The organism is Paenibacillus sonchi, from assembly GCF_016772475.1.
Classification (GTDB): Bacteria; Bacillota; Bacilli; order Paenibacillales; family Paenibacillaceae; genus Paenibacillus_AQ; species Paenibacillus_AQ sonchi.
In genome coordinates this window covers 1,151,830-1,209,500 of record NZ_CP068595.1, presented here as the reverse complement: position 1 = coordinate 1,209,500, position 57,671 = coordinate 1,151,830, and the positions used below count along the sequence as shown (strand labels likewise).

Sequence of the window (57,671 nt, the reverse complement as noted above, 5' to 3'; positions counted from 1 at the left end):
GTGTCCGTGAAGGGCAGCGGCAACGATACGGAGCTGCAGATTGCTTTTCCGGCGCCGGTGGGTGTGAAGCGGCTGCTGGCGGGCTTTGCGCCCATTACCAAAGTCGAATAATTCGGCTGCGATTAACGAATGCGTTTTTAGACCACGCTAACCGTAGGACACTATTTGATGGAGGGATGTTCCCGGATGGATGTTATGCACACCATGGAAGAGCTCGTTGCCGAGCTGAATCAATATAATTATCACTACTATACGCTGGATGCGCCTCAGGTCAGCGACAAAGAGTACGATGTCCTTTATGATAAGCTGGTGGCCCTTGAAGCGGAGAGCGGCATTATACTGCCTCATTCTCCTACACAGCGTGTAGGGGAGAACTGCTGAAAGGCTTCACCCCGCACCGGCATCTGGCCCCGCTGTGGAGCCTGGATAAGGCGCAGAATATTGAACAGCTCCGCAGCTGGCACACGCGGGTGCTGAAGCTTGTGAATGATTACAACACCAAAAATCCGGAAAACCCTCTTCCAGAGCCCTGCTACGCGGTGGAACTGAAATTTGACGGCTTGACCCTGAACCTGACCTATCGTGACGGAACGCTGGTACAGGCAGCGACACGCGGCAATGGCGTGACCGGGGAAGGCATTCTTGCCCAGGTGAAGACGATCAAATCGGTTCCTCTAACGATTCCTTTTAAGGAAGGCGTTATTGAGGTGCAGGGTGAAGGGATTATGAATCTGTCTGTGCTGGCCGACTATAACACAAGGGCGGCGGAACCGCTCAAGAATGCCCGCAACGGGGCGGCAGGGGCGCTGCGCAACCTGAATCCCAAGACTACGGCGGAACGAAGACTCAACGCTTTTTTCTATAATATAGGTTATGCAGAGGGTGTGCAGTTCTCCGACCATCAGGAAATGATGGATTTTCTGCGGACCAACCGGTTTAAGGTCAATCCGTATCTTACTTATTTCGATAAGTTTGATGATGTCACCGAGCAGCTGGCGGAAATCGAAGAGAGCCGTTCCGGTCTTGACTACCTGATCGATGGGGCGGTTATTAAGGTAACGGACTTCCGCATCCGCGAGGTGCTGGGGTATACGGACAAGTTCCCGCGCTGGGCGGTGGCTTATAAATTCGAGGCAGAAGAAACCACGACCATTCTGGAGTCGGTAAGCTGGAACGTGGGCCGCACCGGCAAGGTCACTCCTTTGGCCCGGGTTGAGGCGGTTGAGCTGGCTGGCGTGACCGTCCAGAACTGTACACTGAACAACGTCGGAGATATTGAACGGAAGAATCTCAAGCATGCCCTCGGTACGCGTGTGTTCATCCGCCGCTCCAATGATGTCATTCCGGAAATTCTCGGCAAAGTCACAGAAGAAAGTGACGGGGGGAGATTATTTTCCCTGTAGACTGCCCGGCCTGCGGCTTCCCGCTGGAAATGCGCGGGGCACACCTCTTCTGCAACAATAAGCTGAACTGCAAGCCGCAGATCATCGGACGGATCACTCACTTTGCCTCCAGAGATGCGATGGATATCGAAACCTTCAGTGACAAGACGGCTGGTCAGCTATATGAAGAATTGAATGTGCGCGAGCCTGCTGATTTATACGAGCTCACCTTTGAGCAGCTGGTCAAGCTGGAACGTTTTGGAGAGAAGAAGGCGGCGAATCTGCTGAAAGCGCTGGAGGAGAGCAAAGGACGGGATCTTGCGTCTTTCCTGTATGCCCTGGGGATTCCGAACACCGGCAAGGCGACCACCAGAATGCTCGCGGATCATTACCGGAGCCTGGAAGGGGTCATGAAGGCAACCGCCGAGGAACTGTCCGGACTTCCGGACATCGGGGGCATTGTTGCTGAGAGCATTGTCAGCTTTTTTGCCGATCCCTTTGTGATCACCAGCATCAACCGTATGCTTGAGCTAGGGGTGGAAGCGAAGGCACCTGAGGCTCCGCGTCAAGTGAGTACCGATTCTTTCTTCAGCGGCAAAACGGTCGTACTGACCGGTTCGCTGCAGAAGCTTACCCGCGAGGAAGCGGCGGAACGTCTGGAAGCGCTGGGTGCCAAAGTCTCCGGCAGTGTCTCCAAAAAAACCGATCTCGTCATCGCCGGCGAGAAAGCAGGCAGCAAGCTGGCCAAGGCGCAGCAGCTGGGCATTCAGGTGATTGAGGATGAAGAAGAGCTGATCCGGTTGTTGGAGAGTTAGGCATTGCAGTTGAATACACAGGCATTTCTGAAGCCCTGATCCGAAAAATATCGGATACAGGGCTTTTTGTCATATCGATCTTTAATATAAAATAGTGGGGAATGGTATTTTTGGGGTAGAGAGGATACTTGCCTATGAAACAAGAAACAATCCTGCTGGTTGACGATGAGAAGGAGATTGTAAATCTGCTGGACATCTATTTCCGCAATGAGGGATACCGGCTGCTCAAGGCGTATGACGGGATGGAAGCGCTGGATTACTTGAGGGAAGAGACCGTCGATCTGATTATTATGGATGTAATGATGCCCCGGATGGACGGAATCGCGGCTTGTATGGAGATCCGTGAAGAACAAAACATGCCGATTATTATGCTCTCCGCCAAAAATTCGGATATGGACAAAATTCTCGGGCTGAGCATAGGGGCCGACGATTATGTAGGGAAGCCGTTTAATCCATTGGAGCTGGTGGCGCGGGCCAAATCCCAGCTGCGCCGCTACCATCGGTTCAATAAGGAGGCTCCGGTGAAACCTAACGAGAATGAACTGGTCTTCGAAGATTTGGTGATAGACATCGCGAAGCATGAGGTCAGTGTGGATAACCGCAAGGTGAAGCTGACCCCCCGGGAGTTTTCCATTCTGGAGCTGCTGGCCAGACATCAGGGGCAGGTACTCAGCATGGAGCAGATTTATACGAATGTCTGGAGTGATCCTTTTCTGGATGGCGGCAATACCGTGATGGTACATATCCGCAATATCCGCGAGAAAATAGAGCTTGACCCGAAGCGCCCCCGCTATATACAGACCGTGTGGGGAATCGGCTACAAATTGGACAGGCCGTCCTGAAAGCCTGAGGTGAGAATGGGTGAATGCCAAATATGTAACTACAATCCGCTGGAAATTCATATGGGCGTTTATACTTAGCGTAGTCTCGGGAGCAATTCTGCTAATCGGAGGGTACCGTCTGGTGAATTCCCTCGTCTATTTGAATCCTTCTCCGCCGTCAGCGGCGTATTCACAGCTCCTGAGATGGGTTATTAATCATATTGGCTCAGTTCCGGTAATGACTGCTGCCGGTATTCTGAGCTTTCTGTTTTTCTTTTTTATCTATACGCGGAAAATAGTTCTGTATCTGGAGGAGATCACACGCGGCATTCAGCAAATTACGAAGCTGGGAGAGTCGCACCGGATTGAGGTCCGGACTGCGGATGAGCTGGGTCTGCTGGCGGAGAACATCAATATCATGTCTGAACGGCTCCAGCATTCCCTCCTGGAAGAACGCAAGACAGTCGCTGCCAAAAATGAGCTGATTACAGGCGTATCCCACGATTTGCGCACCCCGCTGACATCCGTTCTTGGCTATCTTGAATATATTGAGCAGGACCGCTGCCGGGAAGAGACGGAACTGCGCTATTACGTGAATATTGCCTACCAAAAAGCATTGGTTCTGCAAAAACTCATTGATGATCTGTTCGAGTATACCCGTGTCAGCAGCGGAGGGCTCCCGCTTGTGCCGGAACGTCTGGATTTGAAGGCCTTTATGCGCCAGTTGGCGGAAGAAGCGGTTCCGGAGCTGGCCCGGGCAGGCATGACCTACGAACTGGTGGATGAGACCGATTCGCTATGGATTCAGGCCGCTCCTTATGAACTGCTGCGGGCGTACGAAAATCTGATTACCAATGCGATAAGGTATGGACGGGAGGGCAAGAGGCTGGAGATCGGACTGTCCCGTGAAGGCGATGAAGCTGTGGTGCGGATCAGCAACTTTGGTGAACGGATTGCGGAAAGCGATCTTCCGCATATTTTTGAACGCTTTTACCGGGCTGAACGCTCCCGTTCACAATATACGGGCGGCTCCGGGCTGGGCCTGGCTATTGCCAAGGGGATCGTCGAACGCCATAAGGGGGCCATCTCAGCCGCAAGCGACATGTACCGGACAGATTTTATTACACGTTACCCGCTCGCCTAAGATTTCTTAAGAAAATCTTCAGCATTTTGGCCGCTGCTTCTTAAGAATTGGCCGGTAGTCTAGTTGACATTAGGCGGTTATTGCCTGTGTGACTAGGAGGGGAATGGTTTTGAAAAAATTCAATACGGTACGCTCCGGCTATCTGTATATCTTTGGAGGAAGTGTGCTGCTCAGCGGGATGCTGCTCGCTGCCGCGTATTGGATGGTTGCATTGCTGTACTCGCATTATGGCGCCGAATCTACAGCTTTTTACATTCGGCTCCTGCATTGGATGACGAATCATATCGGGCGGAGGCCACTTGCGGTGCTGCTGTTCACAGCCCTGTTTACTGGAATCTTTCTGCTGCGTTCGCAGAAAATATCCGATGATCTCAAGAGCCTGCTGCAGGCAACAGAGGAATTGTCCAGCCGGGGCACCGTCGGGGAGCTGAAGGTGGACAGCGGCGGCGAACTGGGCCAGCTGGCTGCTAATCTGCGCAGAATCAGGAGACCGGACACGGCGGAGTTAGCGGATAAGACTGATCATAGAATCAGCCAGCAGGATGAGCCGGTGCTGGATAGCGAAGCGCTTATGGCTCTGATACTAAGAACACGAACGCTGCTGCGTTTGCTGCATGAAGCCGCGGCGGAAGAACAGGCGCAAGAGCTGGTTCCGCAGATAGAAGCGGCTCAACGAGAGGCGACGGGGATGGAAGGGTTCCTGGAGAACCTGATGGCCCGGTCATGAGCAGGCCGGATGCCAGAGTCGTACACAAGCTGCAGCATGTCTTTTATACTGCTTTTGACCTTGCGGTAGTCTCTGCCATACTGCTGCTGGTTATACTGGTTTATGTCCATCAATACGGAGGTACTGTACTTGACCGTTATCCCGAAAAGCTGAAGCTTCCGCAATCCAGTGTAATTCTTGCCTCGGATGGGACGGTACTGCGCCGAATCCCGCTTCCCGAATCAGGCTACAGAGTAACGGCCCGGCTGGAAGAGATGCCGGAATTGCTGATCGAGACCTTTTTAGCCGTCGAGGACCAGCGGTTTTACAGCCATCAGGGACTGGATTACCCGGGAATCCTTCGTGCTGCGTTGCACAACACGGTGCAGCTCAGCGCCTCAGAGGGAGGCAGCAGCATCACCCAGCAGCTTGCCCGTAATCTTTATCTGAACAGGGATAAAAATATGCTGCGCAAGCTGAAGGAGGCCTCCCTCGCACTGGCCTTGGAGAAGCGGCTATCAAAACAGGAGATTTTGCAGCTGTATCTCAATCAAATCTACATGGGCCACGGCCAATATGGGGTAAAATCAGCAGCGGAATATTATTTCGGTATAACTCAATTGAAAGAATTGGAGATCTGGCAAATTGCTGCGCTGGCGGCTATTCCCAAAGGGCCCTCTGTATACAACCCTGAGGCGGAGGGGGAGCGGTCTAAGGGAAGGAGAGACCTTGTACTGCGGATGATGCAGCAGCGGGGATTGATTACCCATGCGGAAATGGCTGCTGCGATGAGCAAGGAGTTTCGACCTGTAGAGAGGGCTAAGGCGGAGAGGATAGGCGATTCTTATATGGATGCGGCACTTAAGGAAGCTTCCCGGCTCACCGGACAGCCGCTAGAGGAATTGCGGACAGGAGGCTACACGATAGTGACCGGAATGAATCCCGGTGCCCAGCAGGCGCTGGAAGAGACTTTCGGTAATCCTGAATTCTTCCCCCGGACGGTACAACGCAGCAAGTGGAGGCTGCTATGGCTATAATCAATCATAACACTGGTGATGTTGTGGCGTTGACTGGCGGGCGCCATCCAAGTATAGGCGGTATTAACCGGGCTATTATCGATGCGCGCCAGCCTGGTTCAGCCTTTAAGCCGATAATCGATTACGGACCCGCGCTGGAAACCGGACGTTTTGCACCGGATAGTATTCTTCCCGACCGGAAGGAGAGGTACGGGGATTATAGTCCCGATAATCTGAATGGTATCTACCGGGGACAAGTCAATATGGCACTGGCGCTGCAGCAGTCCATTAATGCTCCGGCCGTTTGGCTGCTGAAGCAGGTGGGAATTGCAAACGCCCGTTCTTTCGCGGCCAAGCTTGGAGTAACGCTGCCGCCGGAAGACAACAATCTGTCAATTGCCCTTGGCGGATTGCATACCGGAGTGTCTCCGCTCAAGATGGCGCAGGCTTACAGTGTGTTCGCGAGTGGAGGAGCCTTCCGCCAAGCCCATACTGTAAGAAGCATTACAGATGCAGAAGGGAAAACATTGTACACGTATACTTCTGCACAGCGCCAGGTCATCTCGCAGAGAACCGCAGCAAGTATGACTGCTATGCTTCGTAACGTCGTCAACAACGGGACGGGATCAAAGGCCCGCATGAACGTTCCGGTAGCCGGGAAAACCGGCACGACCCAGGCCGGCCTGCCGGGTGTCACCGGCAAGGCCAACCGCGACCTCTGGTTCGTCGGTTATACCCCGGACTTAACAGCAGCTGTATGGATGGGATTCGACCGTACAGATAAGGATAACTACATGACCGCCGGCAGTGGAAAGGCGGCCGGATTATTTTCTGCTGTGATGAACAAAGTGTATGCGAGCACAAGGTGATAGACATATTGCCGGTCTATACCCGCTTCGCATTCGGCAGCCAGGCATCCTTGTCATAACCGCGTTGTTCCCAGTAGCCGACGTGGTCCTCGTCAATAAGCTCTATCCGGTTAAGCCACTTCACTGATTTATAGGCATACATTTGCGGGGTCACCAGGCGTACGGGGCCTCCAAGCTGGTTCGGGATGGGTTTGCCGTCATGCATCACGGCGACCATTACATCCTCCATCCGCGCCTGGGCCAGCGTCAGCGAATCGGTGTAAACTCCATCGCCGGAATAGAACTTCACCATCGCTGCTTGCTCACGTACACCGGCCATGTCAAGCAGCTTTGCGAGGGGGAGCCCTTCCCAGGTGTTTTTATATACCGACCAGCCCGTAACACAATGGAAATCGCTGACCTGCACCTCGCGTTGCAGCTTGACGAATTCCTCCCAATTCCAAGTGAATTTTTGGTCAACCAGGCCATCGATGGTAAAAGACCAGCTGCTGTTATCGAACGCAGGGATATCCGTAACGGTATACACCCGGAAGCTGCCTTCCGCTCCGCCTCCGACGGGAGGGGCAGAATCAGCCAGCGGTACAGGATCCGGAAGCAGATTATTGGCATTGTTCGCGGCATACTCGGCAGCACCCGGAAGCTGAAGGGATTTGCTGATCCAGCGCACAAAAGTTGGGCCAAGCGTAACGGCCAGCCCTGCGCCAACAGCAACTTTAATGAACCCGCGGCGTGAGTACATCGGCTGGGGCCCCTGTGCTGCTGCAGGCTTTTGAGTTCCGTCTATAATCTTGTCCTTGCTCTCCAAAGCCGTTTCCGGCACAATGGAGCGTTTCTTGGGCTCCTTCAGCCATTTGACCCTGGTAATGGAATGATAGATCATAACCGGAAGCCCAACCCAGGTGAGCAGGTCGTGAATGAGCAGAGCGCTATTGGCTGCCCTCGGACCGGCAAGTCTGAACTGCCAGAGGACAATCCCGGATACGATCCAGCCGGCCAGCAGAACCAGCACAAAAATTACATTGGCCTTCTGCGGGCCCTTGCCCTTCAGTCTTTTCCAGTGTTTGGCGGCAAGGAGTAAATAATAAATGACCGGTACTAGCAGCACCAGCCCAAATCCGATATGCGCCCACTTCAGCCACACTCTTCCTTCGCCAAGCAGCTCCCGCCAGAACCCTCCGACCAGCAGCAATCCGCTTACTGCCAGGAACAATACCAGCCAGGCATTCCACTTGTGAATGGAAACCAGCTTTTTTCCGTAGCCTTTGCGGATCCACGCCAAAGCTTTCCCCATTGCTGTCCCTCCTCTAGCTCTACTGCTATGACGAATCATTCAACTTTTAACTAATTGTACCGCAAAAATCGGCTGTTGAATAATTCTCTGCTTGGCTGCCGCTGCCATCTGTTACATTCGTCAAAAAGCCCATCTTTCTCAGCAGACAAGAAGGATGGACTAGGCTAAAAAGGGGTTTTGAAGTTCACGCTCAGCAGGTTATTCAGCCGCCCACTCTTCCAGCTTTTTGTCTCCGGGGAGCAGTAGGGCAAGCAGACCAAGCAACGGGAGGAATCCGCAGGCCACGAATACTGTCGTAATGCCAATCCGGTCAATGAGCTCACCAATGACAACAGAACCGATACCGCCGAGTCCAAAAGCCAGTCCGGTAATCAGGCCGGAGACCGTGCCGATATTTCCCGGATACAGCATCTGTGCATAGATTACCGTCACGGAGAAGCTGGACAACAGGATGAAACCCGAGATAACCAGCAGGACAAGCGCAAAGGCCTGATTTACAAAAGGAAGCGCCAATGCGAAGGGGACTGTTCCCACCATCGAGAGCAGGATCAGGTTCCGCCGTCCAAAACGGTCCGCAAGCGGCCCGCCAAAGAATGTGCCAACCGCACCGGCAGCCAGGTACATAAAAATGTAGATCTGGGCATCATCAATGGTCATCCCATAATTCTTCATTAAGTAGAAGGCATAGTAGCCACCAATGGAGGCGCCGTACCAGGAACGGACAAATACAAGGAAGACCAGAATAATAGTGGCGGTCAAAATGCTTTTGCTGCGTGCAGGATCAATCGTTCGTGCAGCAGATTTTTTACGGAAGGTATATCCTTCGTTCAGCATTTTCCGGTACCATTTGGCCACATAGGTCTGAACAGCGATGCCAGCTGCCGCAATGACAGTGAAACCGAGCGCGCCCATCTGACCAAACGGGATGAATACCCATTTCATCAAGAGTGGACCCAGGGACTGTCCGGCGTTGCCGCCAACCTGAAAGATGGATTGGGATAATCCCTTTCGCTGACCCGCAGCCATATGAGCCACGCGCATCCCTTCCGGATGGAACGCAGCCGACCCGAATCCGACAAGTATCACTGAAAAGATCACGAGCGCATAATTGCCGGCAAAAGCGAGCAGGAACACTCCGGCAAAAGTGCAGCACATTCCCAGCGGCAGCAGGATAGGCCGTGGCGTTCGGTCAGCGGCATAGCCTATAACAGGCTGAATCACTGAGGACGTAATGTTCAGGGCAAAAGCGATCCATCCCACTTGAGCATAAGAAAGCAGCATATTGTCCTTCAGGATAGGAAACATGGCCGGGATCAGCGCTTGAATAGAATCATTAAATAAATGAACAAAGCTGACAGCGAGCAAAATACGGTAAATAGTAGCCTGCTGCAGGTGGCGCTGATCCTGCTCTTCCTTGATTATTGGTGCTGTGGACGATATGGTCTTATTATTCATCAGTTCTCCTTTCCGAGCTGGTTAATAATGTGAGTGATTGCTGGCTTTCATTAAGCTTTATTTTAGCCATAAGTATTGTATTATGGAAATCAATTTGTGCCCTATCCGTACTAATTATGCGCCAGTTCATTTATTTATAAAAAAAGCTTGCAATCATCCTAGTGGCGTGATATATTATCTCTTGTGCTTATGAGGCATCGACGCTGAATGAATGAGCGTAGAAGAAATAAGTTGACAAGATACAATGAAACATGATATGATCTAATTCCTGCGCTTGACACGAAGTGTTTAGATGACGGGAGCAAGTTCTTTGAAAACTGAACAAATGGAACGCGTTAATTTTTAAGAGATTCATATAATGAATCGTCAGTTTCAAAATGAGCTATCGCTCTTTTAATAACATTTCGGATGGTTATTTTCTTGGAGCAATTCAAGGAAGCGGCCACTCGAAAAAACCTTATTGGAGAGTTTGATCCTGGCTCAGGACGAACGCTGGCGGCGTGCCTAATACATGCAAGTCGAGCGGAGTTTATCCTTCGGGGTAAGCTTAGCGGCGGACGGGTGAGTAACACGTAGGCAACCTACCCTCTAGACTGGGATAACTACCGGAAACGGTAGCTAATACCGGATAATTCCTTGACCCACCTGGGTTTGGGATGAAAGGCGGAGCAATCTGCTGCTAGAGGATGGGCCTGCGGCGCATTAGCTAGTTGGTGGGGTAACGGCCTACCAAGGCGACGATGCGTAGCCGACCTGAGAGGGTGAACGGCCACACTGGGACTGAGACACGGCCCAGACTCCTACGGGAGGCAGCAGTAGGGAATCTTCCGCAATGGGCGAAAGCCTGACGGAGCAACGCCGCGTGAGTGATGAAGGTTTTCGGATCGTAAAGCTCTGTTGCCAGGGAAGAACGTCCGGTAGAGTAACTGCTGCCGGAGTGACGGTACCTGAGAAGAAAGCCCCGGCTAACTACGTGCCAGCAGCCGCGGTAATACGTAGGGGGCAAGCGTTGTCCGGAATTATTGGGCGTAAAGCGCGCGCAGGCGGCTGCTTAAGTCTGGTGTTTAAACCTTGGGCTCAACCTGGGGTCGCACTGGAAACTGGGCAGCTTGAGTACAGAAGAGGAAAGTGGAATTCCACGTGTAGCGGTGAAATGCGTAGAGATGTGGAGGAACACCAGTGGCGAAGGCGACTTTCTGGGCTGTAACTGACGCTGAGGCGCGAAAGCGTGGGGAGCAAACAGGATTAGATACCCTGGTAGTCCACGCCGTAAACGATGAGTGCTAGGTGTTAGGGGTTTCGATACCCTTGGTGCCGAAGTTAACACAGTAAGCACTCCGCCTGGGGAGTACGGTCGCAAGACTGAAACTCAAAGGAATTGACGGGGACCCGCACAAGCAGTGGAGTATGTGGTTTAATTCGAAGCAACGCGAAGAACCTTACCAGGTCTTGACATCCAACTAACGAAGCAGAGATGCATCAGGTGCCCTTCGGGGAAAGTTGAGACAGGTGGTGCATGGTTGTCGTCAGCTCGTGTCGTGAGATGTTGGGTTAAGTCCCGCAACGAGCGCAACCCTTGACTTTAGTTGCCAGCAGGTCAAGCTGGGCACTCTAGAGTGACTGCCGGTGACAAACCGGAGGAAGGTGGGGATGACGTCAAATCATCATGCCCCTTATGACCTGGGCTACACACGTACTACAATGGCCGGTACAACGGGAAGCGAAGCCGCGAGGTGGAGCCAATCCCAGCAAAGCCGGTCTCAGTTCGGATTGCAGGCTGCAACTCGCCTGCATGAAGTCGGAATTGCTAGTAATCGCGGATCAGCATGCCGCGGTGAATACGTTCCCGGGTCTTGTACACACCGCCCGTCACACCACGAGAGTTTACAACACCCGAAGTCGGTGGGGTAACCCGCAAGGGGGCCAGCCGCCGAAGGTGGGGTAGATGATTGGGGTGAAGTCGTAACAAGGTAGCCGTATCGGAAGGTGCGGCTGGATCACCTCCTTTCTATGGAGAATCGTCACCTGAAACGGTGACATTCAAATCGGAAGTGTAAGCTTCCAGATACTTAACGCGTATCCATTTGTTCGGTTTTGATGGAATTTGCGGGGCCATAGCTCAGCTGGGAGAGCGCCTGCCTTGCAAGCAGGAGGTCAGCGGTTCGATCCCGCTTGGCTCCACCAACAAACTTCATCTATTTGTTATGTCTTGAATATCTGTTGTGATTAACGGAGTTTCTCGTTAAGAGTAACAGAACCTTGATCCTTGAAAACTGGATACCGAAACGAAAATGCGTTTTAGAACATTCCTTTAAGCTGAACTTGTGTAAGCAAGTGAAGAATTAATAGTGATGCTAAGCGAAGATTTTCGATTGTGCAGCGACTTTTGAGTGGAAATCCCCTTGTGAATGGTGCAAGCCGTGAACAGGACCTGCGCTCAAGCGGAGCGAACAAGCGAAATGTCGGAGCGATGGTTAAGCTAATAAGAGCACACGGAGGATGCCTAGGCGCCAGGAGCCGACGAAGGACGTGGCGAACAACGAAACTGCCTCGGGGAGCTGTAAGCAAGCTTTGATCCGGGGGTGTCCGAATGGGGAAACCCGGCTGTGGTAATTCGCAGTCACTCACATCTGAATTCATAGGGTGTGAAGAGGCAGACCAGGGGAACTGAAACATCTAAGTACCCTGAGGAAGAGAAAACAATAGTGATTCCGTCAGTAGCGGCGAGCGAACGCGGAACAGCCTAAACCAAGGAGCTTGCTCCTTGGGGTTGTGGGACGTCTCACATGGAGTTACAAAGGAACCGGGTAGGCGAAGAGGTCTGGAAAGGCCCGCGATAGAGGTAAAAGCCCTGTACCCTAAACCCTGTTCCCTCCGAGACGGATCCCGAGTAGTGCGGGGCACGTGAAACCCCGTATGAATCCGGCAGGACCATCTGCTAAGGCTAAATACTACCTGGCGACCGATAGTGAAACAGTACCGTGAGGGAAAGGTGAAAAGCACCCCGGAAGGGGAGTGAAATAGAACCTGAAACCGTGTGCTTACAAAAAGTCAGAGCCCATTTTAGGGGTGATGGCGTGCCTTTTGTAGAATGAACCGGCGAGTTACGTTTAACATGCAAGGTTAAGGTGAGAAGCCGGAGCCGCAGCGAAAGCGAGTCTGAATAGGGCGATTAAGTATGTGGACGTAGACCCGAAACCGTGTGATCTACCCCTGTCCAGGGTGAAGGTGCGGTAACACGCACTGGAGGCCCGAACCCACGTACGTTGAAAAGTGCGGGGATGAGGTGGGGGTAGCGGAGAAATTCCAATCGAACTCGGAGATAGCTGGTTCTCCCCGAAATAGCTTTAGGGCTAGCCTCGGTGAATGGAGTCGTGGAGGTAGAGCACTGATTGGGTGCGGGGCCCGCAAGGGTTACCAAGCTCAGTCAAACTCCGAATGCCATGGACTTCTTGCCGGGAGTCAGACAGTGAGTGCTAAGATCCATTGTCAAAAGGGAAACAGCCCAGACCATCAGCTAAGGTCCCCAAGTGTGTGTTAAGTGGGAAAGGATGTGGAGTTGCACAGACAACCAGGATGTTGGCTTAGAAGCAGCCACCATTGAAAGAGTGCGTAATAGCTCACTGGTCGAGTGACTCTGCGCCGAAAATGTAACGGGGCTAAACACACCACCGAAGCTATGGCTTGATGCTTTGCATCAGGGGTAGGGGAGCGTTGTGTATACATTGAAGGTGTACCGTAAGGAGCGCTGGAGCGTACACAAGTGAGAATGCCGGTATGAGTAACGAAAAGATCAGTGAGAATCTGATCCGCCGAAAGCCCAAGGTTTCCTGAGGAAGGCTCGTCCGCTCAGGGTAAGTCGGGACCTAAGGCGAGGCCGACAGGCGTAGTCGAAGGACAACAGTTTGAAATTACTGTACCACCGTAATCCGCTATGAGCGATGGGGTGACGCAGGAGGGTAGTGACGCGGACTGATGGATGTCCGTCCAAGCAGTGAGGCTGGTGTGTAGGCAAATCCGCACACCGAAAGGCTGGGCTGTGATGGGGAGCGAAAATTACAGTAGCGAAGGTCATGATCTCACACTGCCAAGAAAAGCCTCTAGCCAGGAGAAGGTGCCCGTACCGCAAACCGACACAGGTAGGCGAGAAGAGAATTCTAAGGCGCGCGGAAGAACTCTCGTTAAGGAACTCGGCAAAATGACCCCGTAACTTCGGGAGAAGGGGTGCCTCGGTAGGGTGAATAGCCCGAGGGGGCCGCAGTGAAAAGGCCCAAGCGACTGTTTAGCAAAAACACAGGTCTGTGCGAAGCCGCAAGGCGAAGTATACGGGCTGACGCCTGCCCGGTGCTGGAAGGTTAAGGGGAGCGGTTAGGAGGCAACTCCGAAGCTGTGAACCGAAGCCCCAGTAAACGGCGGCCGTAACTATAACGGTCCTAAGGTAGCGAAATTCCTTGTCAGGTAAATTCTGACCCGCACGAATGGCGTAACGACTTGGGCGCTGTCTCAACGAGAGATCCGGTGAAATTTTAATACCTGTGAAGATGCAGGTTACCCGCGACAAGACGGAAAGACCCCATGGAGCTTTACTGCAGCTTGATATTGAATTTGGGTACGATCTGTACAGGATAGGTGGGAGCCGTAGAAGCCGGAGCGCAAGCTTCGGTGGAGGCGCCGTTGGGATACCACCCTGATCGTATCTAGGTTCTAACCTGGTACCCTGAGCGGGTACGGGGACCGTGTCAGGCGGGCAGTTTGACTGGGGCGGTCGCCTCCTAAAGAGTAACGGAGGCGTTCAAAGGTTCCCTCAGAATGGTTGGAAATCATTCGAAGAGTGCAAAGGCAGAAGGGAGCTTGACTGCGAGACCTACAAGTCGAGCAGGGACGAAAGTCGGACTTAGTGATCCGGTGGTACCGCATGGAAGGGCCATCGCTCAACGGATAAAAGCTACCCTGGGGATAACAGGCTTATCTCCCCCAAGAGTCCACATCGACGGGGAGGTTTGGCACCTCGATGTCGGCTCATCGCATCCTGGGGCTGAAGTAGGTCCCAAGGGTTGGGCTGTTCGCCCATTAAAGCGGTACGCGAGCTGGGTTCAGAACGTCGTGAGACAGTTCGGTCCCTATCTGTCGTGGGCGCAGGAAATTTGAGAGGAGCTGTCCTTAGTACGAGAGGACCGGGATGGACGTACCGCTGGTGCACCAGTTGTTCCGCCAGGAGCATGGCTGGGTAGCTACGTACGGACGGGATAAGCGCTGAAAGCATCTAAGCGTGAAGCCCCCCTCAAGATGAGATTTCCCAATACGTAAGACCCCTTGAAGACGACGAGGTAGATAGGTTGGAGGTGGAAGCACGGCAACGTGTGGAGCTGACCAATACTAATCGGTCGAGGGCTTATCCAATAAACTAAAATGCAAATTTCGTTTCGGATTCAGTTTTCAGGAATCAAATTCCTGAAGCATTTACGCTGTAAATGCCCGTTTGGTGGCGATAGCGGAGGGGTTCCACGCGTACCCATCCCGAACACGACCGTTAAGCCCTCCAGCGCCGATGGTACTTGGACCGAAGGGTCCTGGGAGAGTAGGACGCCGCCAAGCACATGACCACTGTTGAGTTATTGACAGTGGCTTTTTTGCGTTGTGCAGGGTTGTGGAAAAGCTGTGGATAATTTTCAGCAATTTCCGAAAAGTTGCACACATGTGGATACAATTGCAGTAAGCCATCTATACACTGAATTTCCTGTTTAAATACACAAGAATGTGGATGAGTCAAGAGAAAACCCTAATAATTCACGGTTTTTGTGGATAAAAAGTGGATTATGTGGATAATGTTCCGGAAATGGTGGATAACTTTTTGAGGGATGTATAATACCGGGTGGATATGATTTGTTTTGTGTTTTATCTGTGGATAACTTGTGGGAATTCTGATTTTCTCCGGCAGAATAGCGCTAAGGCGTTTTGCTTGCTATACTCACGTAGAGAGCACTAATACTAACTTTGATGAGGTGAGCGGAAGTGGAAATCAGGCAATTGCATTCTGAGGAATTTGAAGCGAGCTTGAGCTTGTCCGAATATGCTTTTAAATATAAGGTTGCCGATGAAGACAGAGCTGAAGCCAGACAGAAGTTTAGACCGGAAAGAGTATGGGGAGTCTTTGAAGACGGGACGCTGGGCGCTCAATTGAAATTGCTTCCGCTTCAGGCCTACATACAAGGCAAAGTATTTCCTATGGGTGGAATAGCCGGAGTATCCACATGGCCGGAGAACCGCAGGCAGGGGCTTGTGGCCAAGCTTTTATCACATACGCTGCAAACGATGAACGACTCGGGACAGACATTGTCTTTTCTGCATCCGTTTTTGATTCCCTTTTACCGTAAGTTCGGCTGGGAGGTCTACTGTGAGTATAAAAAGTATTCTATCCCTGTGGACAAATTTCCGCGAAAAACTGAAATTCAGGGCAGTATAAAACGTGATTCTGCCGCTCTGGAAATACTGGAAGGGCTGTACAGCCGGTTTGCCGCTGAATACAATGGAACTCTGCAGCGTGATCAGGAGTGGTGGAAGCAAAGGGTATTGGATTCGGACACGCATCACGGTGTTTTTTACTCAGAGCTTGGTGAGCCGGAAGGCTATGTGCTGTATAAAATAGTCAACAATGAACTGGTTATTGATGAATTTATTTTTTTGAACGAACAGGCGCGTAAAGGCTTGTGGACATTTCTGGCTAACCACGATTCGATGATTACCGGTGCTTCGCTCAAGCTGGTGCCCGCTGATGATATCCTACCTTATTTGCTCCCAGACCCGCGGATTCCGCAGGAGAATTATCCATACTTTATGGCGCGGATTGTGAATGCGCGGGCCTTTATAGAGAACTTTACCTTCCGGAGCCGTAACAGCCTTGAGAGTAGAACCCTGTATATTGAAGATGAGCATGCCCCTTGGAATAACGGGTTGTGGTTATGGAGTGTGGCCGGGAATGGTGCGTCAACGTTAGAGCGTCTGGATGGTGAACAGGCTGCTGCTGATTGCAGCTGCACCATTGGAGCACTCACAGTGATGTTGCTGGGTTACAAACGGCCTGTAGAACTGGCGAAGTACGGACAGCTTAATGCAAGCCCGTCCGGGCTTGAATGGCTGGAAGAGGTTATTCCTCAAGCCAAAACAGCGCTGTTTGATTTTTTCTGATCCTGCAGTTTAGGGCTCTCCCGGCTTCGAGAAGAAGCTTGGGGGGCTTTTTACAATCGCTTTATTCGCCTCTTGTTGAGAAAGAAGGGAATACAATGGGCAAAAAAAGTAAAAAATAAAAGCAACCCCTTGGAATTCAGTGAGAATGTGTTATAATATGAAAAAAGTCAAAGAAAGTCAAAGTCAACGCAGCTCGGAATCAGTTCTCTGATGAGAGGCAACAACATGGTGGCAGGCTCTTCATGGATGGCTTTTTTGGTATACCTCCGGCTTGATGCTGTATGAAGCTTAACGCCGGGTTCACTCCGATTCGGGCTGATGCACTTGGGTTAAGTTCTTAGAGATCATTGCCGGACGGAAGTGCAACAAGAGGGACTATAAGTTTTGAACACTGGAGGATGAGTGATGCGTAATATCTCTGATATTATCGAACAATATCTGAAGAATATTTTGCATGAAAGTCCCGAAGGTACGGTGGAAATTCAGCGCAATGACCTGGCGGACCAGTTCTCATGCGTACCGTCTCAGATCAATTATGTCATCAGTACACGTTTTACTTTGGAAAAGGGCTATGTAGTTGAGAGCAAGCGCGGCGGCGGCGGCTATATTCGGATTCAGCGTTTCGAGCTCCCGCAGAATGTGGCACTGTATGCCCATCTCAATTCTACAATAGGAAAGGATATCGATCAAAATTCCGCCGAAGGACTGATTTATCAGCTGGAGGAGGCCCGGTTTCTAACCAAGCGTGAAGCGTGTCTCATGCGCGCCGCTGTTTCCCGGGAATGCCTGACGGTTAATCTGCCGTACCGGGATGAGATTCGTGCCAAGCTAATGAAGGCCATGCTAATCTCCTTATTGGGCAAATAACGGTCAAATCTGAAGGAGGGACACCGCTTATGCTTTGCCAGGAATGCGGGGTCAAACCGGCGACACTCCACTTCACCAAAATTGTGAACGGGGAGAAGACGGAATTTCATATTTGTGAAAGCTGTGCGCGTGAAAAAGGGGAGCTGATTCCGGGAACTGCTGGAGGGTTCTCTATCCACAGCCTGCTGTCAGGTCTCTTGGATCTGGAAGGAGCCGGCAAGGAAAAAAATGCGGCAGCCCAGACTGTACAGGGTCTGCGATGTGAGAATTGCGGCATGACTTATTCCCAGTTCAGCAAGCTTGGGCGTTTTGGCTGCAGCTCCTGTTATAAATATTTTGACAGCACGCTGGACCCGCTCTTCAGACGGGTGCATGGCAGCACCGCTCATGTCGGCAAGCTTCCCAAACGTGCCGGAGCACAGATCATGTGCAAACGCAAAATTGATGAGCTGAAGCAGGAGCTCCAGCAAAGTATCGCAGAAGAGGAATTTGAGACTGCAGCTGAGCTGAGGGACCAGATCCGAAAACTTGAAAAAGAAATGCCGCAAGAGTAAAGTCTTTGATATATAGGGGGGATAAGACATGTCAAGTCTCCGGTTTACCGAACAAGCCCTTAGTGACTGGATGCGCTGCGGAGGCAGCCATTCCGAGATTGTCATCAGCAGCCGGATGCGGATCGCCCGCAATCTGGAGCACCTTCCCTTCCCTTTGCTGGCTTCGGCAGAGCAGTCGGAAGAGGTGATGAAGCAGCTTGCTCCTGTTTTTCAGGGGGAAGCAGCCGCGGATTTCGGCAGCTTTCAACTGCTGAAGCTGGATGAGCTCGATGAGCTGGACAAAAAAGTGCTTGTGGAGAAGCACCTCATCAGCCCTAATCTGGCCAATGACTCCCGGGGCGGTGCAGTGATCCTGAACGAGGATGAGTCGGTCAGCATCATGATCAATGAAGAAGACCATCTGCGCATCCAGTGCCTGTTCCCTGGTCTGCAGGTTAGAGAGGCTTGGGTAAGGGCGACAGCCATTGATGATATTTTTGAGGGCTCGGTCAATTACGCCTTTGATGACCGAAGAGGGTATTTGACCAGTTGTCCCACGAATGTAGGTACAGGGCTTCGCGCCTCGGTGATGGTGCATTTGCCTGCACTTGTCATGACTCACCAGATCAACCGGATTTTATCCGCAGTGAATCAGGTGGGACTCACAGTAAGAGGAATTTACGGTGAAGGCAGCGAAGCAGTAGGGAACATCTTTCAGATTTCCAACCAAATTACGCTTGGGCAGACGGAAAATGAGATCATCGAGAATCTGCACAGCGTAGTCACCCAGATTATTGAACATGAGCGTAATGCCCGGGAGCGGCTGCTGGCCGATTCCGCTTTGCGGATTACGGACAGAATCAAACGTTCCTACGGGATTTTGTCTTATGCAGCGGTGATGGAGCTGAAGGAGTCCGCACAGCGGCTCTCTGACCTAAGGCTGGGAGTCGATCTTGGGATTCTGGAAGGACCGCCGATTTCAGTGCTCAACGAGCTGAATGTGAAGACACAGCCGGGCTTTCTGCAAAAGATGTTCGGAGACGAGATGACAGCCACCGAACGCGATATGTACCGGGCGAAGCTGCTCCGGGAGACACTGGGATCACAACATTAATTATAGATATTTATTATCCGTGGAGGTGCAGGAGATATGATGTTTGGAAGATTTACGGAACGCGCACAAAAGGTGCTCGCACTGGCGCAGGAAGAAGCCGTTCGTTTGGGACATAACAACATTGGGACAGAACATATTTTGCTCGGACTGATTCGTGAAGGAGACGGCATCGCCGCCAAGGCTTTGATTGGTCTGGGTCTGGGTCTTGAGAAAATCCAGGACGAAGTGGAAACACTGATCGGCCGGGGACAAGAACAGCCTACAAACATTGCTTATACTCCTCGTGCCAAAAAGGTTATCGAACTGTCGATGGATGAAGCCCGCAAGCTGGGCCACACTTATGTCGGAACAGAGCATATTCTGCTCGGACTGATCCGTGAAGGCGAGGGCGTAGCCGCCCGTGTGCTCAATAACCTCGGAATCAGCCTGAATAAAGCCCGCCAGCAGGTGCTTCAGCTTCTGGGCAGCAGCGAAGCTACTTCGAGCCACAGCGGGACTCCAGCCAATGTCAGCACGCCTACGCTGGATGGCCTGGCCCGTGATTTGACCGCTTATGCCAAAGACGGCAACCTTGATCCGGTCATTGGCCGCAGCAAGGAGATTGAGCGTGTGATTCAGGTGCTCAGCCGCCGGACCAAAAACAATCCGGTGCTGATTGGTGAACCCGGGGTAGGTAAAACAGCGATCGCCGAAGGCTTGGCACAGAAGATCATCAACAACGAAATTCCGGAAACTCTGCGTGACAAACGCGTAATGACCCTGGATATGGGTTCTGTGGTTGCCGGCACAAAATACCGCGGTGAGTTCGAAGACCGCCTCAAAAAAATTATGGATGAGATTCGCCAGGCAGGGAACATTGTGCTCTTCATTGATGAGCTGCATACCCTGATCGGCGCAGGCGGTGCGGAAGGCGCCATTGACGCTTCCAACATTCTGAAGCCTGCACTCGCCCGTGGAGAGCTGCAATGCATTGGTGCTACCACGCTGGATGAATACCGCAAATACATTGAGAAGGATGCCGCGCTAGAGCGCCGGTTCCAGCCGATCACGGTGGATCAGCCTTCTCCGGAAGAAGCCGTGCAAATTCTCTACGGTCTGCGTGACCGCTATGAAGCCCATCACCGGGTGAAGATCACAGATGAAGCCATTGTGGAAGCTGTGAAGCTTTCCGACCGCTATATTTCTGACCGCTTCCTGCCGGATAAGGCCATTGACCTGATTGATGAAGCAGGTTCCAAGGTAAGACTTAATTCTTACACTATCCCGCCAAATCTGAAGGAACTGGAAATGCGCCTGGACGATATCCGCAAGGAAAAGGATTCCGCTGTGCAAAGCCAAGAATTCGAGAAAGCAGCTGCACTGCGCGATACCGAACAGAAAATCCGTGAGGAACTGGATACTACCAAAAACCAATGGAAAGAAAAACAGGGACGTACCGATTCCCAGGTAACGCCAGAGGATATCGCTCAGGTGGTTGCCAGCTGGACAGGTATTCCTGTCAGCAAGCTGAAGGAAGAAGAAACGGACCGGCTGCTGAATATGGAAGCTCTGCTCCATGAACGTGTCATTGGCCAGGACGAAGCCGTGAAGGCTGTCAGCCGGGCACTGCGCCGGGCGCGTGCAGGTCTTAAAGACCCGAAACGTCCAATGGGTTCCTTCATCTTCCTTGGACCAACCGGGGTAGGTAAAACCGAGCTGGCCCGTGCGCTTGCCGAAGCAATGTTCGGTGATGAAAATGCGGTTGTCCGTATCGATATGTCGGAGTACATGGAGAAGCATTCCACTTCCCGTCTGGTCGGAGCGCCTCCAGGGTATGTCGGCTATGAAGAAGGCGGACAATTGACCGAGAAGGTCCGCCGCAAGCCATACTCTGTAGTGCTCCTGGACGAAATTGAGAAGGCGCATCCGGAGGTATTCAATATTCTGCTGCAGGTGCTGGAAGACGGCCGTTTGACCGATTCCAAAGGCCGTGTAGTCGACTTCCGCAACACTCTGATCATTCTGACCTCCAACGTTGGGGCGCAGGCAATCAAGAAGAATTCGACGCTTGGATTTACAGCGGTGCAGGATGCAGGAGCGGATTACAACAACATGAAGGGCAAAGTCATGGAAGAACTCAAGAAGAGCTTCCGCCCTGAGTTCCTGAACCGTATTGACGAAATCATTGTCTTCCACTCCCTGGAAGAAAAGCATATTGCCGAAATCGTCACGCTCATGTCCGATGAATTGCGCAAGCGGCTGCGTGAATATGATGTGGACTTTATGCTTACAGATGGCGCTAAGGCCTTCCTGGCCAAAGAAGGCTACGATCCTGCCTTTGGTGCCCGTCCGCTGCGCCGGGCCATCCAAAAGCATATCGAAGACCGTCTTTCCGAAGAGCTGCTGAAGGGCAACATCAAGAAGGGGGATTCCCTCAAGATTGATGAAGTAAACGGTGAGCTTGTGGTAACCACAGTGGAACCGCCGGTAGCCGTCACTCCGGAAAAAGAGGTTGGAACCGAATAACAGCTGCGTACTTGAAACAAAGCTCCCGCTCCTCCGTATAGAGGAGCGGGAGCTTTTTTGAATATAATAAAATTCGCGTCATATACCGATGTTTAATTAAGCTATGTTTCAGGAAGGTTAATGAGAAGGTTGTAAAAAAGTAGATCATAAGTGACCTTCCGTTCAGTGTGCAGAAATGGTAAACTTTGAGTATGAGTAAATTATCCGCAATTTTAGTCAGTTCAGACTGATAGGAGCACACATGGCTAAACCAAAAACGAAATTTTTCTGCACCGAATGCGGCTATGAATCGCCGAAGTGGTTCGGTAAGTGTCCCGGCTGCCAGGCATGGAATTCCATGGTGGAAGAGACGGAAAGCGTAGTTAAAACACAAGGTATGACTGCACCGATTTTTCAGAGTAAAGAAAAGGCGCAATCGATCATAAATATAGAAAGTGATAAGGAGCCGCGTATCCTGACAGGCATTGGTGAGCTTAACCGTGTGCTTGGGGGAGGAATTGTGCCCGGCTCGCTGGTGCTGGTAGGCGGTGATCCAGGGATCGGTAAATCGACGCTCCTGCTGCAGACCTCCCATGCGCTGACCACCCAGGGATTGCGTGTACTGTATATTTCAGGAGAAGAGTCCGTCCGGCAAACAAAGCTGCGTGCAGATCGCCTAGGGGCGCTGTCGGCAGAGCTGTATGTGCTGTGTGAGACAAATATGGAGAGCATCGAAGAAGCCATTGAACAGATCCAGCCCCAATTTCTTGTCATTGACTCCATTCAGACCGTATTTATGCCGGAAGTGACAAGCGCACCCGGCAGTGTGACGCAGGTCCGGGAATGTACAACAAGGTTCATGCGGATTGCCAAAATTCGCGGAATTGCCACGGTTCTGGTAGGGCATGTGACCAAAGAGGGGGCTATTGCCGGACCGCGAATGCTGGAGCATATGGTCGATTGTGTGCTCTATTTTGAAGGGGAGCGGCATCACACGTACCGGTTGCTGCGAGCGGTCAAAAACCGGTTTGGTTCCACTAATGAGATTGGTATTTTTGAGATGGGGGAAATCGGGCTTACCGAGGTGGAGAATCCCTCCGAGCTCTTTTTGTCGGAGCGCCCGCTGGGAGTAGCCGGATCAGCCGTTGTTGCCAGTATGGAGGGCACCAGACCCGTGCTTGTCGAGCTTCAGGCGCTGGTAGCCGCCACCCATTTCCCTTCCCCGCGGCGGATGTGCACGGGCATGGATCATCAAAGAATGGCACTTATTATTGCGGTACTCGAGAAGCGGATGGGGATGTTTCTGCAGAACCAGGATGCATACCTCAATGTTGCTGGCGGGGTGAAGCTGGATGAACCAGCCATTGATCTGGCGGTTGCCGTCAGTATTGCTTCCAGCTTCCGTGATATATCGACAAAGCCTTACGATGTTTTTTTTGGCGAAGTTGGACTTACTGGAGAAGTGAGAGGGGTTTCCCGTGCGGAGACACGCGTCAAGGAGGCTGCTAAGCTGGGCTTCCGGAGAGTCATAATGCCCGAAAAAAGCATGAAAGGCTGGAAGCATCCGCAGGATATCCAGATTATTGGCGTCAGCACCGTAGCAGATGCACTAGCGGTCGCGTTAGATTAGGGGGCACTGAACAATGAAGGAATTAGAAAATATGAATGACCTGCTCAGAATGGCGGCGCCGGGAACACCCTTCCGGGAAGGCCTGGAGAATGTGCTTCGCGCGAAGACAGGCGCGCTTATTGTTGTCGGATATAGTCCTGAAGTGATGGAGGTTGTAGATGGCGGTTTTTCCATCAACTGTGATTTTTCGCCCAATTACTTATATGAGCTGGCCAAAATGGACGGCGCGATTATATTAAGCGAAGATTTGAAGCGGATTCTCTATGCGAATACACAGCTGATTCCTGATTCCTCCATCTCCTCCATCGAGACAGGCATCCGGCACCGGACAGCTGAGCGTGTTGCCAAGCAGACGGGCAAGCTTGTAGTTTCCATCTCCCAGCGGCGAAACATCATCACGCTCTATCAGGGCTCGATCCGGTATGCGCTCAAAGAAATCGGATCGATTCTGGCCAAGGCCAATCAGGCGATTCAAACGCTGGAAAAATATAGAGCCGTGCTCACACAAAGCCTGACTAATCTCTCCGCTTCGGAATATGAGGGGATTGTCACTGTAGCTGAGGTAGTCGGAGTGATACAGCGTGTGGAAATGGTGCTGCGGATTAAGATGGAGATCAAGCGCTATATCAATGAGCTTGGCAATGAAGGGCGTCTTATCAGTATGCAAATGGAAGAACTGGTTGGAAATACAGAGGAAGAAGCATGGCTTCTGTACAGAGACTATGCCAGAGAGGAGCAGGAGGACAAAATCCGCGAAATTATCGCCGGACTCAAACGCACCAGCGATGATGATCTCATGGACGATAATCATATTGCCCGTCTGCTTGGATATTCTTCTACGGCGATTTCTTCAGAGGAAGTGGTGACGCCGCGCGGATATCGTCTGCTGAACAAAATTCCGCGGCTGCCGAATGTGATCATCCACAATCTGGTTGAACGGTTTGAAATGCTGCCTAACCTGATGACGGCCAGCATCGCCGAATTGGATGAGGTGGATGGCATCGGAGAAGTGCGTGCCCGCAATATTCAGGACGGCCTAAAACGGCTGCAGAAGCAAGTTCTTATTGACAGGCAAATGTAAATAACATACAATCACGTAATATTGAAGACGTAAGGGCTCACAGTAAGAAAACAGAGGTGAAGAAATGATACAAAAATCAATTCCGAGTTTATTTACCATTGGTAACTTAATGCTTGGGATGTTTGGTATCATGATGGCGTTTGACGGTAAACTGAGCATGGCCGCTATCATGGTGATTATCGCTATGCTGTTAGACGGGCTGGACGGTCGTGTTGCTCGGGCGCTGAAATGCGAAAGTGAATTTGGCAAGGAGCTGGACTCTTTATCCGATGTCGTTTCGTTCGGAGTAGCGCCTGCTCTAATCATGTATATTACAAGCTTGCAGGATCTGAATTCTGCATTAGGCTGGACTGTAGCAGCGATTTTTCCGGTATTCGGTGCGCTTCGGCTGGCCCGTTTCAATGTCCGTCCCGGCATTCCCGGTTATTTTGTAGGGCTTCCGATTCCTGCTGCGGGCGGGGTGCTGGCTACACTGGCGCTTTTTCATAAAGATGTATCGGCTCCGTTTATGATTGTTGCTACGCTGCTGCTGTCCTATCTCATGGTCAGCACGGTTAAATATCCGAATTTCAAAAAGGTTGGCCTGCCCAAAAAGGCAGTTGTAGGCTCTCCTGTAGTTATTGTGATCGCAGTTGCAGTTGCTGTGATTTTTCCGGAACAAATCTCCAAGGTAATTTTTGTACTGCTTGCGTTATATGCGCTGTATGGATTTAAGCAAAATATCGACCGGCTGACGGCCCGCCGCCGTCACCGCCGCAGACGCCGCGCAGAAGATAAAGTATATCAATCCAAGAATGGATAATCGGCTGCTGCAAGGCAGAGTGGATCACAGTTATTATTAGAGTTTTACAAATATGCGTACGCAAAAGGCTTTGCCGTTCCCTGGGATCAGTGGATGGCAAAGCCTTTTTGGCTTGAGTGGAGGAAAAGAGCGCATCAAGCGGATCAGGAGAAATTAAACAATCCGAGTGTGGCGCATTTTTGCGATTCCTTTTCTACAACCTCGTCCATATTAATATCAAGCAAATTGCAGAGGGCAGACATATAGAACAGCTCGCGTCCCAACTCCGAGGCCACCACCTCACGGCAGTTCTCGCACAGTTCCCCTTGGAGATGCGTGCCTGCAAGTTCCTTGGCTTGTTCAAGCCCCAAACCGGGCTCAAATACCTGCTTCTTGGCGTGCAGCTGGATACAGCCGCATTCGGTAATGGCTTTGACGACTGCACGATTGACGGAAGCGCTGCTCTGCCCGTTTTTGGACATTACATCCAGAAGACTACGGTGACGGAGCAGCAGTTCGGAGACTTGATCCTGGAAGGCCTGTAAACTTGGTGCGCTCATTTTCCATTCACCCCTGGGTTCGTAATTGAGTTCATTATATGTCAGGCCTCCCCCTGTTTTCAACCAAATAATAGAAGTATACGATTATCTTTTTACTGGAGCTGATGGCTCTTGTCAGAAAAAATAACAGGCTCACGGATTATCGTCCCAAAAATTGGAACATACTGGTGAGGAACAGATCATTTTTGGATGAATAAAAGGAGGTGCCAAAGGTTATGTGGAAAAAATTAATTTTAATGCTTGCCGCATTATGCGGAGCTTGGTCAGGTTATACGCTATACCATGCGGCAGAAAGAGGATTCCCGGCAGGAATGGATAAACTGAAAGACAGCTTGCCCGTGCAGGGCGGTATTTTGTTTGCGGTGCTGGGTGCCATTATTTTTTGTTTGCGGTGACTTTATGCGCGGAATGGGGAGGTTCGAAACTGCGGGAAACGGTGCAGTATTATTCGCGCATACCGATGAATGAACTGGCTGCAGGTACTGCAGGGCTTACGGGAGGACTCCTGTTATCCCTGCTGTTGTATCCCGCAATGACCTGGCTTGGAAAAGCAGGAGAACTGCTGCAGGTGGCTGCTACGCTTACGTTCGGGTATATGGGGCTGCGGATTGGGCTGGAAAAGAAAGAGGAGCTGGCTTCGCTGTGGACAACCGGCCGCTGGGGACAAGCACCGGAACCGGAAGGCCGCGGGCTGGAAGAACATAAGATTCTGGATACAAGCGTCATTATTGACGGACGGATTGCCGACATCTGCAAAACCGGTTTTATCGAAGGGACCATCGTGATCCCGGAATTCGTTCTGGAGGAGCTGCAGCATATTGCCGATTCTTCGGATCTGCTGAAACGCAACCGCGGGCGGCGCGGGCTGGATATCCTGAACAAAATCCAAAAAGAGCTGGATGTGAAAGTTCTGATCTACGAAGGGGATTTTGAAGAAATCTCCGAAGTGGACAGCAAGCTGGTCAAGTTGGCAAAGGTGCTGCGCGGCAAGGTGGTCACCAATGATTTTAACCTGAATAAGGTATGTGAGCTGCAGGGAGTGTCGGTTCTTAATATCAATGACCTGGCCAATGCGGTGAAGCCGGTGGTTCTCCCCGGTGAAGAGATTATTGTGCAAGTGATCAAGGATGGCAAGGAGCATGGGCAGGGCGTTGCCTATTTGGATGACGGAACCATGATTGTGGTTGAGGGCGGGCGTGAATATATTGGTACAACCATGGAGGTTCTGGTCACCAGTGTGCTGCAAACTTCGGCAGGACGGATGATCTTTGCCAAGCCAAAGCTGATGGAAAAAGCGCAATAAACGGTTCCGGGACTGTGAAAGCTGCTCCAGCGGGTTGGAAATGGCCGTCAAACACGTTATGATGGGGGTATACGTGCAGACAGGAGAAGGGCAGAATGTCAAACAGTGTAGGCGCCGTGATCGTGGCGGCAGGCAGAGGAACAAGAATGGGGACTGTGGAGAGCAAGCAGTACTTGCTGCTGCAGGGGAAACCTATTATCGTGCATACCCTGGAGGTCTTTCAGCGGCATCCGCTGATCTCTGAAATCGTACTGGTTACAGGCAAAGAAGATGTGGACCGCTGCCGGGAGTGGGTTAAGGCCTACAGACTCGACAAAGTGGTATCTGTAGTGACCGGAGGCTCCGAACGCCAGCATTCCGTGCATTTGGGGCTGAGACATCTCAAGACAACTTGGGTAATGGTGCATGATGGGGTCCGTCCGTTTGTGCAGATTAACGAAATCACAGCCTGCTACGAGCATGCCAGGGAGATTGGTGCCTCAGTGCTTGCTGTGCCGGTAAAAGATACGATCAAACAGGTGGACAAGGATGGCAAGGTGCTGTCTACACCGGATCGGCGAAGTCTGTGGGCGATTCAGACCCCGCAGACTTTTCGTCTGTCCGAACTGCTTGTAGCGTACGAATCGGCAGAGCGTGACGGATTTCTCGGCACCGATGATTCCAGTCTCGCGGAGCGCAGCGGTATTCCGGTTGCTGTTGTGGAGGGGAGTTACGCCAACATTAAGATCACCACACCGGAGGATCTTGATTTTGCAGAATTTACACAAAGAAGCAGGGGAGAGGTACAAACATGATTGCTGTAGGACAAGGTTTCGATGTACACCAGTTAGTAGAAGGAAGGCCATGCATTATTGGCGGTGTCACCATACCCTATGAAAAAGGATTGCTTGGACATTCCGATGCCGATGTGCTGCTGCACGCGGTGAGCGATGCCATTCTGGGCGCACTGGGGCTTGGCGATATCGGCAGGCATTTTCCCGATACCGACCCGGCGTTCAAGGATGCGGACAGTCTGAAGCTGCTGGAGCAGGTGTGGGCACTTGCCCGTGAGCGCGGCTATAAGCTCGGAAATATCGACTCCACGATTATTGCCCAGAAGCCGAAGATGGCGCCGTATATCCCGCAAATGACCGAGATTATCGCGGATGCACTGGGTGCCGAGACATCGAAGGTGAACGTAAAAGCAACCACCACCGAACAGCTTGGCTTCACCGGACGCGGAGAAGGAATTGCGGCACAATCTATTGTCTGTCTGCTCCAAGATGTGATATCATCTTGAGATGGCTGCACATTGCCTGATTTTAACCATTATGAAGCGGAGGGATTGACATGGCAGATCAAGTCCGGGTGCGTTACGCACCAAGCCCTACGGGACATTTACATATCGGAAATGCCAGAACGGCATTGTTCAATTATCTGTTCGCCCGCAATCTGGGCGGCAAATTCATTATCCGGATCGAAGATACGGACGTAAAGCGCAACATTGCTGAGGGGAAGAAAGCCAGCTCAAATATTTGAAGTGGCTGGGAATGGATTGGGATGAAAGCGTGGATGTCGGTGGTGAATTTGGACCTTACCGCCAGACTGAACGTTTGGATCTGTACCGCGTATACTGGCAGGAGCTGCTTGACCGCGGTCTTGCATACCGCTGCTACTGCACCGAAGAAGAGCTGGAAGCGGAACGTGAAGAGCAGGCTGCACGCGGCGAGACTCCGCGTTATTCCGGCAAGCACCGGAATTTGACCGAAGAGCAGCAGAAGGCGTATGAAGCGGAAGGACGCATTGCAAGCATCCGTTTCCGTGTGCCGGAGGACCGCACTTATACCTTTGATGATATCGTAAAGGGCAGCATTTCTTTTAATAGCAAAGAGATGGGCGACTTTGTCATTGTGAAGAAGGATGGAATACCAACCTATAACTTCGCTGTGGCTGTAGATGACCATCTGATGGAAATAAGCCATGTCCTGCGCGGCGAAGACCATATCTCCAATACACCCCGCCAGCTGATGATTTATGAGGCCCTTGGCTGGGAGGCTCCGCTGTTTGGCCATATGACGCTGATTGTCGGTGATGACCACAAGAAGCTGAGCAAACGCAACGAATCCATTATTCAGTTCATCGAGCAGTATGATCAGCTCGGCTATCTGCCGGAAGCGCTGTTCAACTTCATTGCTCTGCTGGGCTGGTCGCCGGAAGGCGAGGAGGAGATCTTCAGCAAAGAAGAGCTGATTTCTATCTTCACCGCGAACCGTCTCTCCAAGAGTCCGGCTGTTTTTGATACGAATAAGCTTGCGCATTTGAACAACCACTATATCAAGCATGCCGATCCGAAGCGGATTGCGGCTTTGGCCATTCCCCATCTGCAGCAAGCCGGAAGATTGCCGGCATCGCTGAATGAGGAACAGCAGGCTTGGGCGGAAAGTCTGGTGGCGCTGTACCAGGAGCAGATGACTTCCGCGTCGAATATCGTGGAGTTATCAGAGCTGTTTTTCCGCAGCCATGTAGAGCTTGAAACAGAGGCCGCCCAGATTCTGGCCGAAAGCCAGGTTCCTGAGGTCCTGTCCGCTTTCCTGGCCAAAGTGGAAGCCACCGGTGAGTTTACTGCCAGCAACATGGCCGTTCTGATTAAGGAAGTGCAGAAGGAGACCGGGCATAAGGGCAAAGCGCTGTTTATGCCGATTCGTGTCGCTTTAACCGGACAAACGCATGGCCGTGATTTGAACGCTACCATCGTGCTGCTGGGCCGAAACCGGGTCATTGAACGTCTGAAATCGCAGATCAAAGGGGCTTAAGCGGGGACAGCAGGGCGGAGAACCCCTTGTCAGTCCGTTGTCTTTTAGCTAAGATAGAAGAATAATAATAATAGCTGGGATCAGGAAAAGTACGCGTACAAGGACAATTGCCAGAGAGAATAACCGCTAAGGAATCTCCTTTGCAGGCTGGAAGTTATTCATTTGTCTGCCGCAGAACATGCGCCTGTGAGCTGCACGGTTGAGCGTTCCTGCTAGGAATGTTAGACTGTGCCGGGAACGTTGCCGTTAAAGACGCCAAGAGGGACACAGGGCACTTGCTGGCCGGAAATGCTGACCAGTACAATAGGCCGTGTTCAAGCAGAGTGGAACCGCGGTTAAACGTCTCTGCAGCTTTATGCTGCAGAGGCGTTTTTTGTTGAAATTTGGGGAGAGTTGTACGCGAAAGCCAAGGCTCACAGCATACACATAGAGAGAACGTGGGCTGCAGACAATACCTTCCTTGCGTACCTGTAAACAGGAGGCGGGAAGTCAAAGAAGAGGGGAACCGTGATGTTTAAGCATATCAAGTCGGACATTCGGGCAGTATTCGACAACGATCCCGCGGCCCGTAGCTGGTTTGAGGTTGTCTTCACTTACGCCGGGCTTCATGCGATTTGGGCACACCGGATAGCCCACTCTTTTTATAAGCGCCGATGGTTTACACTTGCGCGTATCGTTTCCCAGGTGAGCAGATTCATGACCGGTGTTGAAATTCATCCGGGGGCAACGATCGGCAGCCGCCTGTTCATTGATCATGGAATGGGTATTGTAATCGGGGAGACCTGTGAAATCGGTGATGATGTAATTATCTATCAGGGGGTTACGCTAGGGGGAACGGGTAAAGAAAAAGGAAAACGCCATCCGACCGTAGGCAACAATGTTGTCATTGGCTCCGGCGCAAAAGTACTGGGATCGTTCCAGATCGGCGATAATTGCAATATCGGCTCCAATGCGGTTGTTCTCCGTGAGGTGCCAAGCAATAGTACGGTGGTAGGCAATCCTGGGCGGGTGGTCAAGCGCAATGGGGAGCGGGTATCCGACAGGCTCGACCATACCAAGATGCCGGACCCGCTTGTCGATTCACTGCGTTTCCTGCAAAAAGAGATCGAAGAGATCAGAGAGCAGCTCGGTACGGAAGACAAGCAGAAAAAAGAGCAGCGCCGGCTGGAAAGCCAGCAGTATATTGGTGATTACGAAATTTAAAGCACACCGGGATTCTTCAGGAGAAACCGGGGCCACGCAGAAAGGGTTGGAAACAAAGATGGCTTTGCAAATCTATAACACAATGACACGCAGCAAGGAAACATTTGTTCCGCAGGAATCAGGAAAGGTGAAGATGTATGTATGCGGACCGACCGTGTATGGCTACATGCATATCGGAAATGCCAGACCGGTGATTGTGTTTGACATGGTCCGGAATTACCTGGAGCAGACAGGGAACGAAGTGAATTATGTGACCAACTTCACGGATGTGGATGACAAGCTGATCCGCAAGGCCGAGGAGATGAAGACTACAGTTGCCGAGGTTGCGGAGATTTTTATCGCTGCCTATCAGGAGGATCTGGCCGGGCTCGGTGTAAAATCAGCGACGATGAATCCGCGGGTTACCCAGAGCATGGAGCTGATTATTGAGTTCATCAAGGAGCTTGAGAATAAAGGCTATGCCTATGAGAGCGGCGGCGACGTCTATTACCGCACAGCCAAATTTGCCGATTACGGCAAGCTGTCCCGCCAGAATCTGGAGGAACTGCAGTTCGGCATCCGGGTGGAAGTGGATTCACGCAAAGAAAAACCCGAGGATTTTGTCCTCTGGAAGGCAGCTAAGCCTGGAGAGGTCCACTGGCACAGCCCATGGGGCGAAGGCCGTCCCGGCTGGCATATTGAGTGCTCGGCCATGGCCCGTGAATTTCTTGGCGATACTATTGATATTCATGGCGGCGGACAGGATCTGCAGTTCCCGCATCATGAATGCGAATGCGCCCAGACCGAAGCGTTGACCGGCAAACCGCTCTCCAACTACTGGATGCATAACGGGTTCATTAATATCGGTGACGAAAAAATGTCGAAATCGCTCGGCAACGGTCTGCTGGTGAAAGATATCCGCCAGCGCTTCAAAGCGGGGGCCATCCGTTATTTCATGCTCTCCACCCATTACCGCAATCCGCTGAATTTCACTGAGGAATCCATGCTGTCCGCAGAAAAAAGCGCAGAGCGCATCGCTCTCGCGGAGAGCAATGTGAAGCACCGGCTTGAGCTTGATCCGGAAGGGGCCAAAGGCCGGGCAAGCGAACAGATCACAGAGCGGTTGTCTGCGATTGTAGCTAATTTCCATGCTAAAATGCAGGATGACTTCAACACCCCGGATGCCATTACCGCCGTGTTTGACTGGGTAAGCCTTGCGAATAATACACTTGCGAATCCGGAAGCATTGTCCGCAGACTTCTCGGCACTGCTGCAGGCTTTTACCGAGATGAATGCTGTGCTGCGCCTGACCCCGGAGAATGAGGAAGAGGCTGCCGGCGAGGAAGTGGAGAGGCTGATCGCTGAACGGGCTGAAGCGCGCAAGAATAAAAACTGGGGACGTTCCGATGAGATCCGCGATGAACTGAATGCCATGGGTATTCTGCTTGAGGATACCCCGCAAGGCATGCGGTGGCGGCGGAAATGAGCGGGCCGTTTAATCTGGAGAGTGCCTGGTTTCCCTATGAGCCCTCCAAGCCGGCCCGGCTGCTCTCTCCGCTCGTACTGGCATATGCCGGAGATGCTATCTATGAAGTGGCGGTACGCCAGTATTTAATCTCGCTGCCGAATCTTCGCCCGAATCATTTGCACCGTACAGCGACCGGGCTGGTCTCGGCCAAAGCGCAGAGCACGATCCTTGCGTACCTGGAGCCGGAGCTTACCGATGAGGAGAAGGATGTCGCCCGGCAAGGAAGAAATGCCAAATCGGGAACCATCCCCAAAAATGCGGATGTTCTGGAATACCGGCATGCTACTGCTTTTGAGTGTCTGATCGGTTATTTATATTACACAGGCCAGCAAGCCAGAATCCGGGAGCTTGTGGACAGCAGCATACAATACATGATGAACCGGCCTAAGTGAGGCTGCACGGGTATATATTTTAGAGAACAGGAGGCATGAACATGGAAGAATTGAAGACAGAAGAGGAAGTATTGGCCGGCAAGCATTCAGTGCTTGAAGCGCTTCGTGCCGGCCGTACACTCAATAAGATTTGGATCGCCGAAACGGCGCAAAAGCATCTGACCGCACCCATTATTGCCGAAGCGCGCAAAGCGGGAATTGTGATTCAGCATGTGGACAAAAGAAAGCTGGACCAGCTTGCACCCGGAGTGCAGCATCAAGGGGTAGTTGCACAGGCTGCACCTTTTGCGTATGCAGAGGTTGCCGATATTCTGGCAGCGGCAGAAGCCAAGGGAGAACCTCCGTTTCTGCTTTTGCTGGATGAAATCGAAGACCCCCATAACCTGGGCTCCATTCTGCGTACCGCTGATTGCACAGGTGTGCATGGAGTTATAGTTCCCAAGAGACGGTCTGCACAGATTACAGCAACTGTGTCCAAAACCTCTGCAGGAGCCGTTGAATATGTGCCCGTCGCACGTGTAACCAACCTTGGGCAGACCATTGACCGCCTCAAAGAGCTGGGAGTCTGGGTAGTAGGAACCGATGTGGATACCGATCAGAATCTGTATGCATCGGATATATTTACAGGTCCGGTAGCGGTGGTAATCGGGAACGAGAATAAAGGAATGGGCCGTCTGATCCGGGAGAAATGCGATGTTCTGCTGAAGCTGCCTATGGCCGGCAAGATCAATTCGTTAAATGCTTCGGTCGCTGCAGGCGTTATCATGTACGAGGTGCTGCGCCGCCGGCATCAGCAAGGATAGTTATGGCCGACTGGCGCGATATTCTGCTTGTGGATGGATACAACATGATTGGCGGCTGGCCTGACCTTGCCGAATTGTCACTCTCAGGAATGCAGGGAGCGCGGGACCGGCTGCTGGATATGCTGGCAGATTATCAGGCGTTTTCCGGGCTGCGCGTCATTGCCGTATTCGATGCTTACCGAGTGCCGGGCCTGGGCAGGTCTTTTGTGCAGGGGAAAGTGCAGGTGTTCTTCACCAAGGAAAAAGAAACGGCCGATGAGTGCATTGAGCGGCTGGTCGGTGAGTTCAGTCACCGCAGACGGCAGATTTACGTGGCCACCAGCGATTTTGTGGAGCAGCATGTCATTTTTGCTCAAGGGGCATTACGGCTGTCGGCCAGGGAACTGCGGCTTGAGATCGAAGAGAGCCAAAAGCAGGTCAAAAAGGTGATCGAGCCCAAAAACATCAGCTCCACAAGGCATTCCCTGGAAGAAAAACTGCCGCCAGAGACCCGCAGACGTCTGGAAGACTGGCGGCGTCAGTAAGAAGGCTGGAGAATGAAGCGTTTTCGGATAAAATGCCATAATATGCTATTGAAGATTGTTTTTGGTCAATCTGCGGTTGACGGTGTTAGGTAACATAATATATACTGGTCCTATATTTCGCGAAGTAACGATGTGTCTTGCGTTGCAGCCGGGGGGATTCTTGGTGAGTGTCGACCTCAAGGAATTAATGCTGTCCGAGTATGATTTCATAAGTGATGAAGAAATTGTCGAGATCTTCCGTGGTGGCGATAGTGGCGCATTGGAGCATCTGATTAACAAGTACCGTAATTTTGTCCGAGCCAAGGCCCGTTCATATTTTTTGATTGGGGCAGACCGTGAAGATATTGTACAGGAAGGCATGATTGGCCTATATAAGGCAATACGTGACTTTAAGGGCGACAAGCTTTCTTCGTTCAAGGCTTTTGCTGAACTCTGTATCACCCGGCAGATTATAACTGCTATTAAGACGGCTACCCGCCAGAAGCATATTCCGCTCAATTCCTATGTTTCTTTGGACAAGCCGATCTATGATGAGGATTCCGACCGGACCCTGATGGATGTCATTTGCGGAACCCAGGTGCTGGATCCTGAAGAGCTCATTATCAACCAGGAGGAATTCATCGGTCTGGAAGATAAGATGGCGGAGATTCTAAGCGATCTGGAACGCAAAGTTCTGATGCTCTATCTGGACGGACGGTCCTATCAGGAGATTGCAGAAGACTTGAAGCGGCATGTGAAGTCGATTGACAACGCCTTGCAGCGGGTGAAACGTAAATTGGAAAGATATCTGGAAGTGCGTGACAATTGATGATATAATGTACAGGAAAGGCTCGGGACTCGAGTCTTTTTTAGTGTTTTGTTCCGTTTTCAACTGAATTGACAAGAGAATTGCAGTCCGTCCCGTTGACAGCAGGTTTACACGCAGTGCAAATGCTCCATAATGTTAAGTAGAGATGGATAAGTCCTGCCGAACGCAGCACAACCAAGGAAAACTTTCGTTTCAGCAGACTATACCGGAAGATTCTCTTTGAGAATCTGAAAAGGGTTCAGGCAATTATGGATTCTGGTCTTACTAGACAGCGATTGATGTGAAAAATTAAGACCAAAGACAACACGCTCTATATGGCTACAGCACCCGAAATTACCCAATGCGATGGGGGAATTCTTTCGTTGACACAGCGGTTGACATTATGCTAAAGTGTTTTAGGTAGGCCTAAATTCGCGGCTTTTTTTAGGATCAATATTTGCGTCTTCTAATTTAAGATTAGAAGGACGTCTTCGGGAGGTGCACATCATGCGGGTAATTATCACTTTGGCTTGTACAAGTTGCAAACAAAGAAACTATGCGACAACCAAAAACAAGCGAAATCACCCCGACCGCTTGGAGATGAAGAAATTTTGCAAGTTCTGTAACGAGCAAACTCCTCATCGCGAAACCAGATAGTCTTTGGAGGTGTAGTCGGCGTGAAACGTAGTTTCAAGTCTTTGTTTTCCTTTTTCACTGAGAGCTGGAGTGAACTCAAAAAAGTTCGCTGGCCTAGCCGTAAGGAATTGAAGAACTACACATTGATCGTTCTCGGTACAATTGTAGTGATCGCTCTTTACTTCTGGGTTCTGGACATCGGTATTTCCGCTGTGATTGAAGCGATTATTTAGAGAGGTTCCAGGTGGCTTGATATGGAAAAAAGATGGTACGTTGTTCATACCTATTCCGGGTATGAGAATAAGGTTAAGGCCAATTTGGAAAAACGCGTTGAGTCTATGGGCATGGAAGACAAAATATTCCGTGTTCTTGTTCCTATGGAAGAAGAACTGGTAAACAAGGACGGCAAGAAAAAAACCGTTATGCGTAAAGTTTACCCTGGATATGTTTTGGTCGAAATGGTTCAGACTGATGATTCATGGTATGTGGTCCGCAATACGCCGGGCGTTACCGGATTTGTTGGTTCGACAGGTTCCGGGTCCAAACCTACCGCTCTGCTTCCGGAAGAAGTTGAACAAATTCTGAAGCATATGGGCATGGTTGAACCTAAAGCGAAGATTGATTTCGAAATTAAGGAATCCGTACGTATTATGGTTGGTCCCTTTGCGAATTTTGTGGGCTCCGTGGAAGAAATTTTGGCTGACAAGAGCAAGATCAAAGTGCATGTCAACATGTTTGGACGGGAAACCCCGCTGGAGTTGGATTTCACTCAAGTGGAGAAAATATAACAGTCGCAAGGGTTTCTTGTGGGAGAACGCTATATAGCGTTCGAATACCACTATTTACGCAAGGAGGTGTCACTCATGGCTAAAAAAGTTATCAAAATGGTGAAACTGCAGATTCCTGCAGGGAAAGCGAATCCAGCGCCTCCAGTAGGTCCGGCGTTAGGTCAAGCAGGTGTCAACATCATGGCATTCTGTAAGGAATTCAACGCTCGTACTGCCGACCAGGCTGGCCTGATCATTCCGGTTGAAATCACAGTATTTGAAGACCGTTCCTTTACCTTCATCACCAAAACTCCTCCGGCTGCCGTTCTGCTTCGCATCGCTGCAAAAGTAGAAAAAGGATCCGGTGAACCAAACAAGAAAAAAGTAGCGAAGCTGGGCCGCGCAGCGGTTCGTGAAATCGCTGAAACCAAAATGCCTGACCTGAACGCTGCTTCTATCGAAGCTGCAATGCGTATGGTTGAAGGTACAGCCCGCAGTATGGGGATCACAATCGAAGACTAATATGTTTTCGATGAACCGGTCTTGCATGACCGTAATATGTGGGAGGAAATTCCGCTAATACCACAAAGGAGGAACATTTCATGGCTAAACATGGTAAGAAGTACCAGGAATCCGCTAAGCTGATCAACAGCGAAGCGACTTACGAGCCTTCAGAAGCTGTAGAGCTTGTGAAAAAGGCGGCAACTGCCAAATTCGACGAAACCGTTGAAGCAGCAGTTCGTCTGGGTGTAGACCCGCGTAAACAAGACCAAGCTGTTCGTGGTGTTGTTGTCCTGCCTCACGGCACAGGTAAAACACAACGCGTGCTTGTATTTGCAAAAGGTGAAAAAGCGAAAGAGGCAGAAGCTGCTGGCGCGGATTATGTAGGCGATCAGGATATGATCAACAAAATCCAACAGGGCTGGTTTGAATTCGATGTCTGCGTAGCTACACCTGATATGATGAGCGAAGTCGGTAAGCTTGGCCGTCTGCTTGGTGGTAAAGGCCTCATGCCTAACCCTAAAGCCGGCACAGTTACTTTCGACGTTACCAAGGCTGTTCAAGAAATTAAAGCTGGTAAAATCGAATACCGTCTTGATAAAGCAGGCCAAATTCACGCGCCTATCGGCAAAGTGTCTTTTAATGCTGAACAATTGAACGATAATCTTAAAGCTCTGATCGATGCTCTTAACCGTGCGAAACCGGCAGCTGCCAAAGGTGTATACCTGAAAGGCATCGCAGTTTCGTCCACTATGGGACCGAGCGCTCGTGTGAACACCACTGCTTTCAGATAAATAAAGGTTGACTCTTGGAGTCATCTTTGATAATCTGTAACAGTTGTGAACTTTAAGGTGATCATTCTTGAACTTGAATATGCTTACCGTAGACAGTAGGTGCCGCAGGGCTTAATTTCCTACCGAGGTGTTGTGATAGAAACAAGAAGTGCATGGCGCTTGCCTGACCACTTTCGTTTTATCAAGCCTTCGTGAATCTGCGGAGGCTTTTCTAATGCCTGCGTAGGAACGGCGAGCATTCCCCGGAAAGAATCGTCGTAACATAATTTTCAGGAGGTGTATACAATTGGCAAATGCAAAAGTAATCCAAGCTAAACAGGATGCGGTTGATGTTGTAACTGGCAAACTGCAGAACAGTGTTTCTACTGTTGTTGCGGACTACCGCGGATTGAATGTTTCCCAAGTGACTGAACTGCGCAAGCAGCTTCGTGAAGCCGGGGTTGATTTTCAAGTCCTGAAGAACACATTGGTTCGTCGCGCAACAGCTGCGGCTGAACTGACTGAACTCGATGCGGTTCTGACTGGTCCTACAGCGGTCGCTTTCAGCGAAACAGACGCAGTAGTAGCAGCCAAGATTCTGAACGATTTCGCTAAAAAGAACGATGCTCTGAAACTTAAGGGTGGCGTTGTAGAAGGCCGTGTCATCGATGCGGACCAACTGAAGGCACTGGCTGAGCTTCCTTCCCGCGAAGGTTTGCTGTCCATGCTGCTTAGCGTGCTTCAAGCTCCAATGCGCAACTTCGCGCTTGCAGTTAAAGCAGTCGCTGACAAGGAAGAACAAAGCGCGTAAGCCTTTGCTTCCAGCATCATAATTTTTAACACAAACAAATTTAAATATAAAATGGAGGTTCAATCATGAGTAAAGAAACAATCTTGGAAGAAATTAAAGGCATGAGCGTATTGGAACTGAACGAACTGGTTAAAGCAATTGAAGAAGAGTTCGGCGTAACCGCTGCAGCTCCAGTAGCAATGGGCGGAGGCGCTGCAGTTGCTGTAGAAGCAGAGCAATCCGAATTCGACGTAATTTTGACAAGCGCTGGCGCTTCCAAAATCAACGTTATCAAGATCGTTCGCGAAATCACAGGCCTGGGCTTGAAAGAAGCTAAAGACCTCGTAGACAACGCTCCAAAGCCAATCAAAGAAAAAGTAAGCAAAGAAGATGCAGAAGCTGTGAAAGCGAAATTGGAAGAAGCAGGCGCAGCTGTAGAATTGAAGTAGTATAAGCCTTATGTTTGACCCCGGGAATGGGCGTTATGCTTGCTCCCGGCTCTCTAGCAACCCCCTTGAACTTGTTCAAGGGGGTTGCTGTATAAGTTAAGTCTCGCTAGAACGAGCAGAACGAAAGGGAGGATTATATGTCGCAGCATTATTACTCGCAGCAACCGGATGTACGTCATGACAGACGCACCATTGAGACGGTTCTGAGAGGAAAAAGCCTCCGTTTTACCAGCGACGCCGGTGTCTTCTCCAAGGGGGACATTGATTACGGCAGCCGTGTACTGATTGAAGCAATGGAGATTCCGGATGGATCGGCTGTGCTTGATGTGGGCTGCGGTTATGGTCCCATTGGAATCAGTGCAGCTTACCTGGCCCCCAAAGGACATGTCACGCTGATTGATATCAACAGCCGGGCGGTAGAGCTTGCCCGCGAGAATGCCCGGAGCAATGGAGCCCACAACGTTACTGTTATGGAAAGTGATGTACTCTCTGCAGTGAAGGGACAGAAGTTTGATGTGATTGTAACTAATCCTCCGATCCGCGCCGGCAAGGCGGTGGTACATCAGATTTTTGAAGAGGCTTATGACCATTTGAATGAAGGCGGAACGCTGTGGGTGGTTATCCAGAAGAAACAGGGAGCACCATCGGCGGCAGCCAAGCTTGAAAGTTTGTTTGGGGATGTAGAAGAAGTGGGCAAGGATAAAGGCTATCGGATTATTAAAGCCCAGAAATAAAAATATATAACCTGTTGACATGTGTTGTCGATAGTGTTATTATTATAAAATGTCAGTATTAAGCTAGGCTCCATGTCTTTAGTTTGCTGAAATGTCAAGTAATATATTGTCGCCCGGTAAGCGCAGGCCGTACGGCAAGTTTTTGCGAATTCAGTTCTCTATGTTCCTGTCTCGGCGAAGGTCGCCGGGTCAATAGATAATAGCGCATAAACTGTTGCTTGGTGACGTATAATACCTACGTTTTAGGCAAATCTACGGATAAGGAGTATTTTGGCCGTGGAAAAGATGCGCTCTTTTTTCGAAGATTTCGATAAGGGCTTTTCTTTATTTGCGGCTGAATCCTTATGTTATGGTTCCATTATACGGGTCCAAACAAGGGTTCGCAATCAATTTTTAAGTGAGTAGACATGAGGGGTGAGTAAAGTTGGCAGGACATCTTGTTCAGTATGGTCGACGCACTCGGCGGAGCTATGCGAGAATTAAAGAGGTACTCGAGGTCCCTAACCTGATCGAAATCCAACAAAAATCGTATGATTGGTTTTTGGAGGAAGGTTTGCGTGAAATGTTTCAGGACATCTCGCCAATCCAGGATTTCACAGGGAATTTGGTGCTTGAGTTCATTGATTACAGCCTAGGCGAACCGAAGTATACGGTTGACGACGCTAAAGAGCGGGACGTAACATATGCGGCTCCTCTACGTGTGAAGGTGCGGCTCATTAATAAGGAGACCGGTGAGGTCAAAGAGCAGGAAGTGTTCATGGGAGATTTCCCGCTGATGACGGAGACCGGCACTTTCATTATCAATGGTGCGGAACGGGTTATTGTCAGCCAGTTGGTTCGCTCTCCAAGCGTCTATTTCAGCACGAAAGTAGATAAGAACGGCAAAAAAACCTACACCGCCACAGTAATTCCAAACCGCGGAGCCTGGCTTGAACTGGAGACCGACGCTAAGGATATCATGTATGTCCGTATCGACCGGACCCGTAAAATTCCAGTTACAGTGCTTCTGCGTGCTCTCGGTTTCGGCAGTGATGCTGAAATCCTGGAACTGCTGGGTAATGATGAATATATTCGCAATACGCTGGATAAAGACAATACGGACTCCACGGAGAAGGCGCTTATTGAAATCTACGAGCGTCTGCGTCCGGGTGAACCGCCGACACTGGATAATGCTAAGAGCCTTTTGGTTGCACGTTTCTTCGATCCGAAGCGCTATGACTTGGCCAATGTAGGCCGTTACAAAATCAATAAGAAGCTGCACATTAAGAACCGGTTGTTTAACCAGCGTCTGGCACAGCCTTTGGTTGATGAATCCACTGGGGAAATTCTGGCGGAATCCGGACAAATGGTTGACCGCAGACTTCTTGATGAGCTGATTCCTTATTTTGAGAAGGATGTCGCTGCCAAGACCTACCGTGTTACCGGCGGAGTGCTGGACAGTGAAGATATCCCGCTGCAAACGATCGATGTATTCTCGCCGATCGAAGAAGGCCGGGTTATCAAGCTGATTGCCAACGGCAATATCGACAAATCCGTTAAGCATATTACCCAGGCTGATATTATATCCTCAATCAGCTACTTTATTAATCTGCTGCACGGTATCGGCAACACAGATGACATTGACCACTTGGGTAACCGCCGTCTGCGTTCCGTAGGTGAATTGCTGCAGAACCAATTCCGCATCGGGCTGTCCCGTATGGAACGCGTAGTGCGTGAGAGAATGTCGATTCAGGATGCGAATGCAATTACTCCGCAGGCCCTGATCAATATTCGTCCGGTCATTGCGTCCATTAAAGAGTTCTTCGGCAGCTCCCAGCTGTCGCAGTTTATGGACCAGACGAACCCGCTGGCAGAACTTACGCATAAGCGTCGTCTGTCTGCACTCGGACCCGGCGGTCTGACCCGTGAACGCGCGGGTTTTGAAGTTCGAGACGTGCATCACAGTCACTACGGCCGGATGTGTCCAATCGAAACACCGGAAGGTCCGAACATTGGTCTGATCAACTCCTTGTCCACCTTTGCCCGCATCAATGAATACGGCTTTATTGAAGCTCCGTACCGTTGGGTGGATCCGAAGACCGGCAAGGTCACAGAGCATATCGATTATCTGACCGCCGATGAAGAAGACAACTATGTAGTTGCGCAGGCAAACGTGCAGATTGATGAAGATGGAACCTTTAAGGAAGATATGGTTATCGTCCGTTACAACAAGGATTCAGACAACATCACGACTATGCCTAGTAACCGTGTTGACTACATGGACGTTTCGCCAAAACAGGTTGTATCGGTCGCTACGGCGCTCATTCCGTTCCTGGAGAACGATGACTCCAACCGCGCACTGATGGGATCTAACATGCAGCGCCAAGCCGTTCCGCTTCTGATTCCGAAGGCTCCGCTTGTCGGTACAGGAATGGAGCATAAGTCCGCTAAGGACTCCGGCGTATGTATTGTCTCCAAATATGACGGTATTATTGAACGCTCTTCTGCCAATGAGATCTGGCTGCGCCGGGTTGAGATGGTTGAAGGCAAAGAAGTCAAAGGTGATATCGTTAAATATAAATTACACAAATTTATGCGTTCGAACCAAGGGACTTGCATAAATCAGCGTCCGCTTGCTAAAAGAGGCGACATTGTGAAGAAGGGTGACATTCTTGCGGATGGTCCTTCCACCGAAATGGGCGAATTGGCTCTGGGCCGCAACGTAGTTGTTGCGTTCATGACATGGGAAGGTTACAACTACGAGGATGCGATCCTGCTGAGTGAGAAGCTGGTGAAGGAAGATGTATACACTTCGATTCATATCGAGGAATACGAATCCGAAGCTCGTGACACGAAGCTGGGACCTGAAGAAATTACCCGTGATATTCCAAATGTCGGCGAAGAAGCACTCCGTAACTTGGACGAACGCGGTATCATCCGCATTGGTGCGGAAATCAATGCCGGTGACATCCTTGTAGGTAAGGTAACTCCTAAGGGTGTAACTGAACTGACTGCCGAAGAACGTCTGCTCCATGCAATCTTCGGGGAAAAAGCACGTGAAGTTCGCGATACCTCCTTGCGTGTTCCGCATGGTAGTGATGGTATTATCGTTGACGTCAAAGTATTCACACGTGAGAACGGCGATGAGCTGCCTCCGGGTGTAAATCAGCTGGTTCGTGTCTACATCGCCCAGAAACGTAAAATCTCTGAGGGTGACAAAATGGCTGGACGTCACGGTAACAAGGGTGTCGTTGCCCGTATTCTTCCTGAGGAAGATATGCCATTCCTGCCGGACGGTACACCGGTACAGGTAGTACTGAACCCGCTGGGCGTTCCTTCCCGTATGAACATCGGACAGGTGCTGGAGGTCCATCTTGGTATGGCTGCCCTTCGTCTGGGCATCCATGTAGCTACTCCGGTATTTGACGGTGCCCGCGAGTATGACGTCTTTGATACGATGGAAGAAGCCGGCATGCAGCGCAATGGTAAGACTGTGCTGTACGACGGACGTACAGGCGAACGCTTCGAGCGTGAAGTAACTGTCGGTGTTATGCACATGATCAAGCTGGCGCATATGGTTGATGATAAGATTCATGCCCGTTCCACAGGTCCTTACTCACTCGTTACCCAGCAGCCTCTCGGCGGTAAAGCCCAGTTTGGTGGACAACGTTTCGGGGAGATGGAAGTATGGGCGCTTGAAGCTTACGGCGCAGCCTATACACTGCAGGAAATCTTGACGGTGAAATCCGATGACGTGGTTGGCCGTGTGAAGACGTATGAATCCATTGTCAAAGGCGAGAACCTGCCGGAACCTGGCGTGCCTGAAGCGTTCAAAGTATTGATCAAGGAACTGCAGTCGCTCGGTATGGATGTCAAAATCCTCAGCGGTGATGAGCAGGAGATTGAGATGAAAGAACTGGACGATGAGGACGAGACGTCAGGCGACAAGCTGAGCCTTAACTTGGAAGGCGCAGAAGTCGGAATAGAGTAGTCAGATCTAGAGTAATTTCATGTAAATGAACCGTGCCCTCTGTTGACTTGACCGTCAAGAGAGGGCCTATGCGGTAATAAATCAGGATAGAGATTAAGGAGGGTTGCTCCTTGTTGGACATTAACAGTTTTGAATTTATGAAGATCGGGCTTGCATCTCCGGAAAAAATTCGTTCTTGGTCCCGCGGAGAAGTGAAAAAACCGGAAACCATTAACTATCGTACTTTGAAACCGGAAAAAGAGGGCTTGTTCTGCGAGCGCATTTTCGGACCGCAAAAGGACTGGGAATGTCATTGCGGCAAGTACAAACGTGTACGTTACAAAGGCGTTGTGTGTGACCGTTGCGGCGTTGAAGTAACTCGTGCCAAGGTTCGCCGTGAACGCATGGGTCACATCGAACTGGCAGCACCCGTCTCTCATATCTGGTATTTCAAAGGGATTCCTAGCCGTATGGGCCTGGCCCTCGACATGTCCCCGAGATCGCTTGAAGAGATCATCTACTTTGCATCTTATGTTGTAACTGATCCAGGTGAAACACCACTGGAGAAGAAACAGCTTCTGTCCGAGAAAGAATACCGCAGCTACCGTGAAAAATATGGCTACGGATTCCAGGCCGGCATGGGTGCTGAGGCCGTTAAGAAACTCCTTCAGGATATCGATATCGATAAAGAACTGGAGTTCCTCAAAGAAGAGCTGCGTACAGCTCAGGGCCAACGCCGCAACCGGGCGATCAAACGCCTGGAAGTAATCGAGGCTTTCCGCAACTCCGGCAACAAGCCTGACTGGATGATCATGGATGTGCTTCCGGTTATTCCTCCAGAGCTTCGTCCAATGGTTCAACTCGATGGCGGACGTTTTGCGACGTCTGACCTTAATGATCTGTATCGCCGTGTAATTAACCGGAACAACCGTCTGAAGAGACTGCTCGATCTGGGTGCACCTGATATTATCGTGCAGAACGAGAAACGTATGCTTCAAGAAGCCGTGGATGCATCGATTGACAACGGCCGCCGTGGCCGCCCTGTAACCGGGCCTGGTAACCGTCCGCTCAAATCGCTCAGCCACATGCTGAAAGGTAAGCAGGGACGTTTCCGCCAGAACCTGCTCGGTAAACGCGTTGACTATTCCGGCCGTTCCGTTATCGTTGTAGGACCGTATCTCAAAATGTACCAGTGCGGTCTGCCGAAAAAAATGGCGCTTGAATTGTTCAAGCCGTTCGTCATGAAAGAGCTCGTGAACAAGGGGCTTGCCCATAACATCAAGAGCGCCAAACGTAAAGTTGAACGTGTAAGCCCTGAAGTCTGGGATGTGCTTGAAGACGTTATTAAGGAGCATCCGGTTCTGCTGAACCGCGCACCTACGCTTCACAGACTGGGGATTCAGGCATTTGAGCCGATCCTGGTTGAAGGTCATGCCATTCGTCTGCATCCGCTCGTATGTACGGCTTACAACGCCGACTTTGACGGTGACCAGATGGCGGTGCACGTACCTCTGTCAGCGGAAGCTCAGGCTGAAGCTCGTATTCTGATGCTGGCCTCGGGCAACATCCTGAACCCTAAGGACGGCAAACCGGTAGTTACCCCTTCCCAGGATATGGTCCTTGGTACATTCTATTTGACCATGGACAACAAGGAAGAAAAAGGGACCGGTATGATTCTGCGCACTGTGAACGAAGCTGTATCGGCTTACCAGCGTGGAACCGCAGGCCTGCATGCACGTGTAGCTATTCCTGCTAAAGCTCTCGGCAAAACTTGCTTCACCGAAGCCCAGCAGAACGCAATGCTCGTTACGACGATCGGTAAGATTATCTTCAATGAAATCTATCCGAGCAGCTTCCCGTATATCAACGAAGCAACTAAGACCAATCTGCTGCAAGGCACACCAGAGAAGTACTTTATCTATGAAAAAGGCGCGGATATCCGCGAGCTTATTCTGAGCCTGCCGGACGCAAGTGCTGTAGGGAAGGAATATTTGGGGCTGATTATTGCCCGCTGCTTTGAAATCTACCATACCACTAAGACATCCATGATTTTGGATAAAATCAAGCAGCTCGGCTTCACGTACTCCACCCGTTCCGGTGTAACAGTAGCCGTATCGGATGTTATTGTACCTGAAGAAAAGATAACCATTCTTAAAGAGTCGGAAGCCAAGGTTGATGTGGTTGCGAACCAATACCGCCGTGGTCTGATTACCAATGATGAGCGTTATGACCGTGTTATTGAAATCTGGTCGAAGACTAAGGATGATCTGACGAACATCCTGCTGAAATCGATGGACCGGTTCAACTCCATCATGCTCATGGTGGACTCCAAGGCGCGCGGTAACAAATCGCAGATTACACAGCTGGGTGGTATGCGTGGTCTGATGGCTACGCCGTCCGGACGGATTTTTGAATTGCCGATCAAGGCGAACTTCCGTGAAGGCCTTACAGTCCTCGAGTACTTTATCTCCACTCACGGAGCGCGTAAAGGTCTGGCGGATACAGCGCTGCGTACAGCGGACTCTGGTTACCTGACCCGCCGTCTCGTAGACGTGGCACAGGATGTTATCGTCCGTGAAGATGACTGCGGCACCGATAAAGGTTTCACTGTCAGCCGTATTCAGGATGGCAAGGAAGTTATTGAGGATCTGTACGACCGTATTGAAGGACGTTACTCCTTTGAAACCGTCCGTCATCCGGAAACGAAGGAAATCATTGTTAACCGGAACGATCTGATTGACTCCGATAAGGCTGAGGAGATCGTGAATGCCGGGGTAACCAAGCTGCAAATCCGTTCCGTGCTGAGCTGCCGTGCCCGTCACGGGGTCTGCAAAAAATGTTACGGACGCAATCTGGCAACAGGCAAACATGTGGATATCGGTGAGGCCGTAGGGATTATCGCCGCTCAATCCATCGGTGAGCCGGGAACCCAGCTTACCATGCGTACGTTCCATACCGGTGGTGTTGCCGGTGATGACATCACGCAAGGTTTGCCGCGTATTCAAGAGTTGTTTGAAGCCCGCAACCCTAAAGGACAGGCGACAATCAGCGAAATTGACGGGGTGATCAAGGAAATCCGTGAAACTAAGGACCGCCGCGAAATCGAGGTTCAAGGTGAAGCGGAATCCAAGACCTACTCCATTACCTATGGTTCCCGTCTGCGTGTCAGTGAAGGCCAGGAGATTGAAGCTGGAGATGAACTGACAGACGGTTCGATCGATCCAAAAGAAATGCTGCGCATCAAAGGGATCCGCGGGTACAGAACTACATTCTGCAGGAAGTGCAGCGTGTATATCGTAACCAGGGCGTAGAAATCAATGATAAGCACATTGAAGTTATGATCAAACAGATGCTGCGCAAAATCCGCATCATCGAAGCCGGCGATACAAATCTGTTGCCGGGCGCTTTCTCGGATATCCATGAATATGAAGCTGCCAACAAGGAAGCCATCCTTACCGGTAAAGAGCCTGCAGTCGCTAAGCCAGTGCTGCTCGGGATTACCAAAGCTTCCCTTGAGACAGATTCCTTCCTGTCTGCGGCGTCCTTCCAGGAAACGACTCGTGTCCTGACAGATGCTGCAATCAAAGGAAAAGTGGATAAGCTTCTCGGCCTGAAAGAAAATGTTCTGATTGGTAAGTTGATTCCTGCCGGTACGGGTATGAACCGTTACCGCAATGTCAAACTGAGCGATCCGAATGAAGAAAACCTGCTGGAAGACTTAGAAACTGTACCTGCTGAATAATAGAATCACCATAAGCAGTTTAATCGCGTCACGGTTCCTTAGGGGGAGCGTGGCGCGGCTGGCTGCTGTGATTTCCAGCAAAATTATTGCTGATTTTCTTGACATCATCCGATGATAATGCTAATATGTCTAAGGTGCGTGAGTAGCCGCGTTATTCTTATTCATTGGAGGTAATATTTTATTATGACTGATGATATGGGATTGCAGGATGCTCAGGTCAAGATCGGTACCAAACAAACCGTCAAGGCGGTAGAATTGGGCCAAGCTGCAGAAGTCTATGTGGCGGAGGACGGAGATCAACGGCTTACTTCCAGAATTGTTATGCTTTGCAACAAACAGGGCGTGAAGATCACTTATGTGGACACCATGCTGAACTTGGGCAAAGCCTGCGGTATAGAAGTTGGTGCTGCTATGGCAGCCGTCTTAAAACAATAGCAAGGAAATTGTTTTTGTACCGGGGGTACACACCGGAGGCAAAGACTTTTCATTTGTCTTTTTATGAACCACCTGGGTCTGTGGACTTAATGTTCGTAAATGGATTATCATTTCAGGAAGGGGGTGGCACAACATGCCAACTATTAATCAATTGGTTCGTAAAGGCCGTCAAGCCAAAATCGAAAAGTCCAAATCTCCCGCTCTGCAAAAAGGGTTCAACGCCCTGAAGCGTGAGGCTACAAACTTGAGCGCTCCGCAGAAACGCGGTGTATGCACTCGTGTAGGCACAATGACACCACGTAAACCAAACTCCGCACTTCGTAAGTATGCCCGTGTTCGTCTGACGAACCGTCTTGAGGTGACTGCTTACATTCCGGGGATCGGACATAACCTTCAAGAGCACAGCGTAGTATTGCTGCGCGGAGGTAAAGTTAAGGACCTTGCGGGAGTTCGTTACCACATCGTACGTGGCGCTCTGGATACAGCAGGTGTAGCTAACCGGATGCAGGCTCGCTCCAAATACGGTGCGAAACGTCCTAAAGCTAAGAAATAAGATTACAAGACCTGAATAATAAACATTTAAGAAAGGGGGATATCCATGCCACGCAAAGGTCCAGTTACTAAGAGAGATGTATTGCCAGATCCATTGTATAATAGCAAGTTGGTTACCCGTTTGATCAACCGTATTATGCTGGGTGGTAAAAGAGGTGTCGCTCAAAGCATTCTGTACAATTCGTTTAAATTGATCCAAGAACGTACTGGCAAAGAGCCGATGGAAGTTTTCGAAGCTGCCATCAAGAACATCATGCCGGTATTGGAAGTTAAAGCTCGTCGTGTCGGCGGTGCTAACTACCAGGTGCCTATCGAAGTTAAACCTGAGAGACGTACTGCTCTGGGATTACGTTGGCTCGTGAACTACTCACGCAACCGCGGCGAGAAGACTATGGAAGAGCGTTTGGCGGCTGAGATCATCGATGCTTCCAACAACACAGGCGCTTCCGTTAAGAAACGCGAAGACACGCACAAAATGGCTGAAGCGAACAAAGCGTTTGCTCACTACCGCTGGTAGGATCTAAAGCCGTTCAAATAACTTATATTTTGAAGGGAGACCCATTTCATGGCAAGAGAGTTCTCCTTGAAAAATACACGTAATATCGGGATCATGGCACATATTGATGCTGGTAAGACTACTACCACTGAGCGGATTCTATTCTACACAGGCCGTACGCACAAAATCGGTGAAGTTCACGAGGGTGCTGCTACAATGGACTGGATGGAACAAGAACAAGAGCGCGGAATCACCATTACTTCTGCTGCTACAACTGCTTCGTGGAAAGGTCACCGCATCAATATCATTGATACTCCGGGACACGTTGACTTCACTGTTGAAGTTGAACGTTCCCTTCGTGTATTGGATGGGGCAGTAGGCGTTTTCAGTGCGAAAGAGGGCGTTGAGCCTCAGTCTGAAACTGTATGGAGACAGGCTGACCGGTATGGTGTTCCCCGTATCGCATATGTCAACAAAATGGATATCATCGGCGCGGACTTCCTTAACGTTGTAGAAAGCATGCGTGATCGCTTGCAAGCCAATGCAGTTGCCATTCAACTGCCAATTGGCGCCGAAAACGACTTCGTTGGTATTATTGACCTGGTTGAGCAGAAAGCTCACATCTTCAAAGATGACCTGGGCCAAAACATCGAAGTAACGGACATTCCGGCTGATTATCTGGAACAAGTTGAGGAGCGCCGTCTCGAGCTGATCGAGAAGGTTGCAGAACTCGACGAAGATCTGACTATGAAGTACCTGGAAGGCGAAGAAATTACAGTTGATGAAATCAAGGCTGCGCTGCGCAAAGGCGTATGTGAAGTTAAGATCTTCCCTGTAATTGTCGGATCCTCCTACCGCAACAAAGGTGTTCAGCTGATGATGGATGCTGTTGTTGATTACTTGCCATCGCCTCTGGATGTACCTGCTATTCAAGGTCATCTGGATGACGGTACTGAAGCGGTTCGCCACTCTTCGGATGAAGAACCATTCTCAGCACTGGCATTTAAAATCATGACTGACCCTTATGTCGGTAAACTTACGTTCTTCCGTGTATACTCCGGTATTCTGGAATCCGGTTCTTACGTAGTTAACGCTACCAAGAACAAACGTGAGCGCATCGGCCGTATCCTGCAGATGCATGCGAACAGCCGCCAAGAAATCTCCATCGTATATGCTGGTGATATCGCGGCAGCCGTTGGTCTGAAGGACACAAGCACTGGTGATACACTTTGCGACGAGAAACATCCGGTTATCCTGGAATCCATGAACTTCCCTGATCCGGTTATCGAAATCGCAGTTGAGCCAAAAACCAAAGCTGACCAAGATAAATTGGGCGTTGCTCTAGGTAAGCTGACTGAAGAGGATCCAACTCTTCGTGCGCATACTGATGAAGAAACTGGCCAAACCATCCTGGCAGGTATGGGTGAGCTTCACCTTGACATTATCATCGACCGCATGCGCCGCGAATTCAAGGTAGAAACCAACGTGGGTAAACCACAGGTTGCTTACCGTGAAACATTCAAAGCACCAGCGCGCGTCGAAGGTAAATTCGTTCGCCAATCCGGCGGTCGCGGTCAGTACGGTCACGTGTGGGTTGAATTCGAACCTCTCGAGCCAGGTACTGGCAGCCAATTCGAAAGTAAAGTTGTCGGTGGTTCCGTTCCTAGAGAATACATCGCTCCTGCACTTGCCGGTATTGAAGAGCAAATGAAAAACGGCGTTCTTGCAGGCTTCCCGCTTGTAGACGTTAAGGCTACCATCGTAGATGGATCCTACCATGATGTTGACTCCAACGAAATGGCGTTCAAAATCGCCGGCTCGATGGCACTCAAAGCAGCCAAAGACAAGTGTAAGCCTGTCCTGCTTGAGCCAATCATGAAAGTGGAAGTAACTGTTCCTGAGGAATACATGGGCGATGTAATGGGTATGCTGAACTCCCGTCGCGGCAGAATCGAAGGTATGGATTCCCGTGGTGGAGCGCAGATTATCCGTGCGAAGGTGCCTCTTTCCGAAATGTTCGGTTATTCCACAACACTCCGTTCCGGTACTCAAGGACGTGGCGTATTCTCGATGGAACTTTCTCACTACGAAGAAGTGCCTAAGACTATCGCTGAAGAAATCGTCTCCAAGAACAAAGGCGCAGAGTAATCGCATTTTTTAACTTGCCGTCCGGATATCAAACTCAGTCATCTAAGAATTGCATGTAGGCGGGCGGCTCAAATATAAGGAACCCCACATTAAGGAGGAACTGTTCAAATGGCAAAGGCAAAGTTTGAACGTAACAAACCGCACGTTAACATCGGTACTATCGGTCACGTCGACCATGGTAAAACAACTCTGACTGCTGCAATTACTACTGTATTGTCCAAAAAATACGGTGGCGCTGCTGTAGCATTCGACCAGATCGACAAAGCTCCAGAAGAACGCGAACGTGGTATCACAATCTCCACAGCTCACGTTGAATATGAAACTCCTAACCGTCACTACGCACACGTAGACTGCCCTGGACACGCCGACTATGTTAAAAACATGATCACCGGCGCAGCGCAGATGGACGGAGCAATCCTGGTTGTATCCGCAGCTGACGGCCCTATGCCACAGACTCGCGAACACATCCTGTTGTCCCGCCAGGTAGGCGTTCCTTACATCGTCGTATTCCTGAACAAATGCGACATGGTTGAAGACGAAGAGCTTCTGGAACTGGTTGAAATGGAAGTACGCGATCTGCTGAACGAATACGAATTCCCAGGTGATGATACTCCAATCATCCGTGGATCCGCTCGTGAAGCTCTGCAGAACCCTGATGGCGACTATGCACAGAAGATCGTTGAAATGTTCGAAACGATCGACACGTACATTCCGCTTCCAGAACGCGATACTGACAAGCCTTTCTTGATGCCTGTCGAAGACGTATTCTCCATCACTGGCCGCGGTACTGTGGCAACTGGTCGCGTAGAACGCGGAACAGTTAAAGTCGGAGAAGAAGTTGAAATCGTGGGTATCCACGAAGACAAGAAAAAATCCGTTGTTACGGGCGTTGAAATGTTCCGTAAATTGCTGGATTCCGCTCAAGCTGGTGACAACATCGGAGCCCTGCTGCGTGGTGTTGACCGCAACATGATCGAACGCGGACAAGTATTGGCTAAGCCAAACTCCGTTAACCCACACACTGAGTTCACTGCTCAGATCTACGTTCTGACTAAAGAAGAAGGCGGACGTCACAAACCATTCTTCACTGGTTACCGTCCACAGTTCTACTTCCGTACAACTGACGTAACTGGCATCATCAACCTGCCAGAAGGTACTGAAATGGTTATGCCTGGTGACAACATCACTGTAACCGTACAACTGATCTCCCCTATCGCTATTGAAGAAGGTACTAAATTCTCCATTCGCGAAGGCGGACGTACAGTTGGCGCCGGTACTGTTGCTTCCATCCAAAAATAATCCGGTTCTATCCGTTAGGATAGATCTGAACCAAAAAACAGGGATTCTTCTAACGAAGAGTCCCTGTTTTTTCAAATAGAAGCGTATATGTTTCTGCTTGTATAAAAAAACTCCACTTTCAAATATCTGAAAGCAGAGCCGCAAATGTATTTTAGATTTCCTTGGCGTACATGGGCGCAGGAATCTTACTTAAGACAACATGCAAACTTGCGGGTTGATCACTGGTGTTAGTATAGGCAAAGGATTCATCACCGGCAATATGGAGAATATCTCCTTCCACAAAAGCATAATCCACTTCGTTCACTTGGATGCTTCCTTTTCCTTTTAAGGCTAAGAGGTATACCTCGGCTCCAGGGTGCTTGTGGACAGGCAGCTGCTGACCGGGCATAAAGTTAAGCACAAATACCAAGCTGTTCCCTTTTTGAAAAAGTACTCTCTTCGTAAAATGTTCCTCATGATACTGAATTGCTTCCGCTACTGTTTTTTTCTCCATGCTAATCCCTGCTTTCAATTATTTTTATTTGCTGCAATTACAGCTTAACCTCATATTCACAATGTTCATGGCCGGTAGCATTACATTTAATCTCTTTTACGGCAACTCTTCGTCCTAATATTTTAGTGAGAGATCCTTCGAGAATGGCTCCTTCCAAATCACAAATCATTTTCTCCTCCTCTAGTGAAGGAAGGCCTTTACAGAAGCAATCCTCCACAGCAATGTTAATTTTGTACTCATCTGAGTGAATTATACGGGGAATTCCAATCTTAAGGGACTCAAACAGCATAAGCAGCTCTTCAACTGTGGCGGCTGGCAGACTTTCCCCAATTTTCCTTCCTATCGTAAGTGTGGTCCCTTTACCGCCGAGCGGCAGTCCTTGATTTAAACCAATTAGACGGATAGTCCGGAATAGTTCAAGGGGAACCATATCTCCCAGGTGTGAACGGTCCATCTTTTTCATATCTTCAAAGGTATATTGCAGCATGGCCGGCTTCAGCTCCTTTATGTTCTATTTCTATACTCTGATTTTGCGGGAGAAAGAGATACTTTTCCTTGATGCAGATCAATTTTTCTGGAATATTGTGCGGACAATCACTCGGACTCCTTAGAATCCTTGTTATGGTGAAATAGCAGAGAAGAAAGGGAGGGAGAAAAATGATGAATTGCAATGCTTGTGAGTCATTATCTTGTGTCCGGGGGGTACCGGTGTTTGAGAGTCTTTCGGACAAAGAACTGGAGATGATCGAAGCTATCATTGAATCCCATCATTATAATAGAGGCCAGCAGGTATTCAGAGAGGGTGAAGAGTCGGATTCATTGTTTGTGGTGAAAAACGGACTCATTAAATTGACCCAAAGTAATGAAGAGGGAAAGCAGCATGTGGTGAGATATCTTTTTCCGGGAGATTATTTCGGGCAGTTCGCGCTGCTGCACCATAAACGGAATAACTTTACTGCGGAGATTGTAGAAAGTGGAAGGGTATGCCGGTTGCGGCGTAAAGATTTTCTGCCTCTTTTAGAGCAAAATGCTTCCTTGGCGTTCAGCTTTTTGATGTCCATGAGCGAGCAGCTGCAGCAGGCAGAAGAGACAGCAGGCGTCATGCATATGTTTGAGGTGGAAACGCGGCTTGCAAGGCTGCTGGTAAAATTGACATATAGCAACAAAACAGAGGCGTTCCCTCCAACCCGTAACCAAGTGATTGAACTTCCTTCAGCGAAAAAGGAAATCGCAGCCATGATTGGAACAACCGCTGAAACTTTAAGCCGCAAGCTGCACAAATTAGAAGCCGGAAATATTATCGCTGTACGCAAAAGAAGTGTGGAAATTATCGATATGGAAGCCCTTTGCCGAATAGGAGGGTGCTGAGAGAGGAAGTTCCATATTGCTATATATTGAAAATGATTTGAGCCTCATCAATGATAAGCTCTACCTGAAATTCGACATTTCATGACAATAAACTGCGATAGATTTAATATTAAGCGACAATTTTCTACAAAATAATATTTAAAATTCTTTACATCTCTCCAGTGTATAAGGTAGAATATTTCTATATAATAATGTAAATTATTAGAAATATGGGGGAGCTGGGTATGGAAAAAAAGCCGTTTTCTTTTAAACATGGATTTTCGTCACGCAATGCTGATAAGGAAGACCTCGCTGCCCCCTCAACTGTTAGTAATGACGGTTCCTCTCTACCGCGAAGTTCTTTTTATACCCTTGAAGGCCATGATGAGTTGAATGAGCAAATGCAAATGATATATTTATCTGTAGAAGATCTGAAGCTGCTGCAGCAAATGAAGCCAATCGTCGAGAAAGATATCGACTACATTACTGACCAGTTTTATCAGACGGTGCTGGGTGTGGATAAGCTGCAGACGATCATTCTGGAACATAGCAGTATAGAGCGGCTCAAAAAAACCTTGCGTGAGCATATTATCGAAATGTTTGAAGGTACTATTAATGAAGAATATATCGCCAAACGTCTGACTATTGCCAAAATACATAAGCGTGTTGGACTTGAGCCCAAATGGTATCTTTCCGCTTTTCAGAATTTGCAAAATGTATTTATCACTGTCATCTACAATGAGACCGGTAAGGATAATGAACGGCTCAAAGTTGTTCAGACGGTAACCAAGCTGCTAAATCTGGAGCAACAGCTGGTTCTGGAAGCTTATGAGAAAGAAAATATCAGGGAGAAGGAAGAGCAGTATCTTCTAGTGAAAAATGAACTAAAGCAAAAAATTGCTGAATTCAGCGGCGAGCTAATAGATCTGAGCATTGATACCAATGCTGCTGTAGAACAATTGGTTGCGAGCAGCAATGAAGTGAACGATACTTTCCGCCGTACGGCTGCATCTGCTTTGGAATCGCAAGGAATGGCCACAGAAGGTCATGGACATCTGGATAGTCTTACAGGACAGATTAACCTGATCTATGAGAGCACGCATGCTATGGAGCGCTCAGTGAATGAGCTAAGCAGCTCATCCAAGCAGATTCAAAAGATTGTGGCTGCAGTCCAGGATATAGCTGATCAGACTAAAATATTGTCGCTTAACGCCACCATCGAAGCAGCGCGGGCAGGTGAGCATGGCAAAGGCTTCAGTGTGGTTGAAGGGGAGGTAAGCCGCCTGGCGGAGGATACGAAGAATACAGTTGTGCGAATTGGAGAGCTGACCGAGCAATCGGGCAGTCTTACGAGGCAGGTCGTTGAGGAAATCCGGAAAGTGCAGGAGCTGACCCAAAGCGGAAGGCTTCAATCCATAGAGACCAGTCAGCTTTTCAGCGACATTGTGAAATCCATGCAGGTTAGCACACAGGAGATAGTGACCGTAGAAGAAGAGATTAAAGTGTTGATTCAGACCATCGAGGGGATTGGATCAAGTACAGCACAAACAGCGGCATCTGCGGAGTATTTTAAGAAAGCTACAGACAATCTTTAAGCCATAAAGAGCGGCCATTGCCCAATAACTTCTATAATAATAGAAAGAAAACAGTGCCTGAAAAAATTATGCACTGTTTTTCTGTTTTCACTTGCAATGTTACCGCCTATTAGATATAATAATAAATGTTGTTCTGAGACGTTGCGATGATGTGAGAGGTTACTGACACACCCGGCCCCTTTGCCATGAGGCCGACGTCAGAAAATTTTCACGGAGTATGTCCGATAATAAATTGGGCGATAGAAGGAGGGACTAAAATGGCAAAGCAAAAAATTCGTATCCGCTTGAAAGCATACGACCACAGAATTCTTGATCAATCCGCAGAGAAAATCGTTGAAACAGCAAAACGTTCGGGTGCTGGTGTATCCGGGCCGATTCCGTTGCCAACTGAGAAACAAGTGATTACTATTCTCCGTGCGGTACACAAGTACAAGGATTCCCGTGAGCAGTTTGAAATGCGTACTCACAAACGTCTGATCGACATTGTGAATCCGACACCACAAACTGTGGATGCCTTGATGCGCTTGGATCTACCGTCCGGTGTAGATATCGAAATCAAATTGTAATATTACTAAGTAACTAGGAAAGAAAAGAGGTGTCAACATTGAAAGGTATCTTAGGAAAAAAACTCGGTATGACTCAAGTGTTTACTCCAGAAGGTAATGTAATTGCCGTTTCGGTTATCGAAGCTGGACCTTGTGTGGTACTGCAAAAGAAAGACCTGAATATCGACGGATATGAAGCAGTGCAGTTGGGCTTTTCCGACAAAAAGGAAAGTCGCTCCAACAAGCCTGAACAGGGTCACGCCAAAAAGGCAAATGCAACACCTAAGCGCTACGTTCGTGAAATTCGCGGTGTTGACCTCGGGGCTCTCGAGGTTGGACAAGAACTGAAGGCTGATATCTTCACTGAAGGCGAATTTGTTGACGTAACTGGCACTACTAAAGGTAAAGGTTTCCAAGGTGTTATCAAACGTTGGGGCCAAAGCCGCGGACCGATGGCTCACGGATCGCGCTATCACAGAAGACCGGGTTCCATGGGTTCCATTCAAGCTAACCGTGTTCCTAAGGGCAAACGCCTGCCAGGACATATGGGTCATACGACTGTAACGGTTCAAAGACTTGAAATCATCAAGGTAGACGTTGAACGTAACGTGTTGCTGGTTAAAGGTGCAATTCCGGGTCCTAAAAACAGCTTCGTGAAAGTTAAAGAAACCGTAAAGAAATAATTACTGAAGAAAGGAGGAACATGAAATGCCAAAAGTAACACTTTTTAATATCAGCGGTAGCGAAGTTGGTGAAGTTGAACTGAGCGAAACAGTATTCGGTATTGAACCGAATGTGCATGTCCTGCACGAAGCTGTGCTTATGCAGAGAGCTTCCCTGCGCCGTGGTACACACAAAGTAAAAGGACGTTCTGAAGTTCGTGGCGGCGGACGTAAGCCTTGGAAACAAAAAGGTACAGGTCGCGCTCGTCAAGGCTCCATCCGTTCTCCACAATGGAAAGGCGGCGGCGTTGTCTTCGGACCAACACCACGCAGCTATTCCTGGAAATTGCCTAAGAAGGTTCGCCGTTTGGCCATCAAATCCGCTTTGTCCTCGAAAGTTATCGGGAATGACATTATCGTATTGGATAGCCTGACCATGAATGCTCCGAAGACGAAGGAATTCGCGGCAATCCTGAACAACCTGAAAGTGGGCAGCAAAGCTCTGATCGTAGCTCCTAGCTATGACGATAATGTAGCTCTTTCCGCTCGTAACATCCCTGGGGTGAAATTCCTGGCGGCTGACGGCATCAATGTTCTTGACGTACTGACGTACGACAAACTGATTATCACTAAAGAAGCAGTTCAGAAGGTAGAGGAGGTGTTCGCGTAATGAAAGATCCTCGTGATATTATCAAACGTCCGGTGATTACGGA

48 protein-coding genes, 1 tRNA gene, 3 rRNA genes, 4 pseudogenes and 1 other annotated feature (2 of these 57 only partly in view) are annotated in these 57,671 nt (G+C 50.0%); of the genes and pseudogenes, 51 read left to right on the top strand and 5 right to left on the bottom strand.

Annotation, left to right across the window (positions count from 1 at the left end; translation table 11 throughout):
• The 7 genes and pseudogenes from pcrA to JI735_RS35350 form a co-directional block, all read left to right on the top strand.
• Positions 1-111, top strand: the 3' portion of a protein-coding gene (gene pcrA / locus JI735_RS05665; protein WP_202677139.1) for a DNA helicase PcrA. It extends 2,235 nt beyond the left edge of the window; the window shows 111 of its 2,346 coding nt (coding positions 2,236-2,346); its start codon lies beyond the left edge, outside the window; the stop codon is at positions 109-111.
• 75 nt (positions 112-186) lie between these two features.
• Positions 187-2,197: pseudogene (ligA, locus tag JI735_RS05660) on the top strand (NAD-dependent DNA ligase LigA).
• A gap of 134 nt (positions 2,198-2,331) precedes the next feature.
• A complete protein-coding gene (locus tag JI735_RS05655) occupies positions 2,332-3,039 on the top strand; it encodes a response regulator transcription factor (protein WP_039835708.1) in 708 nt (235 codons plus the stop codon).
• Between the two features lie 19 nt (positions 3,040-3,058).
• Positions 3,059-4,162: a sensor histidine kinase gene (locus JI735_RS05650; protein ID WP_039835709.1), complete on the top strand. Its 1,104-nt coding sequence runs from the start codon at positions 3,059-3,061 to the stop codon at positions 4,160-4,162.
• Between the two features lie 109 nt (positions 4,163-4,271).
• A complete protein-coding gene (locus tag JI735_RS05645; protein ID WP_039835710.1) occupies positions 4,272-4,889 on the top strand; it encodes a hypothetical protein in 618 nt (205 codons plus the stop codon).
• A complete protein-coding gene (locus JI735_RS35355; protein WP_233476264.1) occupies positions 4,886-5,905 on the top strand; it encodes a transglycosylase domain-containing protein in 1,020 nt (339 codons plus the stop codon). Before JI735_RS05645 ends, JI735_RS35355 begins: the two co-directional genes overlap by 4 nt.
• Positions 5,896-6,753, top strand: coding sequence for a transglycosylase domain-containing protein (locus tag JI735_RS35350; protein ID WP_233476263.1), 858 nt, complete (start codon positions 5,896-5,898; stop codon positions 6,751-6,753). Before JI735_RS35355 ends, JI735_RS35350 begins: the two co-directional genes overlap by 10 nt.
• 16 nt (positions 6,754-6,769) lie before the next feature.
• Here JI735_RS35350 and JI735_RS05635 read toward each other — a convergent pair whose 3' ends face one another.
• Both JI735_RS05635 and JI735_RS05630 read right to left on the bottom strand, forming a co-directional pair.
• Positions 6,770-8,044, bottom strand: coding sequence for a molybdopterin-dependent oxidoreductase (locus JI735_RS05635; RefSeq protein ID WP_039835712.1), 1,275 nt, complete (start codon positions 8,042-8,044; stop codon positions 6,770-6,772).
• A 198-nt stretch (positions 8,045-8,242) separates the two neighbouring features.
• Entirely contained in the window at positions 8,243-9,499 is a 1,257-nt protein-coding gene (locus JI735_RS05630; RefSeq protein WP_099091761.1) for an MFS transporter, read from the bottom strand.
• A gap of 457 nt (positions 9,500-9,956) precedes the next feature.
• On the opposite strand from JI735_RS05630, the gene JI735_RS05625 reads away from it, so the two are divergent.
• The 12 genes from JI735_RS05625 to pssA all read left to right on the top strand — a co-directional run bounded on the left by JI735_RS05625 (position 9,957) and on the right by pssA (position 25,195).
• Positions 9,957-11,507: ribosomal RNA gene (locus JI735_RS05625) — 16S ribosomal RNA — on the top strand.
• 100 nt (positions 11,508-11,607) lie between these two features.
• Positions 11,608-11,683, top strand: a tRNA-Ala gene (locus JI735_RS05620).
• Between the two features lie 288 nt (positions 11,684-11,971).
• Positions 11,972-14,899: ribosomal RNA gene (locus JI735_RS05615) — 23S ribosomal RNA — on the top strand.
• Positions 14,900-14,977: 78 nt separating this feature from the next.
• A 5S ribosomal RNA gene (gene rrf, locus JI735_RS05610) occupies positions 14,978-15,094 on the top strand.
• Together the 16S, 23S and 5S rRNA genes with 1 tRNA gene alongside form the textbook arrangement of a ribosomal RNA operon.
• A gap of 417 nt (positions 15,095-15,511) precedes the next feature.
• The gene (locus JI735_RS05605; RefSeq protein ID WP_039832585.1) at positions 15,512-16,684 is read left to right on the top strand and encodes a GNAT family N-acetyltransferase; all 1,173 of its coding nucleotides are present in this window, start codon (positions 15,512-15,514) and stop codon (positions 16,682-16,684) included.
• A gap of 405 nt (positions 16,685-17,089) precedes the next feature.
• Complete coding sequence (locus tag JI735_RS05600) at positions 17,090-17,551, top strand: CtsR family transcriptional regulator (RefSeq protein WP_020427103.1); 462 nt, start codon at positions 17,090-17,092, stop codon at positions 17,549-17,551.
• A gap of 29 nt (positions 17,552-17,580) precedes the next feature.
• On the top strand, positions 17,581-18,105 hold the full coding sequence (locus tag JI735_RS05595) for a protein-arginine kinase activator protein McsA (RefSeq protein ID WP_020427102.1): 525 nt from the start codon (positions 17,581-17,583) through the stop codon (positions 18,103-18,105).
• Between the two features lie 28 nt (positions 18,106-18,133).
• Positions 18,134-19,198, top strand: a complete 1,065-nt coding sequence (locus tag JI735_RS05590; protein ID WP_039832586.1) for a protein-arginine kinase McsB — start codon at positions 18,134-18,136, stop codon at positions 19,196-19,198.
• Between the two features lie 36 nt (positions 19,199-19,234).
• The gene (gene clpC, locus JI735_RS05585; RefSeq protein WP_039832587.1) at positions 19,235-21,703 is read left to right on the top strand and encodes an ATP-dependent protease ATP-binding subunit ClpC; all 2,469 of its coding nucleotides are present in this window, start codon (positions 19,235-19,237) and stop codon (positions 21,701-21,703) included.
• A 241-nt stretch (positions 21,704-21,944) separates the two neighbouring features.
• Complete coding sequence (gene radA, locus JI735_RS05580; protein WP_039832588.1) at positions 21,945-23,312, top strand: DNA repair protein RadA; 1,368 nt, start codon at positions 21,945-21,947, stop codon at positions 23,310-23,312.
• Between the two features lie 13 nt (positions 23,313-23,325).
• Positions 23,326-24,393 carry a DNA integrity scanning diadenylate cyclase DisA gene (disA, locus tag JI735_RS05575; RefSeq protein WP_020427098.1) on the top strand — a complete coding sequence of 356 codons (1,068 nt, stop codon included), beginning with the start codon at positions 23,326-23,328 and terminating at the stop codon, positions 24,391-24,393.
• A gap of 64 nt (positions 24,394-24,457) precedes the next feature.
• Positions 24,458-25,195, top strand: coding sequence for a CDP-diacylglycerol--serine O-phosphatidyltransferase (gene pssA, locus JI735_RS05570; protein ID WP_039832589.1), 738 nt, complete (start codon positions 24,458-24,460; stop codon positions 25,193-25,195).
• A gap of 143 nt (positions 25,196-25,338) precedes the next feature.
• On the opposite strand, the gene JI735_RS05565 is transcribed toward pssA, so the two are convergent.
• On the bottom strand, positions 25,339-25,734 hold the full coding sequence (locus tag JI735_RS05565) for a nucleoside triphosphate pyrophosphohydrolase family protein (protein WP_025706608.1): 396 nt from the start codon (positions 25,732-25,734) through the stop codon (positions 25,339-25,341).
• A 215-nt stretch (positions 25,735-25,949) separates the two neighbouring features.
• Here JI735_RS05565 and JI735_RS37705 point away from each other — a divergent pair, with 215 nt between their 5' ends.
• The 26 genes and pseudogenes from JI735_RS37705 (at position 25,950) to tuf (ending at position 52,316) form a co-directional block, all read left to right on the top strand.
• Positions 25,950-26,129, top strand: coding sequence for a hypothetical protein (locus JI735_RS37705; RefSeq protein ID WP_411830055.1), 180 nt, complete (start codon positions 25,950-25,952; stop codon positions 26,127-26,129).
• 53 nt (positions 26,130-26,182) lie between these two features.
• Positions 26,183-27,037, top strand: a pseudogene (locus JI735_RS05560) (PIN domain-containing protein); the annotation flags it as partial.
• Between the two features lie 95 nt (positions 27,038-27,132).
• Positions 27,133-27,831, top strand: coding sequence for a 2-C-methyl-D-erythritol 4-phosphate cytidylyltransferase (gene ispD / locus JI735_RS05555; RefSeq protein WP_039832592.1), 699 nt, complete (start codon positions 27,133-27,135; stop codon positions 27,829-27,831).
• Positions 27,828-28,316 carry a 2-C-methyl-D-erythritol 2,4-cyclodiphosphate synthase gene (ispF, locus tag JI735_RS05550; RefSeq protein ID WP_039832593.1) on the top strand — a complete coding sequence of 163 codons (489 nt, stop codon included), beginning with the start codon at positions 27,828-27,830 and terminating at the stop codon, positions 28,314-28,316. The genes ispD and ispF overlap by 4 nt, the downstream gene beginning before the upstream one ends.
• Positions 28,317-28,366: 50 nt before the next feature.
• Positions 28,367-29,829: pseudogene (gene gltX / locus JI735_RS05545) on the top strand (glutamate--tRNA ligase).
• A 510-nt stretch (positions 29,830-30,339) separates the two neighbouring features.
• A complete protein-coding gene (gene cysE, locus JI735_RS05540) occupies positions 30,340-31,032 on the top strand; it encodes a serine O-acetyltransferase (protein ID WP_020427091.1) in 693 nt (230 codons plus the stop codon).
• Positions 31,033-31,090: 58 nt separating this feature from the next.
• Positions 31,091-32,497 (top strand): cysteine--tRNA ligase, encoded by a 1,407-nt coding sequence (gene cysS, locus JI735_RS05535; protein WP_039832613.1) that lies wholly within the window; start codon positions 31,091-31,093, stop codon positions 32,495-32,497.
• Positions 32,494-32,931: a Mini-ribonuclease 3 gene (locus JI735_RS05530; RefSeq protein WP_020427089.1), complete on the top strand. Its 438-nt coding sequence runs from the start codon at positions 32,494-32,496 to the stop codon at positions 32,929-32,931. Before cysS ends, JI735_RS05530 begins: the two co-directional genes overlap by 4 nt.
• A 41-nt stretch (positions 32,932-32,972) precedes the next feature.
• The gene (gene rlmB, locus JI735_RS05525; protein WP_025706601.1) at positions 32,973-33,734 is read left to right on the top strand and encodes a 23S rRNA (guanosine(2251)-2'-O)-methyltransferase RlmB; all 762 of its coding nucleotides are present in this window, start codon (positions 32,973-32,975) and stop codon (positions 33,732-33,734) included.
• A 2-nt stretch (positions 33,735-33,736) separates the two neighbouring features.
• Positions 33,737-34,258, top strand: a complete 522-nt coding sequence (locus JI735_RS05520) for an NYN domain-containing protein (RefSeq protein ID WP_020427087.1) — start codon at positions 33,737-33,739, stop codon at positions 34,256-34,258.
• Positions 34,259-34,421: 163 nt separating this feature from the next.
• Positions 34,422-35,066: an RNA polymerase sporulation sigma factor SigH gene (gene sigH / locus JI735_RS05515; protein WP_020427086.1), complete on the top strand. Its 645-nt coding sequence runs from the start codon at positions 34,422-34,424 to the stop codon at positions 35,064-35,066.
• A 486-nt stretch (positions 35,067-35,552) separates the two neighbouring features.
• Positions 35,553-35,702, top strand: coding sequence for a 50S ribosomal protein L33 (gene rpmG / locus JI735_RS05510; RefSeq protein WP_074086515.1), 150 nt, complete (start codon positions 35,553-35,555; stop codon positions 35,700-35,702).
• Positions 35,703-35,722: 20 nt separating this feature from the next.
• Entirely contained in the window at positions 35,723-35,914 is a 192-nt protein-coding gene (gene secE / locus JI735_RS05505) for a preprotein translocase subunit SecE (protein WP_020427085.1), read from the top strand.
• A 21-nt stretch (positions 35,915-35,935) separates the two neighbouring features.
• Positions 35,936-36,469: a transcription termination/antitermination protein NusG gene (gene nusG, locus JI735_RS05500; protein ID WP_020427084.1), complete on the top strand. Its 534-nt coding sequence runs from the start codon at positions 35,936-35,938 to the stop codon at positions 36,467-36,469.
• A 75-nt stretch (positions 36,470-36,544) separates the two neighbouring features.
• Positions 36,545-36,970, top strand: a complete 426-nt coding sequence (gene rplK / locus JI735_RS05495) for a 50S ribosomal protein L11 (RefSeq protein WP_020427083.1) — start codon at positions 36,545-36,547, stop codon at positions 36,968-36,970.
• 80 nt (positions 36,971-37,050) lie between these two features.
• Positions 37,051-37,743: a 50S ribosomal protein L1 gene (gene rplA, locus JI735_RS05490; protein WP_020427082.1), complete on the top strand. Its 693-nt coding sequence runs from the start codon at positions 37,051-37,053 to the stop codon at positions 37,741-37,743.
• Positions 37,744-37,811: 68 nt separating this feature from the next.
• Positions 37,812-37,965: a sequence feature (ribosomal protein L10 leader region), on the top strand.
• Positions 37,966-38,029: 64 nt separating this feature from the next.
• Complete coding sequence (gene rplJ, locus JI735_RS05485; RefSeq protein WP_020427081.1) at positions 38,030-38,533, top strand: 50S ribosomal protein L10; 504 nt, start codon at positions 38,030-38,032, stop codon at positions 38,531-38,533.
• A 65-nt stretch (positions 38,534-38,598) separates the two neighbouring features.
• Entirely contained in the window at positions 38,599-38,961 is a 363-nt protein-coding gene (rplL, locus tag JI735_RS05480) for a 50S ribosomal protein L7/L12 (protein ID WP_039832594.1), read from the top strand.
• A gap of 137 nt (positions 38,962-39,098) precedes the next feature.
• Positions 39,099-39,695, top strand: a complete 597-nt coding sequence (locus JI735_RS05475; RefSeq protein ID WP_039832595.1) for a class I SAM-dependent methyltransferase — start codon at positions 39,099-39,101, stop codon at positions 39,693-39,695.
• Positions 39,696-40,119: 424 nt separating this feature from the next.
• Positions 40,120-43,665, top strand: coding sequence for a DNA-directed RNA polymerase subunit beta (rpoB, locus tag JI735_RS05470; RefSeq protein ID WP_039832596.1), 3,546 nt, complete (start codon positions 40,120-40,122; stop codon positions 43,663-43,665).
• 110 nt (positions 43,666-43,775) lie between these two features.
• A pseudogene (gene rpoC / locus JI735_RS05465) lies at positions 43,776-47,386 on the top strand (DNA-directed RNA polymerase subunit beta').
• Positions 47,387-47,569: 183 nt separating this feature from the next.
• Positions 47,570-47,821, top strand: a complete 252-nt coding sequence (locus JI735_RS05460) for a ribosomal L7Ae/L30e/S12e/Gadd45 family protein (RefSeq protein WP_020427076.1) — start codon at positions 47,570-47,572, stop codon at positions 47,819-47,821.
• Between the two features lie 133 nt (positions 47,822-47,954).
• The gene (rpsL, locus tag JI735_RS05455) at positions 47,955-48,374 is read left to right on the top strand and encodes a 30S ribosomal protein S12 (protein WP_020427075.1); all 420 of its coding nucleotides are present in this window, start codon (positions 47,955-47,957) and stop codon (positions 48,372-48,374) included.
• Between the two features lie 45 nt (positions 48,375-48,419).
• Positions 48,420-48,890: a 30S ribosomal protein S7 gene (gene rpsG, locus JI735_RS05450; RefSeq protein WP_020427074.1), complete on the top strand. Its 471-nt coding sequence runs from the start codon at positions 48,420-48,422 to the stop codon at positions 48,888-48,890.
• A gap of 48 nt (positions 48,891-48,938) precedes the next feature.
• A complete protein-coding gene (gene fusA / locus JI735_RS05445) occupies positions 48,939-51,017 on the top strand; it encodes an elongation factor G (RefSeq protein ID WP_020427073.1) in 2,079 nt (692 codons plus the stop codon).
• A 108-nt stretch (positions 51,018-51,125) separates the two neighbouring features.
• Positions 51,126-52,316 carry an elongation factor Tu gene (tuf, locus tag JI735_RS05440; protein WP_020427072.1) on the top strand — a complete coding sequence of 397 codons (1,191 nt, stop codon included), beginning with the start codon at positions 51,126-51,128 and terminating at the stop codon, positions 52,314-52,316.
• Between the two features lie 151 nt (positions 52,317-52,467).
• Here the strand turns inward: tuf and JI735_RS05435 are convergent, their stop codons facing one another.
• Together JI735_RS05435 and JI735_RS05430 are read right to left on the bottom strand one after the other, a co-directional pair.
• Positions 52,468-52,809 (bottom strand): cupin domain-containing protein, encoded by a 342-nt coding sequence (locus JI735_RS05435; RefSeq protein ID WP_039832599.1) that lies wholly within the window; start codon positions 52,807-52,809, stop codon positions 52,468-52,470.
• Positions 52,810-52,846: 37 nt separating this feature from the next.
• Entirely contained in the window at positions 52,847-53,296 is a 450-nt protein-coding gene (locus JI735_RS05430; protein WP_039832600.1) for a V4R domain-containing protein, read from the bottom strand.
• Positions 53,297-53,466: 170 nt separating this feature from the next.
• On the opposite strand from JI735_RS05430, the gene JI735_RS05425 reads away from it, so the two are divergent.
• The 6 genes from JI735_RS05425 to rplW all read left to right on the top strand — a co-directional run.
• Positions 53,467-54,177 (top strand): Crp/Fnr family transcriptional regulator, encoded by a 711-nt coding sequence (locus JI735_RS05425; RefSeq protein WP_039832601.1) that lies wholly within the window; start codon positions 53,467-53,469, stop codon positions 54,175-54,177.
• Positions 54,178-54,386: 209 nt separating this feature from the next.
• The gene (locus JI735_RS05420) at positions 54,387-55,751 is read left to right on the top strand and encodes a protoglobin domain-containing protein (protein WP_083886336.1); all 1,365 of its coding nucleotides are present in this window, start codon (positions 54,387-54,389) and stop codon (positions 55,749-55,751) included.
• Between the two features lie 257 nt (positions 55,752-56,008).
• A complete protein-coding gene (gene rpsJ / locus JI735_RS05415) occupies positions 56,009-56,317 on the top strand; it encodes a 30S ribosomal protein S10 (protein ID WP_006676490.1) in 309 nt (102 codons plus the stop codon).
• 38 nt (positions 56,318-56,355) lie between these two features.
• A complete protein-coding gene (rplC, locus tag JI735_RS05410; RefSeq protein WP_020427068.1) occupies positions 56,356-56,979 on the top strand; it encodes a 50S ribosomal protein L3 in 624 nt (207 codons plus the stop codon).
• Positions 56,980-57,004: 25 nt separating this feature from the next.
• Complete coding sequence (rplD, locus tag JI735_RS05405; RefSeq protein WP_020427067.1) at positions 57,005-57,628, top strand: 50S ribosomal protein L4; 624 nt, start codon at positions 57,005-57,007, stop codon at positions 57,626-57,628.
• A protein-coding gene (gene rplW / locus JI735_RS05400; protein WP_019908225.1) for a 50S ribosomal protein L23 crosses the window boundary here: on the top strand, positions 57,628-57,671 show its 5' portion. It continues 250 nt past the right edge of the window; the window shows 44 of its 294 coding nt (coding positions 1-44); its start codon is at positions 57,628-57,630; its stop codon lies off the right edge, out of view. The genes rplD and rplW overlap by 1 nt, the downstream gene beginning before the upstream one ends.

Coding starts and splice junctions, on each gene's coding strand:
- JI735_RS05590 (WP_039832586.1), top strand. CDS start 18,134: ATGTCAAGTCTCCGGTTTACCGAACAAGCCCTTAGTGACTGGATGCGC.
- JI735_RS05655 (WP_039835708.1), top strand. CDS start 2,332: ATGAAACAAGAAACAATCCTGCTGGTTGACGATGAGAAGGAGATTGTA.
- rplD (WP_020427067.1), top strand. CDS start 57,005: ATGCCAAAAGTAACACTTTTTAATATCAGCGGTAGCGAAGTTGGTGAA.
- JI735_RS05425 (WP_039832601.1), top strand. CDS start 53,467: ATGATGAATTGCAATGCTTGTGAGTCATTATCTTGTGTCCGGGGGGTA.
- JI735_RS35350 (WP_233476263.1), top strand. CDS start 5,896: ATGGCTATAATCAATCATAACACTGGTGATGTTGTGGCGTTGACTGGC.
- JI735_RS05430 (WP_039832600.1), bottom strand. CDS start 53,296: ATGCTGCAATATACCTTTGAAGATATGAAAAAGATGGACCGTTCACAC.
- JI735_RS05435 (WP_039832599.1), bottom strand. CDS start 52,809: ATGGAGAAAAAAACAGTAGCGGAAGCAATTCAGTATCATGAGGAACAT.
- nusG (WP_020427084.1), top strand. CDS start 35,936: ATGGAAAAAAGATGGTACGTTGTTCATACCTATTCCGGGTATGAGAAT.
- JI735_RS05595 (WP_020427102.1), top strand. CDS start 17,581: ATGCTTTGCCAGGAATGCGGGGTCAAACCGGCGACACTCCACTTCACC.
- JI735_RS05530 (WP_020427089.1), top strand. CDS start 32,494: ATGAGCGGGCCGTTTAATCTGGAGAGTGCCTGGTTTCCCTATGAGCCC.
- disA (WP_020427098.1), top strand. CDS start 23,326: ATGAAGGAATTAGAAAATATGAATGACCTGCTCAGAATGGCGGCGCCG.
- JI735_RS05630 (WP_099091761.1), bottom strand. CDS start 9,499: ATGAATAATAAGACCATATCGTCCACAGCACCAATAATCAAGGAAGAG.
- JI735_RS05635 (WP_039835712.1), bottom strand. CDS start 8,044: ATGGGGAAAGCTTTGGCGTGGATCCGCAAAGGCTACGGAAAAAAGCTG.
- JI735_RS05565 (WP_025706608.1), bottom strand. CDS start 25,734: ATGAGCGCACCAAGTTTACAGGCCTTCCAGGATCAAGTCTCCGAACTG.
- rpsG (WP_020427074.1), top strand. CDS start 48,420: ATGCCACGCAAAGGTCCAGTTACTAAGAGAGATGTATTGCCAGATCCA.
- rplK (WP_020427083.1), top strand. CDS start 36,545: ATGGCTAAAAAAGTTATCAAAATGGTGAAACTGCAGATTCCTGCAGGG.
- rplA (WP_020427082.1), top strand. CDS start 37,051: ATGGCTAAACATGGTAAGAAGTACCAGGAATCCGCTAAGCTGATCAAC.
- JI735_RS05475 (WP_039832595.1), top strand. CDS start 39,099: ATGTCGCAGCATTATTACTCGCAGCAACCGGATGTACGTCATGACAGA.
- pssA (WP_039832589.1), top strand. CDS start 24,458: ATGATACAAAAATCAATTCCGAGTTTATTTACCATTGGTAACTTAATG.
- fusA (WP_020427073.1), top strand. CDS start 48,939: ATGGCAAGAGAGTTCTCCTTGAAAAATACACGTAATATCGGGATCATG.
- cysE (WP_020427091.1), top strand. CDS start 30,340: ATGTTTAAGCATATCAAGTCGGACATTCGGGCAGTATTCGACAACGAT.
- JI735_RS05460 (WP_020427076.1), top strand. CDS start 47,570: ATGACTGATGATATGGGATTGCAGGATGCTCAGGTCAAGATCGGTACC.
- rpsL (WP_020427075.1), top strand. CDS start 47,955: ATGCCAACTATTAATCAATTGGTTCGTAAAGGCCGTCAAGCCAAAATC.
- rplL (WP_039832594.1), top strand. CDS start 38,599: ATGAGTAAAGAAACAATCTTGGAAGAAATTAAAGGCATGAGCGTATTG.
- JI735_RS05600 (WP_020427103.1), top strand. CDS start 17,090: ATGCGTAATATCTCTGATATTATCGAACAATATCTGAAGAATATTTTG.
- JI735_RS05420 (WP_083886336.1), top strand. CDS start 54,387: ATGGGGGAGCTGGGTATGGAAAAAAAGCCGTTTTCTTTTAAACATGGA.
- rpsJ (WP_006676490.1), top strand. CDS start 56,009: ATGGCAAAGCAAAAAATTCGTATCCGCTTGAAAGCATACGACCACAGA.
- clpC (WP_039832587.1), top strand. CDS start 19,235: ATGATGTTTGGAAGATTTACGGAACGCGCACAAAAGGTGCTCGCACTG.
- radA (WP_039832588.1), top strand. CDS start 21,945: ATGGCTAAACCAAAAACGAAATTTTTCTGCACCGAATGCGGCTATGAA.
- tuf (WP_020427072.1), top strand. CDS start 51,126: ATGGCAAAGGCAAAGTTTGAACGTAACAAACCGCACGTTAACATCGGT.
- ispD (WP_039832592.1), top strand. CDS start 27,133: ATGTCAAACAGTGTAGGCGCCGTGATCGTGGCGGCAGGCAGAGGAACA.
- rpmG (WP_074086515.1), top strand. CDS start 35,553: ATGCGGGTAATTATCACTTTGGCTTGTACAAGTTGCAAACAAAGAAAC.
- cysS (WP_039832613.1), top strand. CDS start 31,091: ATGGCTTTGCAAATCTATAACACAATGACACGCAGCAAGGAAACATTT.
- JI735_RS35355 (WP_233476264.1), top strand. CDS start 4,886: ATGAGCAGGCCGGATGCCAGAGTCGTACACAAGCTGCAGCATGTCTTT.
- rlmB (WP_025706601.1), top strand. CDS start 32,973: ATGGAAGAATTGAAGACAGAAGAGGAAGTATTGGCCGGCAAGCATTCA.
- JI735_RS37705 (WP_411830055.1), top strand. CDS start 25,950: ATGTGGAAAAAATTAATTTTAATGCTTGCCGCATTATGCGGAGCTTGG.
- ispF (WP_039832593.1), top strand. CDS start 27,828: ATGATTGCTGTAGGACAAGGTTTCGATGTACACCAGTTAGTAGAAGGA.
- JI735_RS05520 (WP_020427087.1), top strand. CDS start 33,737: ATGGCCGACTGGCGCGATATTCTGCTTGTGGATGGATACAACATGATT.